The organism is Mediterraneibacter agrestimuris (genome assembly GCF_943193195.1).
In the GTDB taxonomy this organism is placed as follows: Bacteria; Bacillota; Clostridia; order Lachnospirales; family Lachnospiraceae; genus Schaedlerella; species Schaedlerella agrestimuris.
Genome location: NZ_CALPDG010000030.1, coordinates 1 through 46,152, shown reverse-complemented (window position 1 = coordinate 46,152; position 46,152 = coordinate 1). Strand labels below are relative to the sequence as shown.

Here is a 46,152-nt window from a genome sequence, read left to right as displayed (position 1 = left end):
GTGGCTTGATGCATCTCTACCTATACGTTATTTCACGGACTTTGCAGCCAGTGCAAAGTCCTGGGCTGAACTGTTACGAATGATCAACTACATCCAGTTCGAACTGTCACCTTTTGCCATCTTATATTCTGGTTGCGGCTGATCTGTTTTATAAATCACAGTGCTGTCTTCCCATTCCCCGGATTTTGCCTCCAACTTATTTTCAGCCTCCATAGTCATTTGGAATTTGAAGACCTTTTCGCCTTTCTTTGTTCCGACCAGTTTGCCGTTATTATAAAGTGATACTTCATTTAAGTTAGAGTACACTGTAATTTCTGTCGTTGTCTCTGCCCGGTATTCATAACGTTTTCCCGCAAGATAAATGAACGGATCTTTTGTCCAATATGCCTTGTAAAGATAAAATACATCCTTTTTCAGTTTACGGTCAAACGTAATCATACCTTTGTGATTCATGCCGGGCTCACCGCCCTGATTTCTTGCATCTGCCGCAAAATCAAACATGTTCCAGTAATAAGTTGCCCACATATATGGAAAACGTTTGAAACATTCCAGCATATATTCATGATATTTACACTGATATTCTTCGGTATTATCTCCCCGTTTCGGTTTTGCGCTGTGAAGATTCGGCATACCTTCTGCACCATACTCGGAATAGCACAATCGTCTGTCTGGATATAAGAAATGCCAGAATCTGATCCAGAGATCATTCAGCCAAAAAAATGGTACATACCATCCAAGGTACAGATTCCATCCTACCAGATCGGTAATGTGTGCCACCGGATGCCAGTGCGGGCACATCGCAAAACACGCCAGTGTCGTCGGTCTTTCCGCATCCATCTCATGGCAGAGATTATTTAATACATGATGGTTTGCCAGCATCTGTTTCTTTAATTTCTTTCCTGAGATTGTAATTTCATTAGAAACCCCCCATGTCACGATACATGGGTGGTTATAGTTCTGAATAATCAGTTCTGTCATCTGTAAAATGGTATTTTCGTTCCCATTTGCCAGATGTTCTGAAATATATGGAATCTCTGCCCATACGATCATGCCGTACTTATCACACAAATCATAAAAATACTGGTCATGCTGGTAATGCGCAAGCCGGATCGTATTTGCACCCACTTCACGGATCAGTTCCATATCCCGGTCATGCTCTGCCTTTGAGATCGCATTTCCAAGATCTCTGTAATCCTGATGACGGGATACCCCATGGAGCGGATAAGGTCTTCCATTCAAATGAAACCCGTCCTTCGGACTGAACTCAAAATAGCGGACTCCACAATTACAGGTAATCTCATCCACTACAATTCCATCCTTCACAAGTTCTGCTTTCAACACATACAAATATGGATCTTCCAATCCATCCCAAAGATGTACATCTGACACTTCTAAGGTTGTATCATTTCCTTCGGCCTGTGCCACTTGATTGCCTTCGGCATTCAGAAGCGTGATCTTTGTGACCGCTCCTGCTCTCTCTGCTGCTTCATTTACATAAGAAGTGACATGTATCTTCGCATTTTTCCCGAAAACTTCTGTGGTATATTTCATACCCGGACCGCCGAAATAATCCAGATCAAAATGTCCTTCCGGCACAATCAGTAATTCTACATCCCGATAAATTCCTCCATAGAAAGTAAAGTCTGCCTTCTGTGGATACACGCGGTCATTTACACTGTTATCTACCTCTACTTTCAGCCTGTTCTCATCCTGAAGAACATCTGTGACATCCATGCGAAATGTGGCATATCCGCCGTCCCTTCGGCATATTACCTGATCATTCAGAATGACCGTTGCACTGGCATTTACTCCATGGAACTGAAGATAAACCCTCTCATCTGCTGCATATTCCGGTCTCTTCACCATGCAGTCATAGGTACAGGCGGCACGGAAATAGTCATCCCCTCCGTCCTGTCCGTCTTTTCCATTCCATGTGTGCGGAAGCTCTACCGGCTCCCTCATTCCACTTTTGCCGGTAAAACTCCAGCCCTTCATAATTTTTTCAACTCTTCTCATTTCTTAAGCCCGCCCTTACGCCTCCTTATAGATTGGTAAATTTTGTTATTTTTTATTCTTTATATCTTTGTATTATAGTCATATTTACCAAAGAACACAACTCTCCACAACCTAAGTGGTCAAAAAAAGCGCCTAAGTGGCGCTTTTTATCGATCCCTGTGGAATTGGAATCATAATTTTCAGCCAAAAACATCCATCTTCTTCGCTGATATTCAAAAATCCCTCATATTTTTTTACAAAATGTCTCATACTCCGAAGACCAAACCCGTGATATTCCCGGTCTCCCTTGGTGCTGACCGGCAGTCCGTCTTCATAAACCAGCTGCTCCGCTACCGGATTGATAAAGTTCATTACCAGAAAATTCTGCTGCCGGCAGATCATGACATCAATCTGACGTTTCTCTGCTTCCGCAAATTTTTCTACCGCTTCAATCGCATTATCCATTGCATTCCCAAGGATAGCGTAGAGATCAATTGTTTCTATAAAACCCATCTGACTTCCATCTGCCACACAGGAAACCTGAATCTCCCTGTCTTTGCAGTATAAGCCCTTCTCCGTCAAAACCGTGTCAAATACATCATTTCCGGTCTTTACGATTGCCTCATAAATTCGGACAGAATCCTCAATTTCACCTAAGTATTTATCAAATTCTACTTTTTCCAATTTCCGAAGCGCACGGATCTGATGTTTCAGGTCATGGCATTTCTGATTGATCAGTGCAATATTTTCTTTCGTCAACTCATACTGCTCCTGCTTGTTCTTCCAGAGAAGGTTCATAATCTCCAGCTCCTGCCTCATCACACTCTTTTTGAACAGCTCATTCTGCATATAGAGGATCACAATCAAAAGGATCTGTGAAATATAGAGCACCTTCCACTCACTGCTGTAATCAGAAATATGCCGCAGTTCTGCCGACATGGCGAGAATTTCTATGATTACAAAGATCAACACCGCCGATGTAAGCTGTCTTGGTCCGATCATACGTCTGTCGATCGGCATCCATTTTCCGATCGTCTTCGCCACAATCATATCATTCACCACAAAAAGCAGGATCATTCCCATCGGCACCATATAAGGATATGTTTCGAAAAATGATCCTCCCAGAAATTCTATCACCGTCCACACTTCCGTCAAGAGCTGCCACAGAACAATTGCCCAGACCGCATTATAAACCGCAGTGGAAAAATTGGATTCCCATCCGGCATACAAAAACAGAACCATCAGAAAACTACTGATGATCCGGAAAACGAACTCTACTTCCACCGTTCCGTTCCAGAAGATAAATTGAAACAGCAAAGAATAGACCAGAATGATTCCGGTAAAGCCGAGCATTTTTAACTTAAAATTTTTCCTCTTTTCCAGTGGATACGCGAACACTGCTCCGGAAGACCAGAAACAACACTGAAACACCCAGAAGCGCAACCAGTCAATTATATTTATCATAGTGTTTCCTCTCTACTGCTGTTTACATTCATATATTCTCTCCCAGATAATCTGTCAACGCTTTCAGAAACATGGTTTTATTTCTCCGGCTGATCTCCAACTCATGCGTTCCTACAACCACGATATTCTTCTTTACTTCTTTTACATGCCGAAGATTCACCAGATACCAGTGATTGCATTTTAGAAAGGTATCTGCTTCCAGCATTTTCTCTGCACTCTGCATCGTCCCTTTTACAACATATTCCCCTTCTGTTGTATAGTAATGCAACAGTCTGTTCTGGATTTCCACAAAATAAATCTGTTTTGTTTCTATTTTCTTTAATCCATCTGTCAGATTCAATACCACCACTCTCTGCGCAGATTCTTTCTTCTGCACACGTTTCAGTACACGGCGCACTTTCATTGCAAATGTATAGTAATTGACGGGTTTCATCACAAAATCAAGTGCACCCACAGAATATCCGAAAAGAGCATACTGAGCCATATTTGTGATAAACATAATCACAACCTCTTCATCCATTTCCCTGTGTGTAGACGTCACGGATGATACACTGTAAAACCTTTGCACCAAGGCGTTACACGATTGCAAGTCACGGATAAGCGCCCATCAGCAAAATGCACCCACTTGCACCAAGCATATATCATCGCATGACAAAATAAATAACATATAGGTCCCGAATGTTTTATGCAAAAAAGAGCGGCCTTCCGTAGTTGTAGTAGAGGCTGCTCTTTTTATTGTGGTATATATGGTTTTAGCAATCCTGCTTCCAATCCTCAGGATCGTAGCCTCAGATGCTGCAGGCAAAGTCTACGTCACCATCCATTTTTGTATTTTTAAGTATGTCATTTTTAAGATGGAACTTCCCGCAGTTTGCAGGGATAAACTCTTCGGCATGCTCACCCTCGAATGTAAGTTCTGGGAACATTTTGATATTTCCTTCAAAGCGGTAAATGGGCAATCCCACGCGGTAACAAAAGATATGCTTGCTTTTTCGTCACTTAGCATAATTATTTCACTGTCCATCGCATCCCATTTTGTTCCCCAATGTTCCATGCTCCAGTCGTACCAGTTCGGCTGAGAGTTTTCTGGCATCGGGATTCTTTTGTTCAAAGAAAAGTGCTTTTTCCTTTATGCTTTATTGTGCATTTTTGTAGCAGTTCTGCCATATTCTGCTTGCCGCCTTTGATTTTAATTTTTACTCTATAGTCACATACGTTTGCTTATTTTGCCATACTATGTTATTCTAATACCGATAAACAATGATCTTGTACATTTATATTTCCAGGAAGGCTGGTGCAATGAACGATGGGGAGCAGTGAATTAGATAGGCTAAAATCAGAAGAGGAAGCCGCATTTCATAGAAAACAGGAGGCTTACAAGCGATATCAAGAAGCTAAAAATCGAACGGATGCAGCATATAAGGAACAGCAAGCGGCATGGGATCAAGTAACTATTGCAAGAAATGAGATGAACCAGGCTTATGATGAACGCCAATACGCCCGTAGAGACAATGATAGTGTCTGGAGCGAATATAAACGCATCCGCGACAATAACAATTCTCAGATAAGTTACCTAAAAGCACAAGCAGATTCTCTTTACAATAATATGTCAAACGCCTTTGGGCGTGCATCGGATGCTTACAATTATGGAAATAAATCCGATGCTAAAATCTATTCAAATGAAGGAAAAGATTACCAGGCTCAGCTTAAAAGTGTCAATGCCCAGATTAGCCGCTTAGGCCAGGAAGTAAAGGATGCCAGGGCTCATGCTGAAGCGTATGGCAGTAAAACAGATTCTTCGGGATTCAACAGTGCTAAAAATAAGTTCGAGAATGCTAAATCGGCACATAAGTTGATAGAAGCAAAATTCAAATCTGCCAAAGACGAACGTGAACGCTTACATTCTGAGTTTGAGACACTCAATGAAGAATATAAGCAAAAACACAGAAGATACATGGCTGCCAAGGCTTCAAACAGAGAACAGAAAGAAGCAAAAATTAAAAAAGTTGAGTCTGCTCTTGTGCCAGCAACAGGTTTTTTTGATGGTCATGCTGCCAAAATCAAGGAACGTCATGATGGATCCGGCAAAACGGATGTTTTTTTCGGCGGTTTTAATCGCGAGGGTGACGGACTATTTCATGGGCATATAGTTATTGATTCTGATGATAATGTCGTCTATTACCGTGATCAATTTCAAGAGCATGACGATTATCTTATTGATGACCGTAAGGAGCACCCTGATCACACCAAAATATGATTAGGATTATAGTATAATAATGGTAATATGATGCCGATGAAAAACCAGTCAGAACTAGATTTTATCCTTAATCAATTTGAGATACCGAAGTTGAGGTTGGATCGTGCTATAGAAGCAGGACCAGATGAAAGACTTTATTTGTTGCACGATGAGCAGGGGCATCACTTTGGTGTTTGGGCGCGCGATTACATGAGTGAGTCTTATATTGAAGCACAAAACCTGAGTATGAACCAGAATCTTGAAGTAGCAAAGTGGTTTAAGCTCAAGCATGCTGAGTCCAGCGAAGGTGATGGCGATGATTATATGGTTTATTCCGATGGTGCGTGGTATGCAGTATTTCTAATCCAATAATCATGAGTCTTTTTGTAGTTAAATAAACCGATCCCTGGATTGAGAGTCGAAGATTTTAAGACTAATAAAAAGCCTACAGAGTCTCTCCGCAGGCTTTTTCATTAAGTTACTCACAGCTAAACTGTGCATTGTTAAAGTGCTATTATGTTGTTTTAGCCAATTTTTGTTTTTTCTGGCATCTGCACCGCAACTTCCGTCCCGTCCCGGAATAAGAATACCAGTTTTCTGTCGGTACAGACTGTGATGGACTCAACCATAGAATTCCATAGACCAAGGTCAAAATCTTCCAGGATATCCCCGCATTCCCGCAACTCATCCAGGCAGTGGCGGATCTGCTCCTTCCTGCCTGATTGTGCCAGAATCTCCTTTTTGATAGACTCGATTTCCTCCTCAGCCTTTTTACATTTTACATCAAGCTCGGAGAATCGGCGGTTGTATTCTTCCTGGTCTTGGATCTGACGGGTATTTTCCTCCATATAGCGGCGGAGATTATCCATCAGCTCATCATGTTTGGCCTGAACTTCCGTCATCTGAACTTCCAGCTTTGTGGTATCTGCCAATAGTGGCAGCATTTCCTCAAACCGGGCAATATATTGTTCTTTATCACCCAGCATTTGGTTGAACGCCTCCACAAATGCCGCTTCAATGGCAGGCTCATTCAGATTGGGAGTAGAACATGTTGTTTCTGCTTCATATTTCTGGTTACAACGCCAGATATATTTACGGTGTTTACTGTTGCTGTGCCAGACCTTCCGGCCATAATAGCCGCCACATTCTCCGCATATGATTTTGGCTGTAAATGGGCTGCTCCGGTGCAGCTGCCGCCTGTTAGGTTTCCGCCGCTCCACTTCCTGCTGTACCAAATCAAAGGTTGCCGGTTCTATGATTGCCGGGTGGGAATCTTTGATATAGTATTGCGGTACTTCGCCGTGGTTCTTTTTACTTTTCTTGGTCAGAAAATCGGCAGTATAGGTTTTTTGGAGCAGGGCATCGCCTTTATACTTCTCATTGGTAAGGATGCTCATGACCGTGGAAACGCTCCATTTTTCCTTACCCATCGGTGTAGGGATACCCTGGCTGGTGAGATAATCGGCAATCATCCGCACAGTTTCCCCCTCCAAGAACCGGCGGTAAATTTCTCGGACAATCTTAGCCTCATCTTCCACGATTTTGGGGAGACCGTCCTCGCCTTTCTCATAACCGAGAAAATGCTTATAGGCGAGGGAAAACTTTCCGTCCGCCATGCTTTTGCGTATCCCCCAGGTGACATTCTCGGAGATAGAACGGCTTTCCTCCTGTGCCAGGCTGCTCATAATCGTAATCATCACCTCGCCTTTGGCATCCAGCGTGTAGATGTTTTCTTTCTCAAAATATACTTCCACATTTTTCTCTTTCAGTTTGCGGACGGTAGTCAGTGTATCGACTGTATTGCGAGCGAAACGACTGATGGATTTGGTAAGAATTAAGTCAATCTTGCCGTCCAGCGCATCCGCAACCATCCGGTTAAACCCCTCGCGTTTTTTGGTATTCGTGCCGGAGATGCCTTCGTCCGTATATACGCCCGCAAACTCCCATTCGGGATTGCTTTTGATGTGCCGGGTATAGAAGTCCACCTGCGCTTCATAACTGGACAATTGTTCGTCCGAGTCGGTGGATACGCGGGCATAAGCCGCCACGCGCCGTTTTTGCCGTACCGCCGCATCGACGGCATTTTGGCGCAGGCTGGCACGGCTTTCTATCTTCCGGACTTTCCGCGCAAATTCTGCCATTGCTTTTCCTCCTCTTTTTTCTGTTTTATCCTTTCCAGCTCTCGCTCCCGCGCTTTCTGTTTCATCTCGGGCGTCCAGCTCTCCCGGCGTGATGGGTTCTGCCAGCGGGTTTCCTTCCTCTGCCCATCTTGGAATATATAGATTAAAATGTTATCCGGAAGGGCTTTGATCTCCCTAACCCGCCTCAGCAGCATTTCCCGGTTCCAGTCAGCCGCCCCCAGCATCTCCGAAGTTTTGGCAATCAGGATATTTTCCGGGATCTGCTTAGCCGGGCAGGCTTCTTTCCCAATGGTGTCAAACAGCTGGCATGTCCATACGGGTTTTGCATATTTAGTGTTCCTGTTCCTGATCTTCCTGTAAAAAGTGCTGCCGCACTGCCCGCAGCGGACCAAGCCGGTAAACAAATGATGCTCCGAAGGCATTTTGTTTGGGGCTACTTTCCCCCTGCGCCGCGCTACTTCTTCCTGTACTTCAGAAAAAGTAGCCTTGTCGATGATGGCTTCATGGCTGTCCTCTACATAATACATGGGGCGCTCCCCATGGTTTTTGACATTCTTTTTTGTAATATGGTCTGCACGGTAAAACTTCTGCAGTATCAGGTCGCCCGTATATTTTTCATTGACCAGCATGTCATGGACGGTAGTGCCGCGCCACAGGCCCCCGGATTTAGCCGGGATTTTCTGGCGGTTCAGTTTTTTGGCTATGGCCGTTTTTCCCATGCCGGAAAGGTAGTCTGCAAAAATCTGCCGTACGATTTCTGCCTCATCCGGGACTATCTTCAGGGTATTACCTTGGAAACGGTAGCCGTACATATCTATATAAGTGGAGTAGCCTTTCTCAAACTGTTTGCGGATACGCCATTTGACATTCTCCGAGGCGGAACGGCTTTCCTCCTGGGCAAATGAAGCCAACAGTGTCAGCATCAGCTCGCCGTCCGAACTTAAGGTATGGATATTTTCTTTCTCAAAGTAAATGTCAACATCCAGCGATTTTAACTCACGGGCAGTTTCCAAAAGCGTCACGGTATTGCGTGCCAGCCGGGTGATGGACTTGGCAATCACTATATCAATCTTCCCAGCCCGGCAGTCTGCCAGCAGTCTCTGGAACTCGGGGCGGTTTTCTTTCGTACCAGTCATGGCTCCGTCCGCATAGATCCCAGCAAGTTCCCAGTCACCCCGTCTGCCAATATAATTATTGTAGTAGCTGATCTGGGCAGATAAAGAATGAAGCTGTGCGTCTTTGCCAGACGATACGCGCGCATAGGCTGCGACACGTTTGCGTTTGACGTGCTGCGTGTTCCTGCCCTCTATTTTTGTTATTTCTCTCATAATACCTCCATTTTCGGCATCCCCTGTTACATCTATCACTCACCTTGCATAGAAAAGCAAGTGTTGATTTTAACAAAAGGCTGCTGCGGTGGCATGCCCACCGTAAAATTCAGGGAGCCCCGTCAGAGGCTCCCCCATTAATGTGCTACAGTTTTCTCACCCGGTCGACACCATAGACAATGCCGAGCCCAGAACCGCAGTCCCAGTCAACGAATACCGTCCCGGTATCATCAACCATACGGACTGTGCCTTTGTCGCCGGGTTTAAGGCGGCTGTATGGGTCGTCCATCTGGATGAGTTCTACCCGTGTGCCGGCAGGGTACATTTTCCGTACCAAATCCACGGTATGTTCATCGGGGAAATTATTATTTGCCATATGCTTCACCGCTTTCGTTTTTGTTTTCCGGGGATTCCTCTAATGTCCCATCTGTTAGAGCAGCAATGGGCTCAACGGATTCATTACTTGCCGTGTTTCTTCCTGACCGTTCCGGCTTATGACCGGATTTCCAGCTGCTGTTACCAGTGAGGTTACGGAGCAGGATTTTCCGGGCGGTTTTATATTCGTCACCGATAAATCCCAGCCGGATTAAGAATAGCCGCATGCCATACTTGGCATTCTCAACCGGCCTTTCTGTTGCTGTCACCCGCTTCTGGTTCTTTGCCATATTGCAAAGAGCAGTAATTAAGCGACTGTAGGCATCGGCTTCGCCCTCCAGCCCACAAAGCGTAAACCATGGGAAAGCGATTTTGCCGTCAAGTTCAACAATCGGTAAGCTGTCAGCCCCAAGAGCCTGCTTAAGCAGCGTCTCCTTACTGGCAACGATTTTCTTCAGGTTTTCCCGTACTTCCGGGGTAAACCCTGTGTCGGGAATCTCGATTGTCAGTTTATCGGGTGCGTCAGCAATTTCCGTTGCCGCGTTTTCTGCCACATTTTCCATTGCTTCGTCTGTAGCAGATTCTTCTGCCATATTATCTACAGCTACCTTTTCCGCTACAAATCCCCGTTCCTGCAAATCGTTAACGAGTACTGCCGCAAAGTCGGGATGGATATTGCTGTTATATGTCAGTACGCCATTCCGGTCTACGTTATAATCCCCAACCGTATAGGCGAAACTGGGCGCACCCCGATATACGGCCTGCAGGCCTAATATTTGACTCATGGCCGCAATTAACGGCTTCCTGTCACCGCTGTGAAGATTGTAATTATATTGGAAGTTCATGTTTTTACTCCTTTCGTTTTTATTACACACACATCTATCACTCTGATTGCTGGTTTCAGCAAGTCTTGTTTTTACAAAATAATGTAGCGTAATGTGTGCGCTATTCGTTTCCCGTGCTGCCAGTCAGAATAAAATTGGCATATTCCTTCCGGTGTTCTTCCAGATAAATTACTAACTCATAAAACCCTCTGCGGTTGGCAATCGCCTGCACAGTTCTCACGTCAAACATATTAGTTTCTGCGGTTTCCCGGATCGCTAAAATCTGTTCTTTAACAGTTTCTGTCATCTTTGTCACCTCCTCCGTATTTGTCTGCCAGGCGTCCTTCCCATACTGAGTTGAGTACGGCATGGCGCAGGATTTCAGTGTCAAACCCAGAATCTTCATAACCCTGCCGGATCGTGTCAAAGTAGCTGCGGGACGGCGTGTCATATGGATGCAGAGCTTCATTCATGATATAAACCATGGCATTGATCCGTTTTCCGCTTACTGTCACTTTAAACATTTCTTTGCGGTAAAGATGGGGATAGCCCTCATAGGCATCAAGGGCGAGCTCATCATTTGGCTGTAACTGCCAGATCAGTACCGGCACCTTGCTGCCTTTATGTTTCTCGATCGTGGCTACGGCAGTGCCTTTTCCCCGGAACATCAGCCGGTAGTTCCGCAAATATGCGGTCTGGACGATTTCTGCCGTTGGGCAGCGTCTTGCCATCTGCCCCAGATTAAGATTGGAGCCGTAGGCGATGTAGAATCTGTCTTTTTCTGGATGGTTGCTTTTACCCATGTGTTTGTCCTCCATTTTCAGTATTTCTGGTTCCAACATGGCTCCTGACATTCTCCCGCGAACCGTACCTCCAGGCGGCGTTGCCGTCTAAATGCTGGTACAGATGCTCCCGGCAGCTCTTGAACTCATCACCAATGAACCCGATGCGGTTAAGATACACCCGCATCGCAAACTTCTCATTTTCTTCCTGGACTTTGCGGTAACTGGCGCTTTTCTGCGTCAATGCCTGATGGTTAAGGGCCAGAGCCAGTACAATATAAGCGCGGATTTTCCCGGCATGGAGCGTGCTGTTGAAACCCCTGAGTTCCACGGTATGATTGCCATGGAAAAAACTGTGCAGATTGAGAAAGTGATAGCGGCTGTTATGGTAATGGCCGTTGCGGTTGCCGGTGTAATTCTCGTACCAGATGGACTCTATCTGTGAAAGAGTTTTTGGCTTGATCTGGTTCATCCGTTCCACCAGATACGCATCCATTTTCTTGCAGTAGCGCATCCGTTCCGGCGCAATCTGTAACGATTTGTAAAATAAATCATTATGGCTCGCAATGATGTTGACAAAATTGCGGATGCTCCGGGCAGTGTGGTTTGAACCGTCAAGATGGATATGGATCCCGCAGGACTTATTGGTAAATCCTCCGGCTTTTCTCAGTCTTCTGGCCAAAGCCTGCACGGTGTCAATATCTTTCCGGTAGAGCAGGATAGGGGTAACTAACTCTACGCTGTAACTGCCGCTGGTGGAAACAGTCCCGCGCCCATCCTTCTTCTGGCAGTGGATACTGCCGTCATACATAAACTTCCAAATCCGCCCATCAGGCGCTTTCACCGTCTGGGTGTCATAGTAATCTCCAGGAGTAGTGATTGTGCCGCCCAAATAATGCGCGGCAGTTTCCGCTGCCTCCTGCCGGGTGATCCCGGTAAACTCGACCTCCAGGCCGAACTGATTGGTAAACATTTTTGCCCTCCTTTTCTGCGGTTGTGCACAGAATGGGGGCATCCATGATGCGCCCCAAATCTGGCTGCGCATCATGCCGCAATGTTTACTTTATTTTCCTGTTACCTGTTATTCTCTCTTAGACTCCTCCTTTCCCAGACTTTTTTCTGTGGTATTTTTATTTGGTGCAAAGCTGATTTTTAATGAGGAACCGGTCATCGGACGGTATTTTTCTGTAATTCCGCCGCGATTTTACGGTGTTCCGCATTAGTAATCAGTCCGCACTTATAGAGACGGCTGGCGATGGCGAGCATCGCGCCGTGCTGTTTGATCTGTTCGAACTGTATCTGATCCATTACGGCAATCCCTCCCCGTAGCGGCTGAGACGGTAAAACTCCCGGCCGCAAGATTTTTGTTTTCGATACGACAATGTGTTTGCGGAGCATGACAGCCTCCGCTGTTTTCCTGATAAAATCATAAAAGTCTCCTTAAGGTTAATATTAGTCCGGGTTCTTAGCACAGCTAAGGCCGACAAAATAAGAGGATATTAGAGAAAGTATTTTTGCCTAGTGCATACTTTTACGCATTATTTCGTCTTCCAGGTCGCTCAGACGAAGGCGGAGTTCCATTGCCTCTAATGCCGTTTCTAAGCGACCATTTCTTTTGTGTTCTTCGTAGATTTCGTATAAAATTCTATCTGCGTTATCAGATTTAAATTTTAAAAGTGCACCCATATGGATTAGGTTTGTATGTTCGTATTCTTTGCCTCCGTATAGGCTGAGGAATGCAGCGACTTCTGCTTCAAGTCCTTCGATATCGTTTAATACGGAATATAGTTCATGTATTGACTCTATAGGCTTCATAATTTTCCTTTTGGTTAAAATTTACTGTCTAAGTTAGCATTGGCAATCATACATTTCCATGCATACGCTCCATCCTGCCCCTTAGCTGGGCTAAGAACCCGGATATTGGGTTTAGGGAACATTCTTACTGTATCGACTGAGTCGGTAACACTCCCGGCTACAGAACTTCTTTCGCCGATTGCCAAAACTGATAAACTCTTTGCCACAGCAGTAGCAGGTTAAACGGTATGGCTTGCGGCTGCGGGTTTTATTCCACCATGCGGTGCGGCACCCCGTAGAACAGAAAGTCTTTTGTTTTTTACCCGGAATCTGGACAAGCGGTCTTCCGCAATTTTTACATACATGAGAATCCGTCTTTTCTACAGGCAAAGTATGCATGTTGCTGCGATGGCAGATAGATTTTACCGTATTGGGAGAAAGTGATAATAGTTTTGCAATCTCCGTAAATGACTCCCCTTGCTGGCGAAGCATAATAATTGACTGTTTGGTTTTTGTTTCTATCATGCTGCCTCCTTTTCTGCCCCTGTCGCCGCCACAGCCGCCGCGTGTGCGGTTTTAAGGCGGAGACCGAGAGCGTGCACCACATTTACTGTTACAGCGTTTCCAGCTTGTTTGTAGGCCTGGGTATCAGAATCCACGGAAAGCAGTTTATCAATCTGTGTTTCCGAGAACCCCTGTAGCCGGAAACATTCCCGTGGCGTAAGACGTCGGATTCTCAGGGATGGTGTAACGACGCCCTGCGAGCTGCCAGTATCAAGCGTGTGCGCAATTTTGCTTCCCACCCGTCCCCGGCGGGTATTCTGGGCGGCAAAGCCTAAATCTACCGAGTCGCCGGGATGTGCCTCCTTGCAGCCAGATTTTGTCGCTTCTTTGATCATCAGTACGCCGTGGCGGTCCTGTGAAGTGAGCGTGAACATCGGCTCTTCCTTATTCTTGATGCGCCTGCCATTCTGCCGCACTTTTTCTTTCTCCGGGGTCAGGACTGCACAGGCGGACATTTCTCCGCCTGTTTCCAAAACGGCATTTTGTGTATGGCGGCGGTTCAATCCCCGGAAATCCCCAGCCGTCAGGGTATAAGCTGTGTCCAGCTTTTTTGTAATACCGTTTTTCCGGTCATAGCCGACCGCGTACAGCCCGGTCCTGCCGCCTGAGCCGCCGGATTTAGCGAGCAGGGTTTTTCCTATTCCGGATGGGTCATACACCCGCGAATCCTGCCGGCCATTTATCAGGAGCTTAAGAGTTTCCGGGTTTGTGCTTCGGAAAGGTAGTATCTTTCCGGCACATCGGGGGTTAAGATATCCGACAAGGTACACCCGGCGTCTTGACTGCGGGACTCCAAAATCCTTGCTGTTAAGCACTTGGAATTCGACATGATACCGTAGCTCAGAAAGCGTATCGAGGATGGCCGCAAATGTCCGGCCTTTGTCATGCGATAGCAGTCCTGGGACGTTTTCCAGGAGAAGATATGGAGGCCGTTTTTCTCGAGCCAGCCGGGCAACCTCAAAGAAGAGAGTGCCTCGGGTGTCGTCAAAGCCTCGTCTTTTGCCAGCGATAGAAAATGACTGGCAGGGGAATCCTCCGCAGAGGAGGTCAAAGTCTGGCATTTGTCTTGGATTGATTGTTCTTGCGTCTTCATAAAAAACCTCGCTTGTCTTTACATTATGTACGGCGCGGTATGCCCGGTCAGCGTGTTTGTCAATCTCGCAGTGGCCGATGCAGGCGAAGCCTCCCGCCCGTTCTAATCCGGCCCGGAAGCCGCCGATGCCGGAGAACATATCGAAAAATCTTATCATCTACAACTCCTTTGGTTAAAATTACTGTCAGGTTTGATTGGTACCCCTTGCGGGGCATATTGGTTTATTTCCGTGTTTGTTAGGGGCTTGGGGTATGTAAGCGGAACAGGTCGGAAAGCCCTATGAGGCCGGAAATGTTGATGTTACTCAGTTTTTGTGTTCATGAAGCTGATCTTCATTCTGATGTTTTGGCTTCAAACTTATATCCACACTGGAGACGCTTTCCAGCCCGACCATCTCGGCGATATCCAGCCACATATTATCTGGCGCATCCTGTTCTAAGATGTTCCAGAAATGATAATCATACTTAAGCATGATCTTCGCGACCTCACTGGGACTTGCCATAATTTGGGCAAAATACCCTGCAGAGGTTTCTCCTTCGACCAAAATAGGGCTTGCCTCTTCAGTCTGGGAGATATCTTCTAGACGTTTTCTCACGGCTTCGATCTCAGCGTTGACCAGACGGACTGCCTCTGAGATGGTCTTTTCCCGCGCTTCTTTTGTGGATAGTTGATCCCCTAAATGTTTTTCTGTCATAGATTCCTTTCCTAAAATTGACTAATATCGCTTCCCAGCTTCACTGTCTTCCAGTCCTGCCCGCTTACATACCACAAGTCTCTAAAATGGGGGCTGGGGCATGTAAGCGGGATGGGCTTAAACGGCTAACACAGCATCTCCCTATCACCTCCCTCCAAAATGAGGTGTTCCAGATCATCGCCGGTAATCACCGCAAATAGTTTTGGCTGTTTATCAAACACTCCCTTTAACTGCCGGATGAGTTTTTCTTTCCGGGTCACACTTGGTACAATCCAAACGGTCAACGGAAACATTTCTGATTCTTCCTGTTCCAATCCTGAACGGTAGTAGGCATGGTATTTCTGGCATTTCTCGATAATCTTGGCAGGCGATTCCGTATCAAGGTCGACTTCGATAAAATAACGGTCTTCATATTCTTCAGTTACCGTTGCCGCATATAAATCTGGCTTGAGGGAACATGACGCCCCGGCATTGCTGTATGCCCGCCAGCATTCCGGCTCCAGCTGCAGGGAGAGGATTTCCGGCTCATGCTTTCGGCAGACTTCTATTAGCCGGATCGCCGTTTCTGCAACGGCTAAAGTGTGGGCTAAGAAATAAGCGGACGGCTCGAAGTGCCTGCGTGCCGGATATGCCCGTTCATCATAAAGCCGGAGCAGACGTTCGCCAGCATGGGTCAGATACCAGATGAGGGAGCCCGACCCGGCACGTACACCGCCAATCCTCCGCGAGAGGCTGTCAACCAGCCCAAGCCCGCGTAGCTTTTTGAGGTTACGGCTGGCAGCCCGAAGTCCGGCAGAGGAATTAGCGGCATCCGTGAATAATAACCGCTGTACCTGCCCGGTCATCAGGTAGCGATATTTCTGTATTGCGCCGAGCAGCTCCCGGTCGCGCTCCCCCAGACGGCTGTCCAGTCCCTGCAGCTGCTTCCTGGATACACGCTGGGGTGAGTGGCTACCAGTATCAGGGGCGCCGTCAGCGGTGGGAGAGTCCGTAGCCGGTACGGAGTAGGAATCGCATACCTTGTAGCGGGAAAAGTCCGGTGTTTCGGGCGTTTCCGCTTGTGATTTCCTATCCCCATTCGTCAGTCGGTTCGTCATGGTCTTTTCTTCCTTCCAATGTTAGTGTCGCCGGGATTTTCCCCGGCAGCAGTGTTGTTAGTGGTAAATATACTGAGGTATTCTTCTTCAATTTGTTCTGCAGGGATACCGTAGGCGGCCTGGCTCTCTGCTTTAAGGTCGGCGGCGTCACGCAAGGTAGGTGGTGGCGGTAAAGTCTTACCCTGTATCCAGCCAGTGTTCCTGCCACTGGACTGGAATGAGGCATAAATCTGGTAGCGGGGCAGAGCCATAAAATCTTCAGCGGTAAGTTCCGGCGCCATTGCCGCCATATCCTTGGCGTCCCGACTGTTCAGCCCGAAGACGATTTTGTTCCTGGCGTTCGCATCAATCCCGGAGCGGATGTTTATTGGTAACTGGTCGCGGTATTGGTGCGCTAGTGTCAGCTCCACACCTAAGCCTCTCGCCTGTGCTAAAGCGTCCGATAAATCAGTTGGTAACGACAAATAGTCCTGCAACTCGTCAATGTAGATTTCTACAATGTGGCGTTTCTCGGCAGGAATGCCTGCTCGTGATAAAGCCAACATCCAAGTCAAACCGATAATCAGGCTTCCTAACAATCTCGCCGATTCTCCTCCGGTTAATCCTTTGTTAAGCGGAATTAGGACAATTTTTCGCTTGTAGAACAAGTCTGTCAGAGAAAACTTTGGCTTTGCCTGTCCAAGTATGTTCCTCAGACCCGGTCGCAAAGTTAGCTGTCTGAGCTTATTGAGGACAGGGCTTATTTGTTGCCTTTTCTCTGTATCCCTCAGAGCCTCAAACTGTTCCCAGAAAGGCCTGAGCGCCATGCGGTCTTTGACCTTGCTGGTGATTTTGCGCCGGAAATTCTCATCTGTCAGCAGCGGCAGTAACCATAAAAGTGTAGCGTTTTCTGTATCCGTCAAAGTTAAAAGAGCGGCGGTTAAGACATCCTGGGTATAAATCCCCCAACAGTCACTAAAGATTTCTTTGAGCACGGAGAGGATTGCATCCGCAATCAGCGAGGGGTTGCCATACTCCTTGAACGCCAGCGGGTTGAAGCCGCAGGGGCAGGAATCGGACGGATCGATGATAACCACATCTCCGGTACGTCCCTCCGGAATCCGCATTAGCACGTCGTTTACAAGGTCAGCTTTCGGGTCGAGAACTAATACGCTCCTTCCGGCCGTAATATCTGCCAGAATCAGGTGCAGCATGGCTGTTGACTTACCGCTGCCAGTCGGGCCAATCAGATGGCAATGCTCCAAACCGTCCCTTGGGGAAATACTCAGCCGCTTCGGATTTATGGCATCCATACTGACAGCAAAACTACGGTCAGTCTTCTGGTTGGTCGGGCTACGGTACCAGCGAGGCGGTAAGGTAAGTTTGGGATGTAATCCCGGCATTCCGGGCAGTTCTTCCTCTCCGGCAGGGAGAAGTAGAAAATTGGCTAACTCCTTTACTGACAGTTGCAATGGAAAATGCCACGGTACATGGGCGGTGTTGATATCTGCAGGCTTTATGGGTTCTTCCCGGATACGTACACCTGCTGTTTCCAATACTTTGAATGCGCTAATGATACTGCGCAACCGGAAACCCGTGTTTTCTCCAGATATACCGATACGGATGACGGCTTGGAAAGTGTGCTGCTCCGCTTTGTCCCTGACCGTCTTACGGCTTTCTGCCGAGGCTTTCTGCACATCGCCGAGTAGAATCTGTAGCCAAGTCGCATTTGGGTCGGCGAGGTTGGCTGGTACTGGGGAAGGGGCATAAGCCCGCCCCAGTACAATCTGTACCACCGTTTCTTCATCGCTTTTATCTTCGGTCAGTGCCGCCAGCCCTGCCCGGATCACCGCCTCCGTGATGTCGGTTTTGAGGGAAAGCGTCGGATGGTTAATCTTCAGCTGCCTGGCAACAGCGATAACGGCTCGTTTTTCTTCGTTGACATCATGGAACTGAATATCGCCATGCGCCTTAACCGCTTCCTCAATGTTTTTGATGTACCTGGCGGCGGCTCCGAGCAGATAACTCACCTGCCCGTTTTTACTGCGTACCTCCCAGATTACGGCTCCTCGTGGTGATAATGCCGCAAGATGGGAGAGCATTTCCCATATGTTCTCAACCTTATATGGACGCTGCCAGAACATTTCTCTCCAGCAGAGATTTTCTATTTGATGCTTCAAGAATGCCCACTCCTTCCTGTTTTTCTTGTGCTTTCTACCATTGTCCCAAATCTTTATCATGCTTGTGTTTCCAGATGCGGTAAATTACTATAATGACGGCGATAACCATGGCAATGGCGAACAATACTGGCCAGATTTCCAGAATCCAACCGACTGCGGTTTTGATGAGGAAGGCGGCCAGCGCCAGCATAAAAGCGGCTTCCAGTATCCGGGTGATGAGGTTCCTTGGTGGTTCCAATAATCATCACACCTCCTCCGCATTTTCTGTGTCAGTAACTTTTGTACTGTATTTTGGTACAGGATATCCAGGAATGACAATATCACTATCAATCTCATTTCCCCATACATCCCAGCCCGGCGTGCGTCGCCTTGCGAATAATTCTAAATATGGCCCCTCGGAAAGCCGCTGAATGACCGCAAACTGTTCTTCGGGTTTGTGGCTGTGATCCTGTTGGGCGCAGAACATGAATGAAGGCTGGGCGTGGAACTTGACCGGTGCTTTTCCACGTGTAGCAAAGATACACGATTCATGAGAAGTCCGAACGTACGTTCCTAAACCGAGTTTTGGCTTACCCCAGACCAGCATATTGCGATAGGTGAATCCCCATGCCTTTACGACCTGAAGCGCTTCGGGGATTATGTTATTAGGTGTCCACAAATATAAATGTGCATTTTCCTCCGCTAAGTCCGCTACTGGCATCGCTTTAATGCGTTCCAGCGGCATCAGTTCATAATGCATCGCGGCTCCCCGTCGGCCTTTTTGATGCAGGCTCCAGGGCGGATCTGCCAAAATGGTTTTGTACTTTTTGTTAGGATGTGTTTTATCCTCCGTGTTAGTGATAATTTCTTCCATAAAAATCGTCCTTTCTTTGATTGGTTGCTTTGACGCCCATTGAACCTCAAAGCAGCCCTGACCCCAAACATAAGAAATAAAAGTTTTTAAAGCGACTAGACACCCCTTAACAGGGGTCAAATGGCAATTAAGGCGTAACAAAAAACGCCGTCGTGAAAAATACTACAGCTATTGACAATGGCCTATTCTTCCTCATATTCTTCGCCGCTGTCATCCTCCGTCCACGACCGACAAGCCTCCCGGATCATGGCTTCATAGGCGTTCAGGCTGTTGGAGTTCATCTCAAACTGCTCTTTTACCATGCGGTTAAAATGATTGTTCTCCTGCTTAAGATGCCGGTAGTCGCTGTAGCAGAGAATTAGGAACAAAATCAACAGTGCCAGACAAATGCTCAGTATTAGCAAAATAAAGACTTCTGTCATTAATACCGCCCCCATTTCTCTATCTGCTGGGCAGTTGTCTCAGCGTAAGCCCTGAGGATCTTGTGGTAGTATTCTTTGCCGGCTGGCGCCATCTGGGAAAGGCGCCCGACCGCCAGTGCCATCGCACCGGTGTCCTCCAGTGCATTCTTGGCTAAAAGTGCCCGGCATCTGTTTTGGCTGGCTTCCAGCATGGCATTTTCCAGCATCAGTTTTGTGGATTTGGGTGCTAGCAGCCCTCCGATGCCACGTTTGGTGGGGAGAGAGTCTACCACTTCCCCAGTGAATGCTTCAGTTACAAACTCAACATTTGGTGATTTCATAGAAGGTCCTCCTTGTGATTTTTTGATGGTGCTGGCGCAGTTCAGTTGTAGTGTCCTGCGCCAGAGTTCTTAGTGTCGATAAAAGCAGCTTATGATTTTTAATCCAACATGTAGAATACGCGCGTGTGATACCCTATATTGTTCAGAAAAGCACTCATTGCCTCAGCGGCCTTTGTCTTCATTAGGCAGTCACCGGTTTCGGGAATAGAAAACAGATATCTACTGGTGCGTCTATCTTTGAAACAGTCTACGCCAGCTGTTTTAGCTGCATTTATTACTAACTTTTCACGCCATCTTGGAAGATAAATGGAAACGGAATCAAAATTAAAAGGCCCGCTGTCATCTTCGCCCATTTGCTCTTTGGCATATATTTTTGCTTGTTCTAAATCTGCCGCCAGTTTCTTATACCTTCCAATTGGCTCCGGCACATGCTGCTCTTCTTTTAAGTATTCGAAAAAATCAAAAGCACCTTCCTGCTCTTCGAGCTTCTTGGAAAAAACTTTTTCCTGCTCGGGATCATCTGTAATGATAAGGGTTTCAAACATGCCATCCAAATGAACGATAACTTCCAAACGGGCAGTCCGCCCATCGGCTAAACGAATACAGATACTTTGTAAAATCCTTTCTTCCATATAAACCTCCTTTGCTTGCCATGAATCTTGTTTAATGATATAATTTTGTAACGACAAAAGCTCTTGTGCTGGTAATAATGGTATCATTTACATTTTTTGATTGACAGGAATAACAGCGGAAGATAAACGGAAAATAAGCGAAAATACGGAAAATAAATGGAACAATAAAGAGAGCGTGCGTGGACGATGGGAAACAAGAGGGAGAATATACGGTCTAAAAAAGATGTACTGGCCATGACAGAAATTAAGAGTGCTGGCGATATATACCAGATTCTTAATTGTGTCCGTATAAATGGAAGAAAAGATGATAAAGTTGCAGAAAAACTGGTGTGCCTTTTAATAAGGCAAGAGACATGGGAACATGGGTACGGGCTGGAACTTTATGAGCTTATCCTTCGCCAATATTCCAGTGAGGAGATGCTGGATCAGCTTTTGGCAGTATCTGGGCAATCTGATGGCTACCGAAATCTTAGGACGCCCGCAGAACGACGGAAGAAATATGCGGACAACCACCCTGAGATCCAAATAGATTATGGTGCAATGGATAAAGCCGAAAAGGAAGAGTTGCATAATATCTCCGAAGATGTATATCATGATTTCGTTGACAACCACAGTCGACTGTGTTCACTATATGAAAAATGGATTTCCCAAACAGGGCTTGATCCTAAAATCTTAGAAACATCAAACATTTCGGAAAGACAGAAAAAGGCAGGGCCGCAGAAGACGCAGACGAAAATACAGACGACAGTCTCTGAGCGAAGAGAAACCAATGACGCAAAGAATGATAAAAAAGGCTCAAGGAAAAAATCGCGGATATTCGTAAACATCATAACACCAATAAAGATTTCCTATACCAAAGTGGCTGTTGAGAAACCTCAGTACGGTTTTGGTATACTTCTTTTTGTCCTCGCGTTTTTATTGTTTGTGTTCTTTATGCCATTTCTGAAAACTCCTAAAATTGAGGATATTTCTGTGATTTATCCAAAGCTGGAACTGATGGCGGGTGAGAGAAAAGATCCAGGGATAGGAGTAAGCCCTGCTGAAGCAGATAAGGATGGGTTGGGTTACACAATTGAGGATTCAAAGATTGCCGATATGACGCGGGACTGGAAAGTTGTAGGTGGTGATGGGTGGCGGGAAGGGGCCGACAACACCACAACAATCACTTTGAGCGGGGGTAATGCTGAAAAGGTGGAAATATCTATTACTTTGAATCCAGGATTTACAGACAAAGCAGATAAGGAAGTCCCTGCTGATGGCGGGGCTGGTGAACAGCAGTGATTTAGGCATACACACAGCTAATAAAATCGAAAGGCAGGAGTATACTATGAAAAAATCTCATAGAGCCGGTTTATTTTTTGTCGGCTTCATGACCATTCTTGTCATACAGTTAAACCCCATAGCGGCTTTTGCCTGGGGCGATAATTATGTCGATCCGGAAACTGGAGAAAAAGGGCGTCCAAGTTACACGATTGAAGAAATAAACAACGGGGCTATTGGTGCCACTCCACGCTCTGATGGAGAAAATTACAAAAACAGTTCAAATTACCCAGGCCAGATTATCTTCAATACAATTTCTGACAGCACAATTGGGAATGAAAAGAACTTTGTCGGTGCCCGTGAATGTGTCCAACGGGAAGATGGCAGTTGGGAAGGTGGCACCAAAGAAACAGTCTGGAAAGGAAATGACATTACAGTTGAAGATGGAAAATACTACATTATTCGTCTATATGTGCACAATAATAACCCAAATGGCGAAGATGCCGTAGCCGAAAATACCCATGTATCTTTCAGCATACCGGATGAGTATGACAAGGAAAACAGGCGTATCCAAGTTAATGGCTTTATTGACTCCTTAAATGCCGCACCTAGCGAGTACTGGGATTACGTCAACTTTAATAGCGAAGTTCCTTTCCACCTGGATTATATTTATGGTTCTGCATTGCTCGAAAACAATAGCATCGGACTTGGGGGCTTAGCTTTAAGCGATGATGTAGTAAAAACCAAGAGTGGTGGCGTTTTAATTGGCTATGACGCACTTGACGGAAGAATCCCTGGATGCTATCAATATGCTAATTATGTAACAATAAAAGTAAAGGCCGTATTTGATTATGAGTATACAGTCGGGCAAAAGGTTCGTCTCGCGGATAGCGAAGACCGCACTTGGAAAGAATCTGTCGATGCTAAAGTTGGCGACAAGGTAGAGTTCCGTATTGGTTACGAGAACACTAGCGACAAAAGCCAGACTGGCGTTGCCATCAAAGATATTCTTCCAGCAAACTTGAAGTATGTTGACGACACAGTGGTCTTAAAGAACGGTAATCACGAAAGTGGATTAACTATTACGAATGATGAAGATCTGTTCTCGAACGGTCTACGTATTGGTAATTATGGTTCGGGCGCTAACGCTTTCCTCTACTTCACGGCTGAGGTTGTCGATGAGAACTTAGGGACGGGGGTAAATACGCTCACTAACTGGTCACAAGCCGGCGTGGGGCTAAAAACAATACAAGACTATGCGACCATAGAGGTTTCAAAAGGGTTTAAGTTCTATGTCATATCAATCGTGCTTCTGTTGTTGATACTACTTTGTCTGGCAGGCCTTGTTGTGCTGTGGGTTAAAATGCGGAAACAGAAGCATCGACGGATTAGATGACGGAATTTAAGGCGGAGCCAGAGGAATTGCCATAAAGCCTCAGCCCCGCCTTTTTATTATTCTTGACTTTTTTCTATATCTGTGCTACAATAGTTAGTATAGACTAACTTATCTATGCACATTATCATTTCTATCAGTATTCCTGTACCCCTAATATTACAAGTTATTGCAAAAATTGTACATGTTTTTATAAGGTGTACAACGATGCAATAATTACACAATATTATCAAAGGGGGAAATTACCATGGAAAGACGCACTTACATATGGGAGTTTTCGGGCGATAGGGAGACGGAAACATTTGCTGTCATCGCTCATTCTGGCCGATATAACGTGCCGAGGCAGAAGCCACATTATCTGCCGGTTAAGATGCAGGTAAAGATTTGCCAGCGCGATGGGCAGAATATCGATTTAACTGAGCTGATTCATCCTTGCGATGAAATATGGTCGTACACAAATGCCGAGTTTTTGGAGAATCGCATGAAGATTTTGCGTGGGGAATGCCACAACTGGTTCCTGGCCGGGTTTGAGCCTGTGATGACTGGAGTCTTCCTGTGGTATTATAACGAAGAGCTGGGCGATGTCGGGAAGATTTATCTGCATGCTTATTCCTGGGTAGAAAAATACGGTGAGTTGTACATCGAGTTCCATGTGCCACACGCTAATGGAAAGCCCGATACTGAGTACTTATTTGGGGTAGAGTGCCGCCGGCCTGGAGATCCAACATCCAATTTCGTCCTGTTGGAAGCTTTTAGTCAGAACACGCAAAAGTGTATTTCTTTCTGTTGCGACAAATGCGCGGATGATTTGTCTGGGCATAGCCGGAACGAAATCATATATCCCAAATACGCTGATGTTACGGTGTATACTGATATTTAAGCCAAAAACCCATCTAAGTAAGATGGGTTTTTTCTAGCTTAAGACAGGAAAGCCGTGGCTGACCATAGCCCCCATAGCTCTATATCCTATTATCTCCAAAATCTCATGGTGCAGGTTTACAGTTTTTTAGTTTGTAGTAATCTGTCCGCTTATTTTCCGTTTATCTTCCGCTGTTATTCCTGTCAATCTGGAAGTGAAAATGATACAGTATTATCAACACAAGGATCCTTGTCTTTAAGGCACTAAATACACTGGCTAGCGTCACAACAAAATAAAATCATGCAAGGAGGAACAATATTATGAACCCACATGAACTCAAGATTATGATGGAAAACAGCCGAAAGTCCAGTAAAACAATTACGCCAACGATAGAAAAGGCAGATACACCATCAACACCGGGCTTAGGTATTACATCTGATGATGGCGTCTTGACTGTGCTTGACAAGAAGCATTTTGGCAGAACATTTTCCGTAGAGAGTGATGGTATTTACATGGTGAAGCTTGGGGTATTCCATGATATGAAGAGCGGCATATTGGAAGAATCTGCCCTCTCTTTCACCCTACCCATCAAAGCAGCTTGTGAGCAGAAGATTACGGCGGCATTTGACATCCCCGAAGCATCGGCAAGGGTTATGGACGCCGTCATCCTAAAGTCCGCGCAGCCTTTCCAGATTACGCTGGTTGACGGCAGCCCTGTGTTAGAACGCCATGACAACCAGTGGAGGATACCGCTGGAATACAGCTGCAGAGAGGCTGGCAATGTGATGATTCTGGAAAGAACTGGCCTGCGTGAGAAAGTGCCACGTCAATACAGAGCCTATTTTGACCTACTTAGTATCCAGATTAAAGTTATGTTTGTGAGCTAAAACAATCTACATAACCGTCAGAGTGCCACCGCAGATAAACTGTTGCGGTGGCGCTTTCTCATCTTCTCAAGTGTGCGTGGCAGAACCAATAATCCGCATTTTGCGTATCCCCCGGCATTCCAGTAACACCTGTAAAGCTACAGCCCTGCTCAGAGGAGCAGGGCTTATCAAAGATCGGCACCGCACAGGCAATCCTCAGCGGAGGGGGAAACCGTAGAAACGACTCGGATCACCCTCAGTACCAACCTCTGAAGGCGTAAACCGCCAACGATACGCAAGCGACGCAGAAATAGACGTACGCGACCACCCATAACCGTTGTTACCAACGTTGTTGATGTTGCCACCGTTTAGATTCATGTACCCGCCACGGACAAAAGCCAGAAACTCTTTTGGAATTCTGTATCAAAGCTGCACCGAAGAAGTTCACTTTATCTACCGCCCGCCTTAGCCGGCGTCACCTATCGGCCTCCTGTATTTTCCTTTGGACTCTGGGAGGGGAACTCCACGATCTTTGAGATGAGAACATCCAAAAACCGGAGCATGATCTCAATGGTTTTCTTTAGTTCCCATGGACAATTGTTTCCACATATTTATTTTAGCATAAAGAGATCGTAGTGTCCGCGCCACCAATATAGTACAGTTACCATTGGCTTTTGTCCGTAGCGGCAATGTCGGCTTGGGCGGTGGACAGATGTATGATGTTGGTTTAGTTGGGTATCTTTGGTCGCACACATCTCTATCATTCGCCCAGGCTCGTGCTTTATATTTCAACACTACCGATACTAACTCATATGGTAATGGCCGTTGGATCGGTCTCCCCCCCTCCGCCTGGGTGGTTGAGAACAAAAGGAAAGAAAAGGCGGAACATCTGCCAATTTTCCATATTGAGGCCAAAGCATCTTCATACTGGTATAATAATCATAATGAAAAGATACGAATTCACTGACAAACAGATTGCTGAGCTTGAATCAGCCCACCAAGCGGTACAGGATCCCCAGCAGGCCTTCCGTCTGGGGATCCTGTACCTCCGTGCGCACGGAGGTACATACGGGGATATCTGCGAACAGACCGGGATTTCCATATCGGCAGCGGAAGGGATTGTCCGCAGATACAGGGCGGGCGGCATAGAGGCCGTGCTGGCCATGCGCGCTGGGAAACGCCAGTTCACGCCGGAGCAGGTTTCCGAAGTAAAATCTGCTTATGACGCAGCTGCGGATAAGTGGACGCGCCGCCATCTGGAAGCAGTTTATCTTTATGTCCAGGGGAAAACCTACGCGGAAATCAGCGACTCAACTGGATTCGGGCAGACAACGGTAATACGGTTGCTGCAGGAATACCGGGAAAACGGGCTGGAGGCCATGGTGGAAAGGCTTGCCAAGGCTTCCAGGCGAAAAACGGACGACCAGCCTGTCTTTACCCCAGAACAGGCTGCCGAATTGGACAATGCCCGTAAGACAGCCACGAACCCAAAGACCATCCGCCGTTTGGAGGCATTATTGCAGCTGGCCGAAGGCAGGACTTTTGAAGATGCAGCAGCGACAACGGGTTATAGCACAAGCAATATTTACTGGCTGAAACGGGAATACCTGAAAAGCGGGACGGCGTCTATATTCCGCATGGAGCGTCGAAAAAAGCAGCCATTCATTGCGCACAGGCATAAGTTCACGCCGGAGCAGAAGGCCGAAATTGAAGCCGCACGAAAAACTGCAGCCGACAAGCAGACCGCGGTACGGCTGAAGATGCTATGGCTGCGGGCAAATGGGAAAAGTATGCCAGAAATCAGCACCGCAACGGGCTACAGCATAAACACTATCGTCTGCGTCATACGCCAGTACCAGGAGGGCGGCCTAGATGCCATTGCCCCGAAAACTGGCTCAAATGCCGGACAGCGGAAATATATCCTACGAGGAGGAAGCGGCAGTGCTGGACCGGCTCCGGCTTAAAATAGAAAATGGGGGCGCCATTAAACTCACAGACGCCAAAGCCGTATTCGAGGAGGCAGCCGGTCATGCCGTCTGTGACAAGCTCGTATACCGGGCGCTTCAGGAACATGGCTGGGAATGGCACGGAAGCTGGAAACCGCCGGAATCCAGCATACCAAAAAGAGTCCTGGAGGGTTCTTAAGAAGCCTGCACCTGTGTTACAACGCTGCTTGGCGGCTTCTTATGGCTTTCATTACAGCGGATTTCCTAGCAATTTAAGCAGCCGCATATACGATGCCTCCCCTTACGGAGGCTCCAAGACCTTCTGCACAAAAAGAAGCCCCCGTCTCAGCGAATGCTTCGCCCTCGTGGACTTCAATAATCTAATTTTATCCCAACAGTCTATTTATGTCAATAACTTTGCGCTTGCGATTCACGAATAGAATACGCTGGATACCGTGCCGTCTCTTCAAACGTTCTAAAAGGAAACTTTGGATGCTCCTGTCTTGTATGTTCTTAATTCGGAAAGAGTCTAAGACAATGTTTGGCGACTGATGGTTGACAGCTTTCCTTAGATTACGCTCAATACAATTTATCGTTTTGCCTTCGGGAGCTTTGATTTCAAAAATTGTGTCATTGACATAACAATCTGCCATCCCTATATTCCCATTGCTGGGGATAAAGCGGACATTATACCCAGCATCAGCAAGGGCTTCTGCGGTAGCATATTCGTGCGGTTTTGGCTTGGCGCCAGCCTCTCGGGTAACTATGCCCTTCATGGCAACAGATGGTCTTGGATTTTTCCTCATATAGTTTTATATTATACCATAAGTTGCTACCGATCGCCGGAAAATGGGTAAATTATACAATATGGTTGCTTTTTGCCAGAAAATAGCGAAAAGCGTAAATGTACCATTGGCTTTTGTCCGTAACGGGTATGTCAGACAACGGCTGTCGTTATGGCGGTTTCCCCCTCCGCTGAGGGCTGCCCGTGCGGTGCCGATCTTTGCCAATTACTTGCAAAACATATGTTCCAAAAACAGTCTCGACGAGACATAAGCCTTATGGTAATATAGATGTATACATATGGATACTAATAAAGACAACGCATCTCTGGGTCAGAATACGAATCCTGACCCAACTACATCCCTTGAGGATGTAGTCCCTACCGTTTCTCCTACTGCTGGCAATGCAATCTTCTCATCTTCTGACCTTCCTACCGCAACACCAGCAAATGCACCCTTGCCAACTGACCCCCTGCATCCGATACAGACTGTGGGGACGGGGAGAGGGGATGTGGTGGTGGATAATAGAATCCATAACGCCAAGAAGCCACTAATAATAGGCCTAATCGTAAGCGCAGTGGCTTTGTTTGTGTTATTACTAATGTTGCCACTATTACTTAGGAACGATAACCAAGAAATCTTAGCCCTGTTTCGGCAAAATCTCGATTCGACGGAACAAATTGAGTCCTTCTTCCAAAACGTATATTTTCGCGAAACAACAACAAATGACATTATGAACCCCGAGACGCGGGAGATGCTTAATCAAAACATCAATCAATTCACCAACTTCCAGGAAAAACTTGCCAAAATTGATACTGACAAACTAGACGCAGAGGTGCGCGATGACGTCAAGAAAGTACAGGATGCACTTGCGAAGCAGGCTGGAGCTTTTAAACAATCCGTAGACTTATATAATATACTGTATACTGTTTATGAAACCGAAAACACGGATTCTCTCAAAGATTATCTAACAAGCGAGAATTACACCATAGCGACAATAGCCGAGCGGTTTGATGAGTTTGTACAAGAGAAGAAAGATTTACAGGCTGAAATGGATGCGAATAGCTGTGTTTTAGACGGAAACAATATTGCTGCGGAATGTACGGAGATTGCCGCAGAATATAAAGACGTCGTAGAATCAATGAGCCAAAGTTTTTCCGTGCCGCAGGCAATTTTCTTTGCTTACGATGAGAATGACGAGATTACCTACGATGAGGAAAATGCCGTAGTTGATGCGATGCGGCGAGTAATTGAGAAGTTGAAGAAGTGATGAAGACTGGCTGGAAAAAATTCGTAATTTGGGCAGCGGTAATTTCCACACTACTAGGCACAGTAGTTGGTTCGCAAGTGATGGCAATAAAGACATCGGAAGCCTTGGAACAGATGAAAGAGGCCGGGAAGATTCAGCTAGTGGCGAATGTGTTTAGCAAATGCGTAACTAAGTCTATCGACATGGGACTGACAAATATCCTATATGATTATGCCGAAGTCGGCGTCGGCGATATTTTTATGAATACAAACTGGACGAACACAGAAATCCCGACTGGGGCATGGTTAGAGAATCAGGTGCAAGGCAAGGTTAATAATGGGACGATATATTGTGATGATAATGACTCAAAGATTTTTGATGTGTTTGCTAATACATTTGGAGTTAGCCAAGAGGAAGTTCTGTGTAATGGTGAGAAACCCGGCATCGTTAAGCTCCAAACTCAAGATAGCGATGGTAAATGGAAAGATGTTACCAACTATTGCGTATCTGGACTAGGCAATAGCGATTATCAGTTTGTTTGGAATACTGAAAAAGAGGCCCTAAAACATCTGAAAAAACTCTACAATAATAAGAAAAATAAGAATCAATACTTGGTAGGTTGGGATGATCGAGGCACGTTTGATGACGATTTGACCAATTATTTCTTGTATTTCAATGACTTCACAACTGCTTGTAGCACAGGTGAGCCATTTAGTGGCGACGAAAGTCTTATGAATAAAACTAAGTACTACGGTCCGGTCAAAGTGCCAAACCCCAGCAACGGTAAAATGGAGGAGCGGTATTATCCGAAAGGTGGAGCCAGCAAATACGGAGATTGGGAGTGTAGCTGGGTCAGTAAGAAAGCTGGCGCACATACATGTGATGGAGCTATCAAGCGTATTAATGAGACAGCTCCAGCCGTCAAGAAGGCTCTAGATAAAACTGAAAAAGACAAAGACGAGAATGGTAACGATGCTACGCCTGATGATATCGTTGGTGATATTACGGACGATGCCAATAACAATGGCGGTAGCACCGAGCAGGCCTCACTTTGTTCCACTGCTGCTTCGTCTTTGGGTTGGATAATTTGCCCGGTAATTCAGGGAGTTGGGGCGGCAACAGACTGGATGTATGATTACATTGAGAATAATTATCTACAAACTGATGCAGACTTCGCGGCAACATACGAGAAAGATGAAAGTGGTAAGGATAAGGAAGATGATAGCGGTAACAAAATCCATACCGGAACTTATATGGCATGGACGAGCTTTCGAGATATAGCCAATATCGTCTTCGTGATTGCAATCGTCGTCATCATATTGTCGCAAATCACCGGCTTTGGTGTCAGTAACTATGGGATTAAGAAGATGCTACCAAGTTTGATTCTGGTGGCGGTACTTGTCAATTTGTCCTTTTTCTTGTGCCAGGTTGCAGTAGACTTATCGAATATAGTGGGGTATGGCGTTAAGCAAGTCTTTGTTGGGCTCGGAGGGCCCAAATCGGAATTTGGAGAGGGCAGTCTAGGCGATATTATCGGCAGCGTGGATGGCGGAAGCGGTGTATTAGCCGGCTTGTTAGGAACGGGCGGCGTTGTGGCTTTGGTGGCAACTGCACCGAAGTGGATTTGGCCATTCTTGGTACTACTATTAGGAGCGGCAATTAGTGTCATGTTTTTCTTCCTATTACTCGGAATACGACAGGCGGGCATTATTGTGCTTATTGCTCTGTCACCGGTAGCTATTATTTGTTACGCTTTGCCAAATACGAAAAACATTTTCAGCCGCTGGTGGAAGATATTTTCGGCGCTACTGCTAGTTTATCCAATTTGCGGTGCGTTGATGGGTGGTGGCCAATTTGCGTCGAAGCTATTGTTGGCGAATGTGAGCGAAAGCACTGGTTTCTTTTACATACTTATTGCCATGCTAATTCAGACCGTACCATTCTTCTTTGTTCCGAGTATCCTGAAAAGCTCAATGGCAGCAATGGGTAACCTCGGCATGAAGTTATCGAGCCTTGGACGCAGCCTGAGCCGAGGAACGACTGGTCTTGTGCGGAAATCTGATGGATATAAATACAGGGTAGCAAGAACGCAAGCGCGAAGCGCAAAACGAGCGCTGAGCCGCCAAGAGTGGAGAGACAAACATGGGTTAAGCGTACGTGGTCGTGCGAGTAAATGGGCTGGCCGAGGAGGAGTCAGAGGTTTTATCGGCGATAGTGCAGAAGAATCGCGTAATCGCAGCCAGGAACGCAGAATTAACGCTGTTGCAGCACAACGGCGAGCAGAACAGAATGCTGCATTTGTTGCACAACAAGGTTTGACAGATGCTGAACGTCGTGAGCGCGACACTGCAATGAAAAATTATGAAGCGGGTTACCGTGGGGATGATGCTTTCATGACCAGTTTCGCTGCGCAGAGTAGCGCTTATGAAGACGCTATTGCTGCGGTTGATCGCAATCCAAACGATATGAATGCTATCGCTCAATTACGTGCTCTTCAGAATGTGCTTGGCACCTCCGCTGACGGACAAGACATTATTCAAAATGTACTACATCGCCGTCTCGCTGCTGACCAAGCGAGTGGAGTAACTACGGTTTCTGCCGGTCTGAAAGCTGCGGGTCAAACCTTGATTAGTGACCATGGTGGGTTCAAGAGTGGCAATCGTGGATTAAACAAATTAGCAGCAGATTTGGGGGATGGTAAAGCCCTGGATAGTAATAGAGGCAGATATTTGGCTACTGCCCTCAAAGACTCGAACGGCAATTTACTAAAGGACAAAGCTGGCAACCAAATCTACGAAAACAACCATTATGGCGCGGCAGGAGCTAAAGGTGCTGCTACTGAACTTGCAGGAGCAAATGATAGTACGTTGAACGCTATGCTTAGTAGTATACAAAACGGGAATATGAGCGCTGGAGATATGGAAGCGGCCTATCGCAACGCCAGTGAAGCAATTACTAACGACAATATTTCCGTAAAGCCAGAAAACGAAGGTTTGCTAAATCAGATTCGTCAAGCTGCTTACGACAAACTGCAGGGGCAGCAGGTTGGCGGCTATACTGACAGTACAGGGCGAGAGTTTGCTCATGCAGGTGGCAATAACTACCAATATACCGACAGCAGTGGGAATGTCCACAATTATACCCGTAGTGGTAGCGGGGATTTGACTGAGGTTGGTGGCAGTGATGTAGTGAATAATAGCGACCTGACGTCGATGAGCCAAAATTATTATGATGACCAAGGACGAAAATTTGTTAGTAACGGTAGCGGAACTTATACTTACGATGATGGGACTACGAAACATACATACACAAGGAATAGCACGACCGGTGATTTCACCGAAGTTGGTACTGGTAGTGAAGTGATTACTGGTAACCGTATGAAAACGGCGGCAGATAACTTTGGATTTAACTATGGTGATGGATACCGTAATTTACATGCTGGCGATACATTCAAAGTCGGGCATAATGCTCCAGCCACTCCAACTAAAGTCAATTTACCAGCTGGTTGGACGCTGACAAACTCCGGCTGGGTCGATATAACTACCGGCAGGCCACTTAGTCCAATGGATGCTCGACGTGCAGACTCAATTGTCGATCATAATAATAAGATTGACAATAATAGTTAGAAATTGCCCGGTCCTCCATAGAGAACCGGGCATAGCATTGTTTAGGTAGGCGAAGCAGCTGTGCTTCGACTCTACCAAGAATCAAGAATAAGACAGCTGAGGGGAACTTGCTTAACTCAATAAGCGCTGCATCTCATCATTGAGATGACTTTTACTTTCGCGGTCGAGACTGAAGTCCTGTCTACGGCATTTTTCTACTGCTTTTGCAGTCTTTCGCTGTACTGCCCATTGTCGCCCTTTTTCCAATACTGACGCAACTTCCGCCCGCGCTGTCTTTTCATCAATTACGCCGTCTAATAGGTCAATAGCCGTGATCTGCATCGCTTCCCACAACGAAACCTTATTGTCGTCCCCATATTCTTCATCGTCGGTGTAGCCTGCAATGTATGGAATTTCGTCATTGGCTAGTGCTTTCTGATACCTTTGCTCACAATCGTGGCAAAAATGTTCTGCACTCCAGAATTGTGGCGTTCCATCATCTCGGACACCAGAACCACAAATTACGCAGGACTCAGGATCCAATCTGCCATTGTATGGCCCTCTGCCTCTCTTCTGATTCCGTCTGCGAGGGTCTTTCTCAATTTTCTCAACTGTTTCCTTGGCCAAAACGCGACCGTATTTTTTTATGCACTGTTTTTCCTCAGCCACAGTTTTTATCGACCAGAAATGCCAAATTACTATCCCCACAATAAATATCGCAATTGCTACTGTCATATATAGTACAAACGGAATATTGCTGAATGTATTCAGATACATAATAAACCACACCACTTCAAGTACAATTACTGCCGTTATCATAAATCTCATCTTCCTTTCTGGGTCGACTGGCAGTTACCTCCAGTCCAATAGAAAACACTCTGTAGATGCTCTATAACCCGGTCTGTAATATTCATGTTGCATGTCGAGTTGACCTTGAGTGATTTCTTCAATATTAACTAATACATCGCTATTTGACACTAAGGGAATACGGGTTGGTTCACCCCCATTAGTGGGAATTGTATAGAGTTCAACCAAACCATCATCGCGTGTTGGCGTCGAAAGAAAGGCAATAGTAGCACCATCCGGACTGAGCACCCCACTCCAATTACAGCGGTCAGACTCTGGAATATACTCCGTTATTTCTCCTGTCTCAGCATTTAAGAATACACTCTTGAGAACGTATTCAATATGCGTTCTGTAATTAATGAGAGATAGGAAGTCTGCTATGCAATTATTCTCGTCAATCCAATCCGTGGGATATATCTCGTCATTAACCATTGATGGTAATTTCTGACTACGAGAAATTAGACTGCAATTATCCCCGTTCACTTCTAAGATTTGGTCTTTGGTAGTATCACTCAACGGTATCTGGAAGTATTTCTCCCCCTCACAGAAGATAAACATGTTGTTCTCAAAGCCTATTACGTCATGCTTAATCGGGTCAGGGTTTGAAAAATCTGTTTCATGTGCCAGACCAACCGCTTCACTAACATCGAAAAACTCGCCATTGGCATCTATCCATCCTGCATGTTGTTCCTGAGAACGATTCCAAAATACTCGCACGGCAATCATTTTCGTATAATCATCAGAAAACCAATTAGTGAGATTGCCATATGCAAATGCGGTGAGTGCGGACGGGTGTAAATACCGAACATCCGAGTCTTCCAGGCTCGACGAATCTAATATTTCAGTATTAGCAAGAATCTGCTGGGAAAAATTGACAATAATTCTTTGCTCTCCAGTGCTCGGATTGATTGTTATAAGCTGGGTCTCCAACTCCCAACCGTTCTGTTGCCGTACCATCACAATTATCCCTTTCGCTTCTGCTGGGGTATCGGAGTCGTCTTCTATTTCGTCAGGTTCCTCCATCCCGTCCTCCGGTTCAACATTTTCCGTATTAAATTGTGACTCTTCTTCGGAATTCTTAGTTTCGTCATAACTTTCATTTGCCATGCTATTTGGATCGCTTCCACTGCCACATCCGCTGATTAGCAAACAAGCGAGCATGAACAATGCTACTGCAATTCTTTTCCGCATATTACCACCTCCATTCTTTGCGGCATCGGTCTACAAGTTGCATAAATCTTCTGGTAGCATATAATGCCCCAGATTGAGCCAATTTTCCTCATTGCTTCTTATCCTCCTTTTTGTCAATGTACTTGTCCCCAGGTGGGTAGTCTTCCGATTGTACTATGATTCGTCAATCTGCGCAATTATAAGCGGTTTTACAAGGGAGGAATTATACAGATTAACCAATTCTCACTCTTTTGGTATGTTCACGACTACATCCGCATGATTTTGTATAGTTATTTCTCCTACGCCAGCTTGTCCCCAGTTTGCTAAAGTATTTGTTCCTACCTCTAAGTCTTCGTCCACGACATCAGCGGTAAAGTAGATAAGGGCGTTGGCACCCGAGCCATAATTACCGATACGTATGCCATTCTCTACGAGTGCATCGTTAAGAATATAAGCACCGTCTGGGTGGTTAGAGTTTTTTAAGACGGTTGAGCCATCAACGTAGCTCAAATTATTAGTAAACAAGACATCTCTAATAGCGACGCCATCTTGTTGTTTGTCACTGGTATTCCTATACTCAATTCGGAACTCTACCTTATCCCCAACCTTAGCACTCACTGATTTATACCAGGTTCTATCCTCATCATCCGCCAGACGAACATGGGTTTCTGTCACGAAGCCAACATCAGAATCCTCATCAGATGATTTAGCATCTTCAGGTACGACCTTGTCGAGATCGTTATAGTAATTGTTGATAACTTGGTTGTTAATAACTTGAGTGTTATTACCATCGCCTTGAACTCGAATGTCTCCCGCTTCATTGGTGTCGATTCTTTGGAGTTCAGCCTCCTTGATATAATCAGATTCAACGTTTACAGTTTCATTATTTTTCGCATAGTGAAAATGTATGGCTACCGATACAATGGTGACAGCGGCTAAAGTACCAGCAATAGAAAGCCCAATTTTCTTTTTGTTTTTCACGATAATTACCTCCTCGCATGTAATAGAATCACGGTTTTAGACTTATTGACAGCAAAAAATTGCGGCTTATGAACCGCTAAAATATAAGATGTAACACTTTATAGAGAGTGTTGTATCTTGTACGCTCCACAAGCCGCTGATAAGCTATAAAAATGCCGTTTATTATGATATTGTGTACCAATTTTCTTCATTTTAGCAAACTCGCCCTTGAATACAGGCTGATTTGATGTTAAAATTGTATCAATATCTATAAAGTGTTACATCAGCCTCCTTATGCGTGGCGATACGCTATAAGCCGTATCTTACACGACAAGGGGGCTTTATTTATTATGGCGGCAACAGAACCGATTAGAAGCAAAGATGAGTTAAAGAAACTGGCAGATTATTTTTTGAAGAAAGGGCAATTGCGCAATTATACGCTTGTATTAATGGGAACATACACGGTACTGAGAATCAGCGATTTGCTTCGTCTGAAGTGGTCGGATGTATATGATGAAGAAAAACAGACATTCCGTACCCATATTACTGTAATAGAGAAGAAAACGAAGAAAGATCGTACAATCGCCCTGAACCCACAGGTGCTTGGTGCGCTGAAGCAGTGTTATCTCCACCGCCGGGGAGAGTATATCTTTGCCAACAACCGTAAAGAGCCGAAAGCCATCAGTCGGGTACAAGCGTGGCGGATTATTCATGCAGCGGTCGTGGAGCTGGGGATTATTGGCAAGATTGCCTGTCATTCTCTGCGGAAGACTTGGGGCTATCACGCCGTAAAGAGCGGCGATGTATCGCTGGCGGTGATTGTAGACATCTATAACCATAGCAGCTATGAGATTACAAAGCGTTACCTTGGAATTACGCAGGATGAGCGGGACGAGGCGTATTTGGGGATGGAGTTGTTTTAGTGATAGATACGGTACGAGATATTACTTATCATAAAGGGCGCAGGCAGTTAGCTTCTACGCTCTGTTTTGTGATAGATAAAAATATGTGGGCTGCTGTCATTTTTCTCTTCCTCCATTAGGCACTACCTGGGTAGAGGCAGCGGAGGGAGAAACCGTACCAACGGTAGCCGCTACTTGATGGATTGACGTCCGTAGTATACATGCCCAAGCTGTGTGCGGTGGTAGACGAGTTGGCGGTACGCGACCAGTAGTGTCCGTTCTGGCCTAAGTTCCATATCTTACCATCACCAACGAGTACCGCATGGCTACGGACAAAGCCAGTGGTGATAAGACTATGTTGGTGGGGCGATAGTGCCGCTTGACATATTAGTTATGGTAAAATGAGAACGTGGGTATAATATCCATGGGAACTAACGTCAGTCCTTGAGGTCAAGCTCCGACTGATGGCTGTTCTCTAAAAATCAAAGATCGTGAAGTCACCCTCTTTAGTTCGGGTAGAAGAAATTATAAGAGGATAGTAATATTGGTATTAGTTAAGGCTAATACCAAGTAAAGTGAACTTCTTTTTTCGTCACACAATGATTGTTCTTGGCTTTTGTCCGTAGCGGGTATGTCAATCTGAACAACGGCCGCGTCAACAATACTGGCAACGAGGGCGATGTCTGGTCGCGTACCGCCAACTCGTCTACCAACGCCCGCAACTTGAACTTCAATACTACTAACGTCAATCCGTCCAATAACAACAATCGTTACAACGGTTTCTCCCTCCGCTGATTTAGGTTGCCCGGTTCGGTGCCGATCTTTGAGAAAGACTCGCTTGCGATGTCGGGGCTGTGGTTTTTCTAGGAGTGTTGCTGGAATGGCAAAAGATACGCAGATTGCGGATTCCCGCTATTGTCACGCACACTTAGAATTGTGAGAAAATATGCGAATTTCTAATCGTGTATAAACGTGTAAAATCACTTCCGAAATTCATTATAACCATAAGCTCATCGGGTGCATCGTGTAAAATCACTCCGTAAAACCTACTCATCAGCCAACCGGGGCTTCTGCCGAAATCCCCCTTTGCTCACCATCACCAACCAGCAAATAAGGCGTCTACCCCTATAAATCGGGGCAAACGCCTTATTTATTTTGTATCAAACGTGACGTGCAAACATGATCTTTTCTGCCGCATCCATTCCGTTTATGACCGGCATCTCGATATCCATAAAAATGGCATCATACTCTGGTTTATAATCTTTCAGGATCTCTGTGCCGTCACGGAATACGGATATCTTAAATTCTACGCCATTTTCCTGTTGATACTGCCTTAGGTACTTCTGTAACTGCATGGAAAATTCCAGTTCATCTTCTACAATTGCAATGTGGTACATAACTGCTCCTTTACATACATCAAATGCAGACTCGAAGTCTTTGATGTTTTGTTTCTATATTTTTCATTGGTGTCTGGCATTCCTCATCACATTATATTTCCGAAATTGCTTACCCATCCAGTCAGTCTGTCACCGCTTTCCATTCTCTCATCCTACGGATGTTCTTCCCCCGTCTCGTAACACCATCTGGCAATATCGGCAATCAAATCTGACGGAACTGGGCTGCTGTATGGAAACTGTATCGTCCCCTTGCTTGTCCTATATCCCGTCAGCCGTTCAGAAAACTCCCGGACAGCCTCTGGTCCTGGATACAGGCTGGCATGGTTTTTAAAACCAGCGAACTGGATAATATTATGTTTTTTCCAAAAGGCCGGCATACTCCATGAAATCCGCTCTTCTACATCCGGCAGCACTTCATGCACCGCATTCCTTATAGCCCTCAAATGCTGCTGTGCCGCTTCTGGCTGTGCCAGAATATAATCTTCTACCGTTTCCGGCGCTTTCCCGCAGTAATGGCTCTGATTCTGCTTTTTAAAAGTCCTCCCACATTCCGGACATGTCCACATCTTCCCGATCTCCTTTCTTTCCCTGTTACCCTTACACTGTTACCCGGCTGCTTTCCAATCCAAATTCTTTCCTGATATCACAGGAAAAAATAACATAAGCACCGCCTGCCGCATAAAGCAGGGATTCATATTTATATACTTTGTGATTCACTGCCGCACCTCGTCAAGTATGTTTTCATCCAGTATAGCATGGAATTCACCGGTCGAAAAGGACAACATATCTGCTTCGTCCGCATATATAAAAGAAAACTACCTTTCAACGCTATTCAGAAAAGTAACTCAGAAAGCACTTCTCCTTGCCTGTTCTGAAAGGAAATGTTAAGATAAATAAAGTACATCCAACTATTTATGATCAGTAACTATTCAGCCTTTCGGCTTCATAGTCACTGAATCCGCCCTATTTTAAGTTCACCTGCGGTGAAAGGGCGGATTCTATTTCCCATCACGCATTTTTACGGAGTTTGCAGCAAGTGCAAACTCCTATGCTGAACTGTTACTATGATTATTTATTTTGATTATCATATTGAAAACCCAATCACAAGAAACGGAGGAATCTCATGAAGAAAAATGTAATTGCCGGACAGTCCGGCGGACCTACTGCTGCCATCAATGCGAGCCTGTATGGAGTTGTATATGAAGCATTGAACCGAGAAGAAACTCTCGGTACTGTTTATGGAATGATAAACGGAATTGAGGGCTTTTTAAATGATCAGCTGATGGACATGAAGCCATTAGAGTTATCCGGTGAATTAGAACTGATCAAGACTACTCCCGGCTCTTATCTCGGCTCCTGCCGCTACAAGCTGCCGGAAGATCTGAACGACAAGGTCTATCCGAAGCTGTTTGAAAAGTTTGCATTTTATAATATCGGTTATTTTTTCTACATCGGCGGAAATGATTCCATGGATACAGTCAGCAAGCTTTCCCGCTACGCAGAGCAGATCAACAGCGATATCCGTTTTATCGGAATCCCGAAAACAATCGACAACGACCTTGTTCTGACAGACCACACCCCGGGCTTCGGCAGCGCCGCCAAATACGTGGCTTCCACAATTCGTGAAATTACGATTGATGCTTCTGTTTACGACAATAAGAAATCGGTTACCATCATAGAAATCATGGGACGTCATGCGGGATGGCTGACGGCTTCCAGTGTTCTTGCCAGAAAGTTTAAAGAGGATAATCCTGTACTGGTTTATCTGCCAGAGGTTGCTTTCAATCAAGAAGTATTTATCGAAAAAGTCAAAAATGCACTGGAAACGACTCCTAATCTGATTGTCTGTATTTCCGAAGGAATCAACGATGGCAACGGCACCTTTATCTGTGAACTTGCAAGTGATGTAGGTGTAGACAGCTTCGGACATAAAATGCTTACCGGTTCCGGCAAATATTTAGAAAATCTGGTAAAAGACCGTCTCGGCGTCAAGGTCCGTTCCATTGAATTAAATGTCTGTCAGCGCTGTTCTTCTTCCATGCTTTCCAGAATGGATTATAAGGAAGCCATTGCTTCCGGCGCTTACGGTGTAAAGTGTGCGCTTGAAGGCGAGACAGGTAAAATGATCGCTTTCCGGAGGGTTGCCGGTGACTTTGCCTCTGATAAACAAAGCACTGTCCGTTCGGGTCCGGCAGCCAACTATCAGATTGACTATGTTACGGAGGATGTGAACCTGATCTGCAATCAGGAGAAAACTGTACCTCTTGAGTGGATCACAAACGATGGTTCTGATATTGGAGAGGAGTTTATCGAGTATGCACTGCCTTTGATTCAGGGAGTTGTAAGTATTCCCAGTGAGAATGGTCTTCCCAAATTCGCATACCGCCGATAAACCTTGCAAAAGCATATCTCTTATCCACAGCAGAAATAGAGTAGAAAAAGCTTTTATTTTATCTTTCATCTCCATATTTTAATGTTTTATAAACTGTTACTGTAATTTCAATCATTTGAATAATTAAAAATACTGCAAGGAAAATATTTGGCACAAAGCTTGTTCCCCAGTAGTGCAGAAGATCTATCTCAGAAACAAAGTTTACCTCAAACTGCTGAGATACATCTTCTGCAAAATCAGGATTGAAAAATGGCAGTCCTTTTAAAAGGATTGCATTTAAAACCATCTGAGACACCCCTGTGATGATACTGCTGATCATTACAGTTTTGCAGTAATATCCGTTTATGAGACGGATAATTTCATCTATCAGCCCAATCAGCACACTTGCCAAAAATACCGGCAGGATTATGTCCCAATTATCTAGATTGAATATGGATATTGTTCTCACAAACTCATCATCCTCAAAGATATATACTCCAAAAAGCTGCGGTCCAAACATCAAAAGTCCTGCCATAAGAATGATAAATACGATACTGACTACACTATCTGCACGGCTGATCCTCGCACGTTTATCCGGTATCGGAGACAACTGTGCCGGATGCCAGCTAATCTCTTTTTCAAAACTGATTTTCCGGCTGCCCTTCTCTTCTGCCTTTAAATTGTCTACACTCCACTTCTTTTTTTCACGCAATTCCACCTTGATTTTCTGCCGTTCTAACACCGCAAAGATAAATGTAATCACGCCAAATACCATAATTCCTGAGGTAATCATGTTCCCAAGAATTTTTGAAAATATCTCCGCCAGAAATTCACCCGCTATAAGACCGTGCAGCAGCTCCGAGATTACTGCGCTCGCCGCCGCTGCCGCCAGTACGATTTTCAACAGCCACATATAATCAGAATAGTACGCCGGTCCAATTAATACATTTGTCTCATCCCGGTACTGCTTTGCAAACTCCGAAGGATCTCCAAGCAAAGTCAGTACTGCCTCTATTGCTTCGCCGGACTCAGTCATATCACTGATCAATTCCTGAAGCTCCAATGCCGTTTCTTTCCTCTGTTCTTTCGGAATTCTTCTGACAACCTCATATATATACCGTTCCATCATCTCTCTGTCTTGCATGCTCCTATTCCCCTTTCAACATCTCTTCCATGCTTTCTGTCATTGTTCTCCACTGAGATCTCAATTCAAGGTAAATCTCATCTCCATATGCAGTTCTGCTATAATATTTTCTGGGCTTCGACTCCCCTACATCCCATTCACTCGCCAAAAGCCCCTGCTTTTCCAGCCGCCGAAGCAAAGGATACAACGTATTCGGATCGATCGGCATCCCCTGTTCTTCCAGATTCTGTACCAGTGCATACCCATACTTTTTCTCATTCAACTGACTCAGGACACTTAAGATAAGCGTTCCTCTTCGCAGTTCTTGTATCAAACTCTGCTTTAAATCCCTTTCATCTCCCATATCTTTACCTCTTGTTATTTATCCTGTTATAAATACTATACTGTATATCGCACACTATTGTCAATATTAAAATATATTTCATCTTTTTTTTACGTTACTATTCACAGCCACTTCACACACATGCGCAAAAACAGACAGGACACCTTCCTTTTTACTGGAACATATCCTGTCTCATTTTTCTTTCATTTATTTTTATTATTTTGTATGATCATAACTAATAACTTATTCCACAGTTACCTTACCATCTTCCCCAATGGCGATCATCATTCCATCTTTCACATATTCCAGAAATTCTTCTCCAAGACAATCTATAACCGGCATTTTCACATCATCCAGCCAGACATCCGCCAGGATCGCGCCGGCTGCTGCCAGAGAATCAATCTGATTGGCAAACAGCATACATGCCGGCTGCCGCTTCATGGCACAGGCACAGTACAGCACCATACCCCCGGTCGTAGAGCCAATCGTCTGCGGAAGACAAAGTGCGTATCCCGCCAGCGGTTTCCCATATAAATCTGGATTGTTCTGGTCATTACACTTTGCAGTTTTGTCTCCGAACTGCAATGATTTCTGCAAAGACGCCAGCGTATTAAAACCGCCGTGAGTTACGACTGCTTCTGCCCTTGCTGTTCCCGGAGTTACCACTCGTCCCTGAAATTCTCTCATGCTGACCGGCCTCCCCTCGTAATCAATGTCAATATCTCACTATCCGTGAAATACCGCGCCGTCGTATAAGTACGCAGCTTGTTGGAAGATGTCACCACAGGCATATTTGCACAAAGCGGATTGTTCATATACATTAATGGACAAATATATGACGTGATAACCCCTGTTTCCCGCAGCCTGTCTGCATATGATGTCTTTTCAAATTCCCTTAATACTGCCGGAGCCGCCGTAAATACTGTCGGAATCACAACCTTACTGTTACCGTACTTTTTGAGCCTCGCTTCTATGTTATCTGTCCATTTCTTTAACTGTTCCAGACTCATATGCGGACAACCCACGAAGCACAGCTTCGGCTTTGCATTCGGGTGCTTCCAGACAATTGGATACCCGGCTTTCACCCTCTCCAGCTCTGCATCATCTATTACATACGTCTTTGCGTCTTCTGCAAGAAGCGCTTCTTTTTGCTCCTTTGCCTCAGGCGTCAGATTCTCCACATGATAGAGTCCGACTGCGCCGTTGGAAGCAGTTGCGGCGCCAAAGTCTTTCAGATATGTACATGCCGCATCGTCAAGCTCTGTGCCGAGCCATTTGTCCAGCCCCACAATATACGGCACGTCTTCCATTACTTTCATGCCAATGGCAGACCCAAGTAACTGTGCCTCCGGTTTCTTTGACGTTTCCACTTTGACGATCCATGTTGCCTTACGGCCTTCATCGGTCAGCAGACCAAAATACGGTACACAGCCGACAATTGCGCCCATCAAATCCATAATTCCTGAATTACGGTTACACCGCGCGCCCAGCACGGAATTGGCATACACAACCGCCGAGGACTCTGACCAGCTCAGAATATCACCCTTCTCTGGTTTATTTCCCACCTCGTCCATGTAACATGTACAGGTAAACGCGTCCTTTTCCATGAGTCCCAGCTTCTGAAGCTGTCCTTCATAGTAATCTTGTTTATTGTACATAAACTTGTCAAATACCAGATTCTGCAGTAAATTTGCCGGAACATTTTTATCTACCGGGCGGGGATCCGCCGAAAACTGCTGGGAAGAAAGCGCGCCTGCCTGAATCAGTTTTTCCATCAGATCATAGACCGGAGCAATTACCCCCAGTCCAAATGAGGTAACCAGATGGTTGTACTTAGATGTCACCGGAATCATCGTTTCTGCTCCGAAAGCTTCTCCGTACATTACAAGCGTTTTCATGACCTTCGCCATGGTTTCACCCTTTTCGCCATCCAGAATAGCCTGCTGCTGTTCTGTCAGTTTCATCACTTATCACTCCCTCTATAATCTCATTGCTACGTCCCATGCGTTCCAGATAACGGTACGCAGGTTGCCTACTGCAAGTGCATCACCGATAATATGTACGTTCTTGCTCTTCTCTGCAATCGGAGCCGGTTTATATCCTACAGACATAATTACACTGTCTGCGTCGATCTTAAAGCTCTTTCCTGTCTTATCTACAGCAATAACGCCATCTTTTAATACTTCTCCCAATATTGTCTCCAAGTACACCGGAACTTTGTTTGTAGTAAAGAAATCACGCAGATAGCTTGCATTTGCAAGACAAACACCCTTTACTGCGATCAAGTCATTCTTCATTTCCACAATGGTCGGTTTCTTCCCTTGTAGATACAACTCATATGCGATCTCACATCCGGTCAGTCCACCGCCCACAATCGTTACATTCTCTCCGACCTCTTTTTCACCAAGCAGGAATTCAACTGCATCCATTGCATACTCCACACCTTTTACCGGAAGCGTACGTGCCTCAGAGCCTGTTGCAACAATCACTTCATCTGCCTGCAAAGCTTCTACATTCTTTACTTCTGTATTCAGCTTAATCTCTATTGGATATTTCTGAATTTCTCTTTCATACCATACAAGCAGATCCCGGTCTTTTTCCTTATAAGACGGAGCTGCCGCCGCAATGAAAATTCCTCCTAAGTGATCGCTCTTCTCATACAATGTTACACTGTGCCCGCGCTTCGCACAAACAATTGCAGCTTCCATACCGCCGATTCCGCCGCCGATCACAACAATCTTCTTTGGTGTCTTCGCCGGAACAATCTTATATTTATTTGTCTGCATCGTCACCGGATTCAATGCACAGCGGGCCATATGCCGTATATCGTCCATTGGCTGTCCATTGGCAATACCCTTGTAATGTGTCATTGTAAAGCATCCGTTATGACAGCAGATACACGGACGGATATCTTCCAGACGATCCTCGATCAGTTTCGTAATCCACTCGCTATCCGCAAGGAACTGACGGGCAATTCCCACAGCGTCAATTCTGCCGTCAGCTACTGCCTGCGCTCCCACATCCGGCTCCATACGTCCTGCACAGACAACCGGAATATCTACAAACTTCTTAATATGTGCTACATCCTCTAAGTTACAGTTCTGCGGCATGTACTGCGGCGGATGAGCCCAATACCATGCGTCATAAGTACCGTTGTCTGCATTCAGCATGTCATAACCTGCATCCTGTAAATATTTTGCAGCCTTTTCACTTTCTTCCATATCACGGCCAATCTCAATATAATCCTCTCCCGGCATTGCACCTACGCAGAAATCTTTTGTCTTGGATACAACAGAATAACGAAGGGAAACCGGATAGTCGCTTCCGCATGCTGACTTGATCTTCTTTACGATCGCCGTTGCAAAACGGTAACGGTTCTCAAAAGAGCCGCCAAACTGATCCTTTCTCTTATTCGTATATTTTAACGTAAACTGATCCAGCAGGTATCCCTCATGGACCGCATGGACCTCCACGCCATCCACGCCCGCTTCCTTACAAAGCGCTGCGGTCTTTGCAAACCCGTCAATAATCTCATGAATCTCCTTCAAAGTCATTTCCCGGCAGGTTACCTTATCCGACCAGCGGGACGGCAGTACGCTTGGACTTGCAGACTGATACTGTACATCAATAATCGGCTTTGCCAGTGCATGTAGTACAGGATTGTTGTGAACAGCCACCAGAGAATCTGTGATTGCCCATGAACGTCCCATTCCTGCGGTAATCTGCACGAACAATTTGGCGCCTGTCTTATGAATCTCATCCATAAAGACCTTCAATTCCTTGAACATCTTCTTGTTCTGCCAGAGCCATCTCCCGCCCATAGGATCTTTGACCGGAGCAATTCCGGGAATGATCAATCCCACATTGTTCCTTGCCCTTTCCAGGAAGAAGTTCGCTGCCTCTTTGTCAAAATGATTCGGCTCCATCCAGCCAAACAGGGACGTTCCGCCCATAGGACAAAGGACAATACGATTTTTGATCTCGACATTTCCGATTTTCCATGGGGTAAATAAAGCTTCATACTTTGGATCCATAGTTCCCATACAAATCTCTCCTTTCGATTCCGGTCAGTATCCTTAAAATCATGCATTTGAAACAATCTTCTAAACTGTTTTATCATATGAATGGTATATATAAAAAATACTGGCAACTCATTACAATCATTGTAACAATTAACCAGTATATAAGCAAGCTATTATTCTTTTTTGTTTCCACTGTAATTTCTTTCACGTTACTGTTCACACGGCATCTTGCACTGCGCTGCAAGGTGTCCGACCAGTGAAGTGATGACAGCGATATATCCAGCC

General features: G+C 45.6%; 46 protein-coding genes. 12 read left to right on the top strand and 34 right to left on the bottom strand.

Features of this window, described 5'->3' with window-relative positions; all coding sequences use genetic code 11:
* Positions 1 to 87 precede the first annotated feature (87 nt).
* From NFS18_RS13490 to NFS18_RS13475, 4 genes are all read right to left on the bottom strand, one after another.
* The gene (locus tag NFS18_RS13490; protein ID WP_251390996.1) at positions 88 to 2,016 is read right to left on the bottom strand and encodes a glycoside hydrolase family 2 protein; all 1,929 of its coding nucleotides are present in this window, start codon (positions 2,014 to 2,016) and stop codon (positions 88 to 90) included.
* A 132-nt stretch (positions 2,017 to 2,148) separates the two neighbouring features.
* Positions 2,149 to 3,459, bottom strand: coding sequence for a sensor histidine kinase (locus tag NFS18_RS13485; protein ID WP_251390994.1), 1,311 nt, complete (start codon positions 3,457 to 3,459; stop codon positions 2,149 to 2,151).
* 28 nt (positions 3,460 to 3,487) lie between these two features.
* Complete coding sequence (locus NFS18_RS13480) at positions 3,488 to 3,958, bottom strand: LytR/AlgR family response regulator transcription factor (protein WP_251390992.1); 471 nt, start codon at positions 3,956 to 3,958, stop codon at positions 3,488 to 3,490.
* Between the two features lie 309 nt (positions 3,959 to 4,267).
* The gene (locus NFS18_RS13475; protein ID WP_251390984.1) at positions 4,268 to 4,570 is read right to left on the bottom strand and encodes a hypothetical protein; all 303 of its coding nucleotides are present in this window, start codon (positions 4,568 to 4,570) and stop codon (positions 4,268 to 4,270) included.
* Between the two features lie 195 nt (positions 4,571 to 4,765).
* Between NFS18_RS13475 and NFS18_RS13470 the strand changes: the two genes are divergently transcribed.
* Together NFS18_RS13470 and NFS18_RS13465 are read left to right on the top strand one after the other, a co-directional pair.
* On the top strand, positions 4,766 to 5,716 hold the full coding sequence (locus NFS18_RS13470; protein ID WP_251390981.1) for a DUF1771 domain-containing protein: 951 nt from the start codon (positions 4,766 to 4,768) through the stop codon (positions 5,714 to 5,716).
* A gap of 27 nt (positions 5,717 to 5,743) precedes the next feature.
* Positions 5,744 to 6,067, top strand: a complete 324-nt coding sequence (locus NFS18_RS13465) for a hypothetical protein (RefSeq protein WP_251390979.1) — start codon at positions 5,744 to 5,746, stop codon at positions 6,065 to 6,067.
* A 152-nt stretch (positions 6,068 to 6,219) separates the two neighbouring features.
* On the opposite strand, the gene NFS18_RS13460 is transcribed toward NFS18_RS13465, so the two are convergent.
* The 19 genes from NFS18_RS13460 to NFS18_RS13370 all read right to left on the bottom strand — a co-directional run bounded on the left by NFS18_RS13460 (position 6,220) and on the right by NFS18_RS13370 (position 20,773).
* Positions 6,220 to 7,836: a recombinase family protein gene (locus NFS18_RS13460; protein ID WP_251390976.1), complete on the bottom strand. Its 1,617-nt coding sequence runs from the start codon at positions 7,834 to 7,836 to the stop codon at positions 6,220 to 6,222.
* Positions 7,803 to 9,164, bottom strand: a complete 1,362-nt coding sequence (locus NFS18_RS13455; RefSeq protein WP_251390974.1) for a recombinase family protein — start codon at positions 9,162 to 9,164, stop codon at positions 7,803 to 7,805. Before NFS18_RS13455 ends, NFS18_RS13460 begins: the two co-directional genes overlap by 34 nt.
* Positions 9,165 to 9,309: 145 nt before the next feature.
* On the bottom strand, positions 9,310 to 9,540 hold the full coding sequence (locus NFS18_RS13450; protein ID WP_251390973.1) for a DUF4314 domain-containing protein: 231 nt from the start codon (positions 9,538 to 9,540) through the stop codon (positions 9,310 to 9,312).
* Positions 9,530 to 10,384: a hypothetical protein gene (locus NFS18_RS13445; RefSeq protein ID WP_251390971.1), complete on the bottom strand. Its 855-nt coding sequence runs from the start codon at positions 10,382 to 10,384 to the stop codon at positions 9,530 to 9,532. The genes NFS18_RS13450 and NFS18_RS13445 overlap by 11 nt, the downstream gene beginning before the upstream one ends.
* 100 nt (positions 10,385 to 10,484) lie before the next feature.
* Positions 10,485 to 10,670 (bottom strand): DUF5049 domain-containing protein, encoded by a 186-nt coding sequence (locus NFS18_RS13440; protein WP_251390969.1) that lies wholly within the window; start codon positions 10,668 to 10,670, stop codon positions 10,485 to 10,487.
* A complete protein-coding gene (locus NFS18_RS13435; protein ID WP_251390967.1) occupies positions 10,654 to 11,166 on the bottom strand; it encodes a gamma-glutamylcyclotransferase family protein in 513 nt (170 codons plus the stop codon). The genes NFS18_RS13440 and NFS18_RS13435 overlap by 17 nt, the downstream gene beginning before the upstream one ends.
* The gene (locus NFS18_RS13430; RefSeq protein ID WP_251390965.1) at positions 11,159 to 12,118 is read right to left on the bottom strand and encodes an amidoligase family protein; all 960 of its coding nucleotides are present in this window, start codon (positions 12,116 to 12,118) and stop codon (positions 11,159 to 11,161) included. The genes NFS18_RS13435 and NFS18_RS13430 overlap by 8 nt, the downstream gene beginning before the upstream one ends.
* Positions 12,119 to 12,312: 194 nt before the next feature.
* Entirely contained in the window at positions 12,313 to 12,453 is a 141-nt protein-coding gene (locus NFS18_RS13425) for an SHOCT domain-containing protein (RefSeq protein ID WP_251390963.1), read from the bottom strand.
* A 210-nt stretch (positions 12,454 to 12,663) separates the two neighbouring features.
* A complete protein-coding gene (locus tag NFS18_RS13420) occupies positions 12,664 to 12,960 on the bottom strand; it encodes a hypothetical protein (protein ID WP_251390961.1) in 297 nt (98 codons plus the stop codon).
* Positions 12,961 to 13,071: 111 nt separating this feature from the next.
* Positions 13,072 to 13,464 (bottom strand): hypothetical protein, encoded by a 393-nt coding sequence (locus NFS18_RS13415; protein WP_251390959.1) that lies wholly within the window; start codon positions 13,462 to 13,464, stop codon positions 13,072 to 13,074.
* The gene (gene dcm, locus NFS18_RS13410) at positions 13,461 to 14,753 is read right to left on the bottom strand and encodes a DNA (cytosine-5-)-methyltransferase (protein ID WP_251390957.1); all 1,293 of its coding nucleotides are present in this window, start codon (positions 14,751 to 14,753) and stop codon (positions 13,461 to 13,463) included. The genes NFS18_RS13415 and dcm overlap by 4 nt, the downstream gene beginning before the upstream one ends.
* A gap of 147 nt (positions 14,754 to 14,900) precedes the next feature.
* On the bottom strand, positions 14,901 to 15,290 hold the full coding sequence (locus NFS18_RS13405; protein WP_251390955.1) for a hypothetical protein: 390 nt from the start codon (positions 15,288 to 15,290) through the stop codon (positions 14,901 to 14,903).
* Positions 15,291 to 15,415: 125 nt separating this feature from the next.
* The gene (locus NFS18_RS13400; protein WP_251390953.1) at positions 15,416 to 16,387 is read right to left on the bottom strand and encodes a replication-relaxation family protein; all 972 of its coding nucleotides are present in this window, start codon (positions 16,385 to 16,387) and stop codon (positions 15,416 to 15,418) included.
* Positions 16,384 to 18,606: a type IV secretory system conjugative DNA transfer family protein gene (locus NFS18_RS13395; RefSeq protein ID WP_251390952.1), complete on the bottom strand. Its 2,223-nt coding sequence runs from the start codon at positions 18,604 to 18,606 to the stop codon at positions 16,384 to 16,386. Before NFS18_RS13395 ends, NFS18_RS13400 begins: the two co-directional genes overlap by 4 nt.
* Positions 18,581 to 18,784, bottom strand: coding sequence for a hypothetical protein (locus tag NFS18_RS13390; protein WP_251390950.1), 204 nt, complete (start codon positions 18,782 to 18,784; stop codon positions 18,581 to 18,583). Before NFS18_RS13390 ends, NFS18_RS13395 begins: the two co-directional genes overlap by 26 nt.
* 6 nt (positions 18,785 to 18,790) lie before the next feature.
* Positions 18,791 to 19,399 (bottom strand): MT-A70 family methyltransferase, encoded by a 609-nt coding sequence (locus NFS18_RS13385; protein ID WP_251390948.1) that lies wholly within the window; start codon positions 19,397 to 19,399, stop codon positions 18,791 to 18,793.
* A 182-nt stretch (positions 19,400 to 19,581) separates the two neighbouring features.
* The gene (locus NFS18_RS13380; protein WP_251390946.1) at positions 19,582 to 19,836 is read right to left on the bottom strand and encodes a hypothetical protein; all 255 of its coding nucleotides are present in this window, start codon (positions 19,834 to 19,836) and stop codon (positions 19,582 to 19,584) included.
* Entirely contained in the window at positions 19,821 to 20,141 is a 321-nt protein-coding gene (locus NFS18_RS13375; protein ID WP_251390944.1) for a hypothetical protein, read from the bottom strand. Before NFS18_RS13375 ends, NFS18_RS13380 begins: the two co-directional genes overlap by 16 nt.
* 98 nt (positions 20,142 to 20,239) lie before the next feature.
* Entirely contained in the window at positions 20,240 to 20,773 is a 534-nt protein-coding gene (locus NFS18_RS13370) for a hypothetical protein (protein WP_251390942.1), read from the bottom strand.
* Positions 20,774 to 20,959: 186 nt separating this feature from the next.
* Here NFS18_RS13370 and NFS18_RS13365 point away from each other — a divergent pair, with 186 nt between their 5' ends.
* The 6 genes from NFS18_RS13365 (at position 20,960) to NFS18_RS13340 (ending at position 27,296) form a co-directional block, all read left to right on the top strand.
* The gene (locus NFS18_RS13365; RefSeq protein ID WP_251390940.1) at positions 20,960 to 22,054 is read left to right on the top strand and encodes a hypothetical protein; all 1,095 of its coding nucleotides are present in this window, start codon (positions 20,960 to 20,962) and stop codon (positions 22,052 to 22,054) included.
* A complete protein-coding gene (locus tag NFS18_RS13360) occupies positions 22,029 to 23,429 on the top strand; it encodes a DUF11 domain-containing protein (RefSeq protein ID WP_251390938.1) in 1,401 nt (466 codons plus the stop codon). The genes NFS18_RS13365 and NFS18_RS13360 overlap by 26 nt, the downstream gene beginning before the upstream one ends.
* Before the next feature lie 244 nt (positions 23,430 to 23,673).
* Positions 23,674 to 24,306 (top strand): hypothetical protein, encoded by a 633-nt coding sequence (locus tag NFS18_RS13355; protein ID WP_251390936.1) that lies wholly within the window; start codon positions 23,674 to 23,676, stop codon positions 24,304 to 24,306.
* Between the two features lie 299 nt (positions 24,307 to 24,605).
* A complete protein-coding gene (locus NFS18_RS13350) occupies positions 24,606 to 25,172 on the top strand; it encodes a hypothetical protein (protein ID WP_251390934.1) in 567 nt (188 codons plus the stop codon).
* A 923-nt stretch (positions 25,173 to 26,095) separates the two neighbouring features.
* Complete coding sequence (locus NFS18_RS13345; RefSeq protein WP_251390932.1) at positions 26,096 to 27,115, top strand: helix-turn-helix domain-containing protein; 1,020 nt, start codon at positions 26,096 to 26,098, stop codon at positions 27,113 to 27,115.
* Complete coding sequence (locus NFS18_RS13340) at positions 27,093 to 27,296, top strand: hypothetical protein (RefSeq protein WP_251390930.1); 204 nt, start codon at positions 27,093 to 27,095, stop codon at positions 27,294 to 27,296. Before NFS18_RS13345 ends, NFS18_RS13340 begins: the two co-directional genes overlap by 23 nt.
* A gap of 187 nt (positions 27,297 to 27,483) precedes the next feature.
* Here NFS18_RS13340 and NFS18_RS19965 read toward each other — a convergent pair whose 3' ends face one another.
* Entirely contained in the window at positions 27,484 to 27,750 is a 267-nt protein-coding gene (locus NFS18_RS19965) for a CdiA C-terminal domain-containing protein (protein WP_408631559.1), read from the bottom strand.
* Positions 27,751 to 28,180: 430 nt separating this feature from the next.
* Between NFS18_RS19965 and NFS18_RS13335 the strand changes: the two genes are divergently transcribed.
* Together NFS18_RS13335 and NFS18_RS13330 are read left to right on the top strand one after the other, a co-directional pair.
* Positions 28,181 to 29,149: a hypothetical protein gene (locus NFS18_RS13335; protein ID WP_251390928.1), complete on the top strand. Its 969-nt coding sequence runs from the start codon at positions 28,181 to 28,183 to the stop codon at positions 29,147 to 29,149.
* On the top strand, positions 29,146 to 32,754 hold the full coding sequence (locus NFS18_RS13330; RefSeq protein ID WP_251390926.1) for a type IV secretion system protein: 3,609 nt from the start codon (positions 29,146 to 29,148) through the stop codon (positions 32,752 to 32,754). Before NFS18_RS13335 ends, NFS18_RS13330 begins: the two co-directional genes overlap by 4 nt.
* Before the next feature lie 111 nt (positions 32,755 to 32,865).
* On the opposite strand, the gene NFS18_RS13325 is transcribed toward NFS18_RS13330, so the two are convergent.
* The 3 genes from NFS18_RS13325 to NFS18_RS13315 form a co-directional block, all read right to left on the bottom strand.
* Entirely contained in the window at positions 32,866 to 33,552 is a 687-nt protein-coding gene (locus tag NFS18_RS13325; protein ID WP_251390925.1) for a hypothetical protein, read from the bottom strand.
* Positions 33,553 to 33,585: 33 nt separating this feature from the next.
* Complete coding sequence (locus NFS18_RS13320; protein WP_251390923.1) at positions 33,586 to 34,770, bottom strand: TolB family protein; 1,185 nt, start codon at positions 34,768 to 34,770, stop codon at positions 33,586 to 33,588.
* A 222-nt stretch (positions 34,771 to 34,992) separates the two neighbouring features.
* Entirely contained in the window at positions 34,993 to 35,730 is a 738-nt protein-coding gene (locus NFS18_RS13315) for a hypothetical protein (RefSeq protein ID WP_251390921.1), read from the bottom strand.
* A 329-nt stretch (positions 35,731 to 36,059) separates the two neighbouring features.
* Between NFS18_RS13315 and NFS18_RS13310 the strand changes: the two genes are divergently transcribed.
* A complete protein-coding gene (locus tag NFS18_RS13310; protein ID WP_251390920.1) occupies positions 36,060 to 36,632 on the top strand; it encodes a tyrosine-type recombinase/integrase in 573 nt (190 codons plus the stop codon).
* A 1,139-nt stretch (positions 36,633 to 37,771) separates the two neighbouring features.
* On the opposite strand, the gene NFS18_RS13305 is transcribed toward NFS18_RS13310, so the two are convergent.
* Both NFS18_RS13305 and NFS18_RS13300 read right to left on the bottom strand, forming a co-directional pair.
* Positions 37,772 to 38,008 (bottom strand): response regulator, encoded by a 237-nt coding sequence (locus NFS18_RS13305; protein WP_251390919.1) that lies wholly within the window; start codon positions 38,006 to 38,008, stop codon positions 37,772 to 37,774.
* A 152-nt stretch (positions 38,009 to 38,160) separates the two neighbouring features.
* A complete protein-coding gene (locus tag NFS18_RS13300) occupies positions 38,161 to 38,574 on the bottom strand; it encodes an iron chaperone (protein ID WP_251390918.1) in 414 nt (137 codons plus the stop codon).
* Between the two features lie 557 nt (positions 38,575 to 39,131).
* Between NFS18_RS13300 and NFS18_RS13295 the strand changes: the two genes are divergently transcribed.
* Positions 39,132 to 40,400: a 6-phosphofructokinase gene (locus tag NFS18_RS13295; protein ID WP_251390916.1), complete on the top strand. Its 1,269-nt coding sequence runs from the start codon at positions 39,132 to 39,134 to the stop codon at positions 40,398 to 40,400.
* Positions 40,401 to 40,458: 58 nt separating this feature from the next.
* Here the strand turns inward: NFS18_RS13295 and NFS18_RS13290 are convergent, their stop codons facing one another.
* The 5 genes from NFS18_RS13290 to NFS18_RS13270 all read right to left on the bottom strand — a co-directional run bounded on the left by NFS18_RS13290 (position 40,459) and on the right by NFS18_RS13270 (position 45,879).
* The gene (locus NFS18_RS13290) at positions 40,459 to 41,523 is read right to left on the bottom strand and encodes an HAAS signaling domain-containing protein (protein WP_251390914.1); all 1,065 of its coding nucleotides are present in this window, start codon (positions 41,521 to 41,523) and stop codon (positions 40,459 to 40,461) included.
* 4 nt (positions 41,524 to 41,527) lie between these two features.
* On the bottom strand, positions 41,528 to 41,866 hold the full coding sequence (locus NFS18_RS13285; RefSeq protein ID WP_251390913.1) for a PadR family transcriptional regulator: 339 nt from the start codon (positions 41,864 to 41,866) through the stop codon (positions 41,528 to 41,530).
* 222 nt (positions 41,867 to 42,088) lie between these two features.
* Complete coding sequence (locus tag NFS18_RS13280; protein WP_251390910.1) at positions 42,089 to 42,532, bottom strand: aconitase X swivel domain-containing protein; 444 nt, start codon at positions 42,530 to 42,532, stop codon at positions 42,089 to 42,091.
* Positions 42,529 to 43,809 (bottom strand): aconitase X, encoded by a 1,281-nt coding sequence (locus NFS18_RS13275; RefSeq protein WP_251390908.1) that lies wholly within the window; start codon positions 43,807 to 43,809, stop codon positions 42,529 to 42,531. Before NFS18_RS13275 ends, NFS18_RS13280 begins: the two co-directional genes overlap by 4 nt.
* Positions 43,810 to 43,824: 15 nt before the next feature.
* The gene (locus NFS18_RS13270) at positions 43,825 to 45,879 is read right to left on the bottom strand and encodes an oxidoreductase (protein WP_251390998.1); all 2,055 of its coding nucleotides are present in this window, start codon (positions 45,877 to 45,879) and stop codon (positions 43,825 to 43,827) included.
* Positions 45,880 to 46,152: the final 273 nt, after the last annotated feature.

Excerpts from the sequence above, each read along its gene's own strand:
- NFS18_RS13295 (WP_251390916.1), top strand. The coding sequence starts at position 39,132 with ATGAAGAAAAATGTAATTGCCGGACAGTCCGGCGGACCTACTGCTGCC.
- NFS18_RS13480 (WP_251390992.1), bottom strand. The coding sequence starts at position 3,958 with ATGTTTATCACAAATATGGCTCAGTATGCTCTTTTCGGATATTCTGTG.
- NFS18_RS13270 (WP_251390998.1), bottom strand. The coding sequence starts at position 45,879 with ATGGATCCAAAGTATGAAGCTTTATTTACCCCATGGAAAATCGGAAAT.
- NFS18_RS13395 (WP_251390952.1), bottom strand. The coding sequence starts at position 18,606 with ATGATAAAGATTTGGGACAATGGTAGAAAGCACAAGAAAAACAGGAAG.
- NFS18_RS13440 (WP_251390969.1), bottom strand. The coding sequence starts at position 10,670 with ATGACAGAAACTGTTAAAGAACAGATTTTAGCGATCCGGGAAACCGCA.
- NFS18_RS13455 (WP_251390974.1), bottom strand. The coding sequence starts at position 9,164 with ATGAGAGAAATAACAAAAATAGAGGGCAGGAACACGCAGCACGTCAAA.
- NFS18_RS13400 (WP_251390953.1), bottom strand. The coding sequence starts at position 16,387 with ATGACGAACCGACTGACGAATGGGGATAGGAAATCACAAGCGGAAACG.
- dcm (WP_251390957.1), bottom strand. The coding sequence starts at position 14,753 with ATGATAAGATTTTTCGATATGTTCTCCGGCATCGGCGGCTTCCGGGCC.
- NFS18_RS13305 (WP_251390919.1), bottom strand. The coding sequence starts at position 38,008 with ATGTACCACATTGCAATTGTAGAAGATGAACTGGAATTTTCCATGCAG.
- NFS18_RS13380 (WP_251390946.1), bottom strand. The coding sequence starts at position 19,836 with ATGGGGGCGGTATTAATGACAGAAGTCTTTATTTTGCTAATACTGAGC.
- NFS18_RS13285 (WP_251390913.1), bottom strand. The coding sequence starts at position 41,866 with ATGGGAGATGAAAGGGATTTAAAGCAGAGTTTGATACAAGAACTGCGA.
- NFS18_RS13310 (WP_251390920.1), top strand. The coding sequence starts at position 36,060 with ATGGCGGCAACAGAACCGATTAGAAGCAAAGATGAGTTAAAGAAACTG.
- NFS18_RS13350 (WP_251390934.1), top strand. The coding sequence starts at position 24,606 with ATGAACCCACATGAACTCAAGATTATGATGGAAAACAGCCGAAAGTCC.
- NFS18_RS13470 (WP_251390981.1), top strand. The coding sequence starts at position 4,766 with ATGGGGAGCAGTGAATTAGATAGGCTAAAATCAGAAGAGGAAGCCGCA.
- NFS18_RS13450 (WP_251390973.1), bottom strand. The coding sequence starts at position 9,540 with ATGGCAAATAATAATTTCCCCGATGAACATACCGTGGATTTGGTACGG.
- NFS18_RS13360 (WP_251390938.1), top strand. The coding sequence starts at position 22,029 with ATGGCGGGGCTGGTGAACAGCAGTGATTTAGGCATACACACAGCTAAT.
- NFS18_RS13465 (WP_251390979.1), top strand. The coding sequence starts at position 5,744 with ATGATGCCGATGAAAAACCAGTCAGAACTAGATTTTATCCTTAATCAA.
- NFS18_RS13405 (WP_251390955.1), bottom strand. The coding sequence starts at position 15,290 with ATGACAGAAAAACATTTAGGGGATCAACTATCCACAAAAGAAGCGCGG.
- NFS18_RS13300 (WP_251390918.1), bottom strand. The coding sequence starts at position 38,574 with ATGTGGACATGTCCGGAATGTGGGAGGACTTTTAAAAAGCAGAATCAG.
- NFS18_RS13370 (WP_251390942.1), bottom strand. The coding sequence starts at position 20,773 with ATGGAAGAAAGGATTTTACAAAGTATCTGTATTCGTTTAGCCGATGGG.
- NFS18_RS13425 (WP_251390963.1), bottom strand. The coding sequence starts at position 12,453 with ATGGATCAGATACAGTTCGAACAGATCAAACAGCACGGCGCGATGCTC.
- NFS18_RS13490 (WP_251390996.1), bottom strand. The coding sequence starts at position 2,016 with ATGAGAAGAGTTGAAAAAATTATGAAGGGCTGGAGTTTTACCGGCAAA.
- NFS18_RS13280 (WP_251390910.1), bottom strand. The coding sequence starts at position 42,532 with ATGAGAGAATTTCAGGGACGAGTGGTAACTCCGGGAACAGCAAGGGCA.
- NFS18_RS13420 (WP_251390961.1), bottom strand. The coding sequence starts at position 12,960 with ATGAAGCCTATAGAGTCAATACATGAACTATATTCCGTATTAAACGAT.
- NFS18_RS13430 (WP_251390965.1), bottom strand. The coding sequence starts at position 12,118 with ATGTTTACCAATCAGTTCGGCCTGGAGGTCGAGTTTACCGGGATCACC.
- NFS18_RS13485 (WP_251390994.1), bottom strand. The coding sequence starts at position 3,459 with ATGATAAATATAATTGACTGGTTGCGCTTCTGGGTGTTTCAGTGTTGT.
- NFS18_RS13385 (WP_251390948.1), bottom strand. The coding sequence starts at position 19,399 with ATGGAAGAAATTATCACTAACACGGAGGATAAAACACATCCTAACAAA.
- NFS18_RS13365 (WP_251390940.1), top strand. The coding sequence starts at position 20,960 with ATGGGAAACAAGAGGGAGAATATACGGTCTAAAAAAGATGTACTGGCC.
- NFS18_RS13460 (WP_251390976.1), bottom strand. The coding sequence starts at position 7,836 with ATGGCAGAATTTGCGCGGAAAGTCCGGAAGATAGAAAGCCGTGCCAGC.
- NFS18_RS13355 (WP_251390936.1), top strand. The coding sequence starts at position 23,674 with ATGGAAAGACGCACTTACATATGGGAGTTTTCGGGCGATAGGGAGACG.
- NFS18_RS13290 (WP_251390914.1), bottom strand. The coding sequence starts at position 41,523 with ATGCAAGACAGAGAGATGATGGAACGGTATATATATGAGGTTGTCAGA.
- NFS18_RS13435 (WP_251390967.1), bottom strand. The coding sequence starts at position 11,166 with ATGGGTAAAAGCAACCATCCAGAAAAAGACAGATTCTACATCGCCTAC.
- NFS18_RS13335 (WP_251390928.1), top strand. The coding sequence starts at position 28,181 with ATGGATACTAATAAAGACAACGCATCTCTGGGTCAGAATACGAATCCT.
- NFS18_RS13375 (WP_251390944.1), bottom strand. The coding sequence starts at position 20,141 with ATGAAATCACCAAATGTTGAGTTTGTAACTGAAGCATTCACTGGGGAA.
- NFS18_RS19965 (WP_408631559.1), bottom strand. The coding sequence starts at position 27,750 with ATGGCAGATTGTTATGTCAATGACACAATTTTTGAAATCAAAGCTCCC.
- NFS18_RS13415 (WP_251390959.1), bottom strand. The coding sequence starts at position 13,464 with ATGATAGAAACAAAAACCAAACAGTCAATTATTATGCTTCGCCAGCAA.
- NFS18_RS13325 (WP_251390925.1), bottom strand. The coding sequence starts at position 33,552 with ATGATAACGGCAGTAATTGTACTTGAAGTGGTGTGGTTTATTATGTAT.
- NFS18_RS13345 (WP_251390932.1), top strand. The coding sequence starts at position 26,096 with ATGAAAAGATACGAATTCACTGACAAACAGATTGCTGAGCTTGAATCA.
- NFS18_RS13320 (WP_251390923.1), bottom strand. The coding sequence starts at position 34,770 with ATGCGGAAAAGAATTGCAGTAGCATTGTTCATGCTCGCTTGTTTGCTA.
- NFS18_RS13275 (WP_251390908.1), bottom strand. The coding sequence starts at position 43,809 with ATGAAACTGACAGAACAGCAGCAGGCTATTCTGGATGGCGAAAAGGGT.
- NFS18_RS13445 (WP_251390971.1), bottom strand. The coding sequence starts at position 10,384 with ATGAACTTCCAATATAATTACAATCTTCACAGCGGTGACAGGAAGCCG.